The following is a 56,598-nucleotide window of genomic DNA, read 5'->3' on the forward strand; positions in this document are numbered from 1 at the left end:
CGCGGCGATGGCGCGGCGGCCGCCGGCGCCGGCATCGCGAAGATCGTCGAGCGCGGCGTCATAGCCCTCCGCGATGTAACCGCCATGCGCGGCGTCGACCGGCGGTTCGGGCACAAGGGCGCGGGAGAGCAGATCGATCAGCGTGCCGTGGCCGCGCAGCTGTGGGATCAGCTGGGCGAGCAGGGCGGGCACGTCATCGAGCGCGGCGAGCCGTTCGCCAAGGCGCCAAGCCCCGTCGAGACCATCGCGCAGCTGGCCGAGATCGCGGGGCGAGCCGCGGCCTGCGGCAAGGCGGCCGAGCGCACGTCCGATGTCGGGCAAGGCGCGGAGCGCGCCGCGCACCATGTCGCGAACGCCGGCATCGTCATGGAAACGCTGCACCAGGTCGAGCCGTGCCTCGATTCCGGCGCGGTCCATCAAGGGCGTGGCGATGTCCTGGCCGAGTAGGCGCGCCCCGGCGCCGGTGACGGTGCGGTCGACGCTGTCGAGCAGGCTGCCCTTGCGGACGCCAGCCTGTGAGACGCAGAGTTCGAGGCTCTCGCGCGTCGCTGCGTCGATGGCCATGAATGCCTCGGTCCGGCTGACACGGGGCGGACGCAGGAAGGGCAGCGAACCCTTGGCAGTGTGGTCGAGATAGGCGACCAGCCCGCCGGCGGCTGCCAGCGCCGCGCGCGAGAAGGTGCCGAACCCGTCGAGCGTGGCGACGCCGAAGAGGGACTTGAGCCGTTCCTCCGCCGCAGCACTGTCGAAGCCGGCGCGTGGGCGCAGCACGGTGGCGAGTGCGTCGAAGGCTGAGGCGTCGCAGGCGACGGTTTCGGCCGGGGACAGCCGGGCGATTTCGGCAGAAACGCGATCGGCATCGGTTTCGATGATCTCGAAGCGGCCGGTCGAAATGTCCGCGCAGGCAATGGCGACGCTGCCACCCGCTTCGCCGATTGCTACGCACCAGTTTGCCGAGCGGCTGTCGAGCAGCGTTTCCTCGGTCAGGGTGCCGGCGGTCACCACCCGCACGATGTCGCGGGCGACCAGCGCCTTGGAGCCGCCGCGCTTCTTGGCCTGTTCGGGGGTTTCGGTCTGCTCGGCAATGGCGACGCGGTGGCCGGCCTTGATCAGCCGGGCGAGATAGCCCTCCATCGCATGCACCGGCACGCCGCACATCGGGATACGCTCGCCCTCATGCTCGCCGCGTGCGGTGAGCGCGATATCCAGGCAGGCGCTGGCGATCTTCGCATCGTCGAAGAACAGCTCGAAGAAATCGCCCATGCGGTAGAAGAGCAGGCAATCCTCGGCTTCGGCCTTGAGCGCAAGATATTGTGCCATCATCGGCGTGGGGGCGGCGGAGGACATGCAGCATGCGGTAGCCGATGCGCCGGGGCGATCAACTCCCGGCTGCCGCTTTCCTGGGGACGACTCGCGGGGAAACACTCCGTTACCGCTCAAGGCACATCCGCCGATTGCAGCTACGGAATCGTCACCCTAAAGGAAGGGGACCAGGAGATATGAATGTCTGAGGAATCCAAGGTCCAGTTTTCCGAGCGCGAGGCGCTTCGCTACCATTCGGAAGGCCGGCCCGGTAAAATCGAGATCGTCGCGTCCAAGCCGATGGCGACTCAGCGCGATCTCGCGCTCGCCTACTCGCCCGGCGTCGCGGTGCCCGTGCGCGCCATCGCCGAGGATCCTTCGCTCGCTTATGACTATACCGCCAAGGGCAATCTGGTCGCGGTGATCTCCAACGGCACGGCGATCCTTGGGCTCGGCAATCTGGGCGCACTGGCGTCCAAGCCGGTGATGGAAGGCAAGGCGGTGCTGTTCAAGCGCTTCGCCGACGTCGACTCGATCGACATCGAGCTGAAGACCGAAGACGTGAACCGCTTCATCGACGCAGTGGAGCTGATGGAGCCGAGCTTCGGCGGCATCAACCTGGAGGACATCAAGTCCCCGGAATGCTTCGTGATCGAGCAGACGCTGCGCGAACGCATGAACATCCCGGTGTTCCATGACGACCAGCACGGCACCGCGATCATCGCCGCCGCCGGCCTGATCAACGCGCTTCACCTGACCGGGCGCGACATCAAGCATACCAAGATCGTGATGCTGGGTGCCGGCGCCGCCGCAATCGCGTGCGCCGAACTGATCAAGGCGATGGGCCTGCCGCACGACAACCTGCTGATGTGCGACCTGAACGGCGTGATCTATCAGGGCCGCGAAGAAAGCATGAACCAGTGGAAGTCGGCACACGCCGTCGCCACGGACAAGCGCACCTTTGCCGAGGCGATCGACGGCGCCGACGTGTTCGTCGGGCTGGCATCGGCCAACTCGCTGCCGCCCGAGCTGCTCAAGACGATGGCGCCGCGCCCGATCGTGTTCGCGATGGCGAACCCCGATCCCGAGATCAGCCCGCCGGTTGCCAAGGAAGCGCGGCCGGACGCGATCATCGCCACCGGCCGTTCGGACTATCCGAACCAGGTCAACAATGTGCTGGGCTTCCCGTTCATCTTCCGCGGCGCGCTGGACGTGCGCGCGACGACGATCAACGACGCGATGAAGGTCGCCGCCGCGCGCGCGCTGGCCGAACTGGCCCGCCAGCAGGTGCCCGAGGAAGTCGCCGCGGCTTACGGCACGCAGCACAGCTTTGGCCCCGAATACATCATCCCCGCGCCGTTCGATCCGCGGCTGATGGAGATCGTACCCGCCGCCGTTGCCCAGGCAGCGATGGATTCGGGCGTCGCGACCAAGCCGATCGTCGACATGGCGGCGTATCGCCAGTCGCTGCGCGCACGGCTTAATCCGACGACTTCGGTGCTCAGCCTTGCCTATGAGGGTGCACGCGCGCATCCCAAGCGCGTGATTTTCGCTGAGGGCGAGGAAGAAGTGGTGCTGCGCGCCGCCATCGCCTTCAAGGAAGGTGGTTATGGCATCCCGGTGCTGGTCGGCCGTGAGTCGGTGTCCGACAAGCTTCAGGCGCTGGGCGCCAACCCGGAAGACTTCGAGATCCACAACAGCGTCAATTCGCCGCTGGTGCCGCGGATGGTCGAGTTCCTGTACCAGCGGCTACAGCGCCGCGGCTACCTGCGCCGTGACATCGAACGGCTGGTCAACCGCGACCGCAACATCTTCGGCGCGCTGCTGCTCCAGCTGGGCGAGGGCGATGCGATGCTGACCGGCGTCACGCGCACCTATGCCGAGACGATGCGCCAGGTGCGCCGGGTGATCGACTATGCGCCGGGCCGCATTGCCTTTGGCATGCACGTGCTGGTGGGGCAGTCGCACACGGTGTTCATCGCCGACACGACGGTAAACGAGCGCCCGAGTGCGGAAGAACTGGCGCAGATCGCCGAGGGCGCGGCCCAGGTCGCGCGGCGCATGGGCCACGAACCCCGCGTCGCATTCCTCAGCTATTCGACCTTCGGCAATCCCGAAGGCCGCTGGCTCGAACATGTGCGCGGCGCGATCAAGCTGCTCGACGAGCGCAAGCCCGAGTTCGAATATGAAGGCGAGATGTCGCCGGACGTCGCGCTCAACCCCAAGCAGCTGGCGAACTATCCGTTCGCGCGGTTGTCTGGCCCGGCCAACGTGCTGATCATGCCGGGGCTGCAATCGGCGAATATCTCGGCCAAGCTGCTGCGCGAGCTGGGCGGCGATTCGACGATCGGGCCGATGCTGATCGGCATGGAAAAGCCGGTGCAGATCGCGCCGATGACCGCGACCGCAAGCGAGCTGGTGACGCTGGCGGTGCTGGCAGCCGGCGGGATCGCGCGCTGAGTTGGATGCTCCCTCGGCTGGTCCGGGGGAGAGTTCCTAGCCGTCGATGCTGCCGCCGAGGCTGGCATTGACCAGGCCGCCGTCGACGGTGAGCGTTTCGCCGACGACGTAGTCGCCCGCGCGGCTGGCGAGGTAGATGGCGGCACCGGCCATGTCTTCGTCGGTGCCGATGCGGCCGGCGGGGATGCGTTTGGCGACGCCGTCGCCGTGATCGCGCGCGGCCTTGTTCATGTCGCTGGGGAAGGCGCCGGGCGCGAGTGAGGATACCACGATTTTGTCGCGGATCAGCCGTGCGGCCATGCGGCGGGTCAGGTGGATCAGCGCGGCCTTCGACGCCTGATAGCTATAGGTTTCCCACGGGTTCACCCGCTGGCCGTCGATCGAGGTGATGTTGATAACCTTGGCGGGGCGGGCTTGCATGCCCGACGCCTTGAGCAGGGTGTGGAGCGCCTGGGTGAGGAAGAAGGGCGACTTGACGTTGAGCTCCATCACCTTGTCCCAGCCCTTTTCGGGGAAGGTGTCGAATGCCTCGCCCCAGGCCGCACCGGCATTGTTGACGAGGATGTCGAGCCGCGGCTCGCGCGCGGCGAGTTCGGCGGCGAGTGCCTTGCAGCCTTCGACCGTGGAGACGTCCATCGGCAGCGCAATGCAGTTCGGGCCCAACGCGGTCGCGGTCTCTTCGCAGGCCTCGGCCTTGCGCGAGGAGACATAGACCTTCGCGCCTTGAGCGACGAAGCCGGCGGCGATCATCCGGCCAATGCCGCGCGACCCTCCGGTGACGAGCGCGACGCGATTGTCGAGGCGGAACAGGGTGGTGGTGTCCATTGGTATCGTCCTCTCCTGGCGGTCAGCCGCCGCGCTTGAGCGTCTCGCGGGCGATGATCAGCTGCTGGATCTGGCTGGTGCCTTCGTAGATGCGGAACAGGCGCACGTCGCGGTACAGCCGTTCGATGCCATAGTCGGCGATGTAGCCCGCCCCGCCGAAGATCTGCACCGCGCGATCGGCAACGCGGCCGACCATCTCGCTGGCGAAGTATTTCGCGGCGGCGGCTTCCATGGTGGTGTTCTCGCCGCGGTCCTTAGCCGCGGCGGTTTCGAGCACCAGCGCGCGGGCGGCGAGTGCTTCGGTCTTTGAGTCGGCCAGCATCGCCTGGATCAGCTGGTGCTCGGCGATTGGCTTGCCGAACTGGCGGCGCTCGGTGGCATAGGCGACGCAATCGGCGATCAGCCGCTCGGCGGTGCCGACGCATACCGCCGCGATGTGGAGCCGGCCGCGGTCGAGCACCTGCATGGCGATGCGGAAGCCGTCACCTTCCGCGCCCAGGCGGTTGGCGGCAGGCACCGGGGTGTCGTCGAACGTGACGTCGGCGACCTTGGCACCCTTTTGCCCCATCTTCTTTTCAGGTTCGCCAATGCTGATGCCGGGCAGATCGCGGGGGACCAGAAACGCCGATACGCCGCGGCCGCCGGGATCGTCCGAAGTGCGCGCCATGACAGTGAAGAGCTCTGCCTTGTCGGCATTGGTGATGTAGCGTTTGGTGCCCGAGAGGCGATAGACCTCGCCATCGCGGACCGCCCGCGTCTTCACCGCGCCCGAGTCTGAGCCGACATCGGGCTCGGTCAGTGCGAAGCTGGTGACGATTTCGCCGGTGGCGATGCGCGGCAGCCACTGGGCCTTTTGCTCTGGCGTTCCGGCCATCACGAGACCCTGGCTGCCTATACCGACATTGGTGCCGAACGCCGAGCGGAAGGCGGGAGTGGTGCGGCCGAACTCGATGGCGACGCGGCACTCCTCCGCCATGCTCAGGCTCAGGCCGCCATGCTCTTCACCGATCGACAGGCCGAACAGGCCGAGTGCCTTCATCGACTCGATCAGGTCGGGGGGTATTGCGTCGGCAGCCTCGATCTCGGCTTCGCGTGGGCGAAGCTGCTCCGCGACGAAGCGTCGGACCGTGTCCAACAGGCTGTCGAATACCTCCGGGTCGAGCGCCATGCATCCGTTCTTCTTGTTCTAATTACCTCCAGGCTATCGCTTCGTGCGGGCGCGAACAAGCCATACCGGATGTTCAAAACAGATAGTTTGCAGGCGCGCTTACCGTGTAGAGTTCAGCAGCCCAGGGATCAGGGGCGGCAATTCGCGCCCGAGGAAACCGAGCGGCCCGACCGTTTCGGCCAAGCGCCGCCCCGCCTCGCCATGCAGCCAGACACCCCAGGCGGCGGCGACGCGCGGCGTGGCGCCTCGGGCCATCAGAGCACCGATAATCCCGGCGAGCACATCGCCCGAGCCGCCGGTGGCAAGGCCTGGGCCGCCGCCGGCGTAGCGCAGCACCGGCTGATCGGGGCAGGCGATCCAGGTCAGCGCGCCCTTCAGCAGCACGGTGGCGCCGAAGCGCTCGGCAGCTTCGCGCACCAGCCCTGCGGGGTCGTCTTTGGTGCGCGCTTCGTCGCACTGCATCAGCTGGATCATTTCGCCCGGATGTGGCGTCAGGACGATCCGCCCTTCATGCGCCTGCAGCGCGTCGGCCATGTCGGGGGCCGCGGTCAGCGCGGCGGCGTCGATCACCAGCGACAGGTCGGACCTGGGTTTGGCGATTGCGGCGGACAGGATCGGTGCAGCGGCCGATTTGCTTCCCATGCCCGGACCCAGCACCAGCGTGTCGCAGCGCGTCAGGTACTCGGCGAGCTTGGGTCCCGCCTCGGCGCCGAGCTCGCCCGCTTCGTTGGTGGGGAGCGAATAGACGGCGGCTTCGGGCATGGTCAGGCCGAGTGCCAGGGCAACGCGCTGTGCGGTAGCCAGCTGGACCTTGCCGGCGCCGGCGCGGAACGCGGCTTCACCGGTGAGGCGAAGCGCGCCGGGCACCGTTTCGGAGCCCCCGGCGATGAGGACGCGGCCGCGGCTGTTCTTGTCGGTATCGCCTTCAGGTTGCGGCAGCGGGTGCTCGGCGAGCCAGGCGGAATCGAGCGCGCTCATCCGCGTGCCGCCACTGGTGCGTCCGGCTCGGACGTGACTTGCGCCTGCGAGTCGCGCTCCATCGATGCGGTCACGTTGTAGCGGACCAGCGCCATTCCCCCGTCCTTGCCCGCAGCGGGATCGAAGGCATATTCGGTGACCGAACAGTTGGCGACATCGCCGGCCTTGTCGATCGCGAGGATCTCGGCTTCCGACAGGTTCTCGATGATGTAGCGCAGGCAGAGCACCACGACCTGGTGCGCGACGATCATCACGTTGCGGCCGGCATAATGGAGCGAGACCGTGTCCAGCAGCGCACGCAGGCGGAAGATGACATCACACCAGCTCTCGCCGCCGGGCGGGCGGTGGTAGAATTTGCCGAGCAGGCGGCGGAACTCGGCCTGGTCGGGCTCAAGTGCGTGAATGCCTGCGCTGGTCAGGCCGTCGAGAATGCCAAATTCCTTTTCGCGCAGCCGTTCGTCGGCGCAAATCGGCTCGGCGGGATCGGCGCCGCCTGCGTCGCGGAAGATGCGGGCGGTTTCGCGGGCGCGCAGATAAGGGCTGGCGAGGATCACGTCCGGGCGGCCATTGCCATGCCCTTGCGCGAACCAGCGGCCGAGTGCGTCGGCCTGCTGCTCGCCGAGCTGCGACAGGGGCACGTCGACGTCGCGCATGTCGATGGCGATGCGGTGCTCACCGGCGGCGTCGGCCTGGTCGCGGGCGACATTGCCGGCGCTCTGGCCATGGCGGACGATCCAGAGGCGCGTCGGCCAGCGGGGGTGGGTTTGATCGGGCATTGCTGGGTCAATGCCGGGGGGCGTGATTGGTTCACGCGAAGGCGCGAAGGCACGAAGGCACGAAGGGTGAAGAAGGAAGAGGTTCGCGCAGAGGCGCGGAGGCGCAGAGAAGACGGCCTGTGGCTTCGTTCGGGAGACTAGTCTCTACGTCCGAACTGGCGGCGCGGAGCGTTCCTGCCGCTTCGCGGCGTCTTCTTTTTCTCTGCGTCTCTGCGCCTCTGCGCGAACCTCTAAACTTCCTGCCTTCGAACTCTGGCGTGAACTTCAAGCGCCCGCGGCTGTAAGCCGATCAAGCTGGTCGCTGGCCAGCGTCACGTCCCAGGCGCCCAGTAGTTCGTCGAGTTGTTCGAGCGAGGTGGCGCTGGCGATCGGTGCGGTCACGCCGTCCTGTGCGGCCAGCCAGGCCAGAGCGATCTGGGCGTGGCTGGCGCCCGTTTGCGCGGCGACTTCGTCCATTGCGGCGAGTACCGGGCCACCCTTACCCTTGAGCAGCTCGCCCATACGGCCGCCGCGGACGCTTTTGCCCAGGTCCGCGTCGCTGCGGTACTTGCCGGTGAGGAAGCCCGAAGCCAGGCCGTAATAGGGCAGCACGCCGATATTCTGGGTGACGCACAGGTCCTGCAGCTCGCCTTCGAACTTGCGGCGGCTGACGAGATTATATTCGGGCTGGAGCACCCGGTAGTGCGGGAGACCGTCGCGCGCGGCGATATCGAGCGCCGCCTTGAAGCGGATCGCGTGGAAGTTGGACGCGCCGAGCACGCGGACCTTGCCGGCGTCGATCAGGCGACCAAAGGCGGCGAGCACTTCTTCCTGCGGTACGTTCTCATCGTCCTGGTGTGCGTAATAGAGGTCGATGGTTTCCACGCCCAGCCGCTGGAGCGAGGCTTCGGCTGCGGCGGCGATGCGGGCGGGGGCGAGGCCGGTGCCGCCTTCGCCCGGCAGCATGCCGACCTTGGTCGCGAGCAGCACCTGGTCGCGCTTGCCCGAGGTGCGCAGCCATTCGCCGATGATCGTCTCGGATTCGCCGCCCTGATGGCCCGAGACCCAGGCGGAGTAGACGTCGGCGGTGTCGATCATCACCCCGCCAGCTTCGGCGAAGCGGTCGAGGATGCGGAAGCTTTGCGCCTTGTCGATGGTCCAGCCAAAGACATTGCCGCCAAGCACCAGCGGCGGGATGGCAAGGCCGCTGGCGCCGAGTTCGCGAGTGGGGGTCATTGGGCGTCCTCCGAAATGTTGACCGGAGTGCCGGAATTAATGTCGATCGCCTCGGCTGCCTCGTTCAGCTGACGCGCCTCGTCGGGGGTGAGCCCGCTGGGGTCCTCGTCAGCCTGTCCGCAACCGGCGAGCGCCAGGGCGAGGGGCAGCAACGGCAAAAGACGCATTCCGGCTTCTCCTGGCTTGAGGACGCCTAACGGTTAGTCGATGATCTCGTTGCCTGCCACGCCGTCATCGCTGACATTGGCTTCGTAGCTGTTCTCGGCTGCGTCGAAGGCCGCGTCGGTTGCGGCATTGGCGGCGTTCACGTCGGCGACGGCTTCGCCCATGGTGTTGCTGTCGCCGGTCATGGTTTCATTGGCTTCGGCGGCTTCGTTCTGCGCCTTGTTGTTGCAGGCGGAAAGGGCGAGCAGGGCGAGGGCGGGGAAGAGGAGGGTGCGCATGCTGTATACCTTCTTGTCGACGCGGAAAACGGAGGTATCCGGCGTCAACAGCTGAGGCAACAGGGATGCTCGATTGACCTGATATAAAGATATCTTTATATCTCCATGTCCCATGACTTCGGCCCTTTCCATCTTCCGCGCGCTGGCGGATTCGACGCGGTTGCGCATCGTGGCGCTGCTGCGCGCGATGGAGCTGAGCGTCGGCGAACTGGCGCAGGTGCTGGGCCAGAGCCAGCCGCGCGTGTCGCGCCATGTGAAGATCCTGTGCGACGCGGGGCTTGCCGAGCGGCGCAAGGAAGGCAGCTGGGTGTTCGTCGCGCTGGGCGCGGACCACAAGGTGCAGCCGATCCTGGCGGCGTTCGACAGCTGGAACGAGAAGGATCACTGGACGATCGCGGATGAGGCCCGGCTGGCGGCGGTGCGCGCCGACCGGGCCGTCGCGGCGGCGGACTGGTTCGAGGCCAATGCCGGACAGTGGGACGCGATCCGATCGCTCCATGTCGCGGAAAGCCAGGTCGAGGCGGCGATGGCCAAGGCGCTGGGTGAGGGGCCGCTTGGCCAGCTGGTCGATATCGGTACGGGCACTGGGCGCATGCTGGAGCTGTTCGGGCCCAAGGCGCGGCAGGCGCTGGGCATCGACCGCTCGTCGGAAATGCTGCGGCTGGCGCGTGCCAAGCTGTCCGAGCAGGGGCTGGACAATGCCGAGCTGCGCCAGGCTGACCTGTATGCCCTGCCGCTGAGCGATGGCGGCGCCGACACCGCGATCCTCCACCATGTGCTGCACTTCGCACAGCAGCCCGGCGCCGCGATCGGCGAGGCCGGGCGCGTGCTGAGTGACGGCGGTCGGCTGCTGATCGTCGATTTCGCGCCCCACGAGCGCGAGGAACTGCGCACCCGCGACGCGCATGCGCGGCTGGGCTTTTCCGACGAGCAGGTGCTGGCGTGGTTCGAGGCGGCGGGGCTCGCGCCGGTGCTGGTCGAGACGCTGGAGGGTGGCGAGCTCACCGTGAAACTATGGCTGGGTCGCAAGACCGGCGAGAAAAAGAGGGAAGTGAAGGCGGCATGAGCAACGTGGATCCTTTGGCGCCGCCGCTGTTCGCCGATGTGGCGGGCGACATCGATGTGAGCTTCGAATTCTTCCCGCCCAAGAGCGAGAAGATGGAAGAAACGCTGTGGGAGTCGGTGCAGACGCTCTCGCCGCTCGGGCCGCGCTTCGTGAGCGTCACCTATGGCGCGGGCGGGACCACGCGCGAGCGCACCCACAACACGGTGGCGCGGATCGCGCGCGAGACGGCGATCCCTGCCGCCGCGCACCTCACCTGTGTCGAGGCGACCCGCGAGGAGATCGACCAGGTCGCGCAGGAATATTGGGCCGCGGGCGTGCGGCATATCGTCGCGCTGCGCGGGGATTCGCCGCGTGCGGGCGAGAAGTACCGCACCCACCCGGGCGGGTATGAGAATGCCGCCGATCTGGTGGCCGGCCTTCGCAAGCTACACCCATTCGAGATTTCGGTCGCGGCCTATCCCGAATGCCATCCGGATTCCGAGCATGCCCAGGCGGATCTGGACAATCTGAAGCGCAAGATCGACGCTGGCGCCAACCGGGCGATCACCCAGTTCTTCTTCGAGCCCGACACGTTTTTCCGCTTTCGCGACGATGCGATCAAGGCAGGGATCGATGCCGAGATCGTGCCGGGGATCATGCCGGTGATGAACTATGCCAGCGTGGTGCGGATGTCGGCGATGTGCGGCACCGCGGTTCCGGCATGGATGGAGACGCTGTTCGAGGGGTTGGACGAGCATCCCGCCGCGCGCCAGCTGGTGGCGGCGACGCTGACGGCCGAATTGTGCCGCAAGCTCTATGCCGGGGGTGTGCGGCAGTTTCACTTCTACACGCTCAACCGGGCGGAGCTTAGCTACGCGATTTGTCACTTGCTGGGGGTTCGGCCCCGGGCGGCGGCGGGATTGGTCGCGGCTTAGAAATCCTCCCTGGAACGGGGAGGGGGACCAAGGCGCGAAGCGGCTTGGTGGAGGGGGCTCTCCGCGAGCGAGCCCCTTGCGGCAACCCCCCTCCACCATGCTTCGCATGGTCCCCCTCCCCTTTCCGGGGAGGATTGAGAGAAGTGATATGACTGCACGCGAGAAACTGCTGGCTGAGGCCGCCAAGCGCATCCTGATCACCGACGGCGCCTTTGGGACCGAGATCCAGAACTGGAAGCTCGACGAGGCGGCCTATGCGGGCGATCTGGGCCTCACGCACGACCAGAAGGGCAATAACGACATCCTCGCGCTGACCATGCCTGAGGTGCCCGCGTCGATCCACCGCGCCTATTTCGAGGCCGGAGCGGACATTGCCGAGACCAACACCTTCTCGGCAAACCGGATCAGCCAGGCCGATTACGGCGCCGAGCATCTGGTGCGCGCGATCAATGTCGAGAGCGCGAAGCTGGCGCGGGGAATCGCCGACGAGTTCGAGGCCAGGGACGGGCGGCCGCGCTTCGTGGCGGGCGCATTGGGGCCGACCAACAAGACGCTGTCGCTGTCGCCCGACGTCAACGACCCTGGCTTTCGCGAGATCGACTTCGACCATCTGAAGGACGTGTACCGCGAGCAGATCGACGCGCTGGTCGAGGGCGGGGTGGACTTCATCCTGATCGAGACGGTGTTCGATACGCTCAATGCCAAGGCCGGGGTCATGGCGGCGATCGAGGCGGGCAATGACCTGGGCCGCGACTTGCCGATCATGCTGTCGATGACGCTGACCGACCTGTCCGGGCGCAACCTGTCGGGCCACACGGTCGAGGCGTTCTGGCACGCGGTGCGGCATGCCAAGCCGGTGACGATCGGGCTTAATTGTTCGTTCGGGGCCGAGCAGCTGCGGCCGCATGTGAAGACGCTCTCGGCGCTCTGCGACACGCTGATCATGGTGTATCCTAATGCCGGGCTGCCCAACGAGCTTGGCGCCTATGACGAGGCGCCGGCGACGACCGCCGGACTGGTCAAGGAATGGGCCGATGCGGGGCAGGTCAACGTTCTCGGCGGGTGCTGCGGGTCGACGCCGGCGCATATCGCGGCGATTGCGCAGGCGGTGAAGGACTTGGCCCCGCGGGCGATCCCCAAGCCGCCGGTGCAGACGCGGCTGGCCGGGCTGGAGCCGTTTACGATGGTGGCTTGAACCTCAAATCCTCCCCCGGAGGGGGAGGAGGACCAGCGAAGCTGGTGGAGGGGTAGTCTCCGCACGCTGGCCGGTTCGTTTGTTGCAACTACCCCTCCACCGCCTTTGGCGGTCCCCCTCCCCCTCCGGGGGAGGATCTAGAGAAGAGAAGCATGACCAACCTTTCCACCGGCTTCGTCAATATCGGCGAGCGCACCAACGTTACGGGCTCTGCGCGCTTCAAGAAGCTGATCATGAACGGCGACTATGCCGCGGCGGTGGAAGTCGCGTTGCAGCAGGTTGAGGCCGGCGCGCAGGTGCTCGACGTCAACATGGACGAGGGGCTGCTGGACGCGCACGAGGCGATGACCACCTTCCTCAAGCTGATCCAGGCCGAGCCCGATATCGCGCGCATTCCGGTGATGGTCGACAGCTCCAAGTGGGACGTCATCGAGGCGGGGCTGAAGTGCGTTTCGGGCAAGCCGATCGTCAATTCGATCAGCATGAAGGAAGGCGTCGACCAGTTCCTGGAGCATGCGCGCAAGTGCATGGCCTATGGCGCGGCGGTGGTGGTGATGGCGTTCGACGAGGTCGGGCAGGCCGACACCAAGGAGCGCAAGGTCGAGATCTGCGCGCGCGCATACGACCTGCTGGTCGGGATCGGCTTTCCGCCCGAGGACATCATCTTCGACCCCAATGTGTTCGCGGTGGCGACCGGGATCGAGGAGCATAATAACTACGGCGTCGACTTCATCGAGGCATGCCGCGAGATCAAGGCGCGCTGCCCGCACGTCCATATCTCGGGCGGTCTGTCGAACCTGAGCTTCTCGTTCCGCGGCAATGAGCCGGTCCGGAAAGCGATGCACTCGGTGTTCCTGTACCACGCGATCCCCGCGGGCATGGACATGGCGATCGTCAATGCCGGGCAGCTCGACGTCTATGACCAGATCGAGCCCGAGCTGCGCCAGGCCTGCGAGGATGTGATCCTCAATCGCGATCCCGAGGCCGGCGAGCGGCTGGTCGCGCTGGCCGAGAAGTTCCGCGGCACCGACGCGGTGGCGGAAAAGGCGGCGGCGGAATGGCGCAGCCTGCCGGTCACCAAGCGGCTGGAATATGCGCTGGTAAAGGGCATCGACGCGCATGTCGTCGACGATACCGAGGAATGCCGTCAGGCGTTCGCGCGGCCGATCGAAGTCATCGAAGGTCCGCTGATGGACGGTATGAACGTCGTCGGCGACCTGTTCGGATCGGGCAAGATGTTCCTGCCCCAGGTGGTGAAGTCCGCGCGCGTGATGAAGAAGGCAGTGGCGCACCTGCTGCCCTTTATCGAGGCCGCCAAGGAGCCCGGCGCCAAGGGCAAGGGCAAGGTGATCATGGCGACGGTGAAGGGCGATGTTCACGACATCGGCAAGAACATCGTCGGCGTGGTGTTGCAGTGCAACGGTTTCGACGTGGTCGATCTGGGCGTGATGGTGCCGTGGTCGAAGATCATCGAGGCGGCGAACGAGAACGACGCCGACATGATCGGGCTGTCGGGGCTGATCACGCCGTCGCTGGACGAGATGGTGACCGTGGCCGAGGAGATGCAGCGCGCGGCAATGACGATGCCGCTGCTGATCGGGGGCGCGACCACCAGCCGGGTGCATACCGCGCTCAAGATCGAGCCGATGTACAAGGGGCCGGTGGTCCATGTGCTCGACGCCAGCCGCGCGGTGGGCGTGGCGACGGCGCTCGTCTCCGACACGCAGCGCGACGATTATGTCGCCAAGGTTGCCGCGGAATATGAGCAGGTCCGCGTGGCGCGGGCGAGCAAGGGGCAGAGCGAGCTTCTGCCGCTCAGCGTTGCGCGTGCGAACGCGTTCAAGCCCGATATGGCGCTCAAGCCCGGCGCGCCGAAGCAGCCGGGCGTGCATGTGTTCGACGATTGGGACCTGAACGACCTGCGCCCCTATATCGACTGGACGCCGTTCTTCCGCGCCTGGGAACTGGCGGGCAACTATCCCGCGATCCTGAGCGATGCGGTGGTGGGCGAGAGCGCCACCAGCCTGTTCGCCGACGCGCAGAAGATGCTGGACCGGATCATCGCGGAGAAGTGGCTGACCGCACGCGGCGTGGCGGGGCTGTGGCCGTGCCACCGCAACGGCGACGACATCTGGGTGCAGACGCGCCATTCCGACGACCATCGCAGCCCCGATGGCGCGAGCGTGCCCGAGCATTTCCACGTGCCCGATCTCGACCGCACCAATGAAGCGAGCGTTCGCCTGCCCATGCTGCGCCAGCAGATCGCCAAGCGCGAGGGGCGGGCGAACATGTGCCTGGCCGACTTTATCGACAGCCATGGTGACTGGATGGGCGGCTTTGCCGTGTCGATCCATGGCATCGAGCCGCATCTGGAGCGCTTCAAGGCGGCGATCGACGATTATTCGGACATCCTCTTGAAGGCCCTGGCCGACCGTCTGGCCGAGGCCTTTGCCGAGCGGCTGCACCAGCATGTCCGGACCGACCTGTGGGGCTATGCCGCGGGCGAGCAGTTGGACAATGACGCGCTGATCCGCGAGCAATATCGTGGCATCCGCCCGGCGCCGGGCTATCCGGCCTGCCCCGAGCACAGCCTGAAGCCGATCCTGTTCGACATGCTGGACGCGCAGGCGAACACGGGCGCGGTGCTGACCGAGAGCTTTGCGATGCTGCCGACGGCGGCGGTGTCGGGCTTTTACTTTGGGCACCCGCAGGCGGAGTATTTCGGGGTGGCGCGGGTGGGGCGCGACCAGCTGGAGGACTATGCGGCGCGGCGGGGAGTGGGCGTGGAGCAGGCCGAGCGCTGGCTGCGGCCCAACCTGGACTGAGCGGGTGGCGCGGCGGCGGCGGGGCCGCTAACCGGAGGGGATGGAATCCTCACCCCTTCGCCTGCGGCTCGACGGCGCCGCGCTGGTGCACAATTGGAAGACCCTGGCGGCAATGAGCGGCACCGCTGCGTGCGGCGCGGCGGTGAAGGCCGATGGCTATGGGCTGGGCGCGCGCGAGGTGGTGCGGCGGCTGGCGGCGGCAGGGTGCCGGAACTTTTTCGTGGCGCATTGGAGTGAGGCGCGGGCGCTGGCGGACCTGGGCGTGCAGCTGTCGGTGCTGCATGGGGTGCGCGCAGAGGACATGGCCGACCGGCCTGACGGTGCGCGGCCGGTGTTGAACTCACCCGAACAGGTGCGGCGCTGGCGCGAGGCTGGCGGTGGCGTGTGCGACGTGATGGTCGACACCGGCATGAACCGGCTAGGCGTGTCGGTGGAAGACATTGCCGCGGGGCTGCTCGACGGTCTCGCGGTCGAGACGCTGATGAGCCACCTTGCCTGCGCCGACGAGGACAGCGTCTTGAACGAGCGCCAGCGCCAGCGGTTCGCCGCACTGCGCGGGCGGACGGGGGCGCCGCGGATGAGCCTGGCCAATTCGGCAGGAATCGCGCTTGGGTCGGACTACCACTTCGACCTGACCCGACCGGGGCTGGCGCTATATGGCGGCATTGCGCGCCGCGAGTTCGCCAACAGCATCCGGCAGGTTGTTCAGCCCGAGGCGCAGGTGTTGCAAAGGCGTACCGTCCGCGCGGGGGAGAGCGTGGGCTACAACGCCACCTTCACTGCGCCAACGGACATGGACGTGGCGATCCTCAACATCGGCTATGCCGACGGCTATCTGCGGTGCTTCTCAGGCAAGGGGCGGGCGTGGTTCGACGGCGTCGAGCTGCCGGTGCTTGGGCGGGTGTCGATGGACTTGGTCGCGGTGGGTGTGGATGCGGCGCCTACGCTGCGCGAAAGTGACTGGGCTGCACTAAACTATGCGCTGCCGGAGACCGCAGCGCTGAGCGGGCTGTCGCAATATGAGCTGCTCACCGGGCTGGGAGCTCGCTACCAGCCCGTTTGGTCGCACTGAACAAAAAAAGGGCCGCTCCCGAAGGAGCGGCCCGATGTTGAGCGGTGAAGTGCTTAGAACTTCGTGCTCAGGGTCACCTTATAACGGCGACCGATCTGATCGTAGTAATCAGCGAACCGATAGCCGAGATCGCCTGCCGTGGTCTGGTCGAGCAGGTTGCTCGCGGTCAGCTGGATTCGGAAGTTCTCGTTCGCATCGATTCCGAGCGCGAAGTCGATGTTGTTCGTCGTCGGATAGCGGCTGTACGGATACTGCTCGGTGGTGGCCGGCAGACCGCTCACGAAGATCCGGGTCGGCGACTGCCGGTTCCAGGTGATCTGACCGAACGCCCCTGCATGCTCGTAGCGGAGCGATGCCTGAGTTTCGAGCGACGGACGTCCGAAGGTACCTGCGCTGGACAGGGTATCGTCGAACTGACCCGAAGACGAGCTGTCATACTTGATCAGATAGTAGGCGCTGCCGTTCAGGATGAGTCGGTCGGAACCGATGTTCATCCGATACGATCCGGTGAAGTTGATCGCCTCGATCTTGATGCCGCCCAGGTTCAGGAAGCCTGCCTGGTAGCCATTGTTGATCTGGAAGGCCGCATCACGCGAGAACTGCGAGCAGGTGTTGACGCCCACTGCTGCCGACGGATCGGGGTAGGTGGTGCTGTCGTAGCAGGTCCGCAGCACGTCATTGATGCCAACCGGTACGATCGTATCGTCAAGGCGCAGGTTGAAGTAATCGGCCGTCAGAGTCAGCCCTTCGATCCAGCGCGGACGAAGTCCTACGCCGACGGTCCAGCTCGTGCCACGCTCTGGAACCAGCCCCGGCGAGCCGGAATAGGTGCCCTGCAGGCCGGTGCCGGCTGCCACGAAGTTCCGCAGGAACTCGTTGGCCGATGCTGCGTCGGTTGCATTGCCGTTGGCGATCACTGCCGCGACGCAGTTTGCACGACGAGTCGTTGCGAGTGCGCCGGAGTCGATGTTCGCCGGGCTGCAATAGTCGGTCGGAGTCGAGAAGACCGGCTGGCCACCGAGGAAGAGCTCCACGATCGAAGGCTGGCGGACCGACTTGGTGTAGTTGCCGCGGAAGCGGATGTCGCGCACCGGCTCCCAGCTGCCGCCCAGCGTGTAGATCGTGTTCCAGTCCCCGCTTGCCTCCGGGCTGACCAGATTACCGGCAAGCGTGCGATATTCGCCTGCTTGACCGCTCTGCTTGGAGACGCGGATGCCCGGGTTGAACTCGAGCTTGCCGAGAAAACCGAGGAAGTCATCGCCGGTGATCGGCACGACCAACTCGCCACCGAATTCATAGGTTTCGGTGAACGCATCGGTGTTTGCCGACGGTGCCGAACGCGAGCGCCCGAGCTGATTGAGCGAGTCGCTCATGAAGCTGAGGTGATCGCGGCGGTACTCGCCGTTCGCGTTTACCTGAAGCGTGCCAGCGGGTAGATCGAACAGTCCGCCGCCGACCGACGCCTGGATGAAGGTCTGCTCCGACATGTTCCGGAATTCGGAAATGTTCGTCACATAGGCCTTCGAGGCTTCAGACATCTGGTTGTAGCCGAACGGGTTCAGCGGACGGCAGCCGTTGATCATTTCCTGGGTGATCGTCGGCGTGACGAGCGTCTCCGTCGGGACACCGTCGGCACCAACCACGCGGGTGATGTTCTCGGAAATGCCGATCGGCGAACGGCCCAGATACTGGTTCGGGAAGAGCTGGGCGCGGCAGATGATGTTGCCATTGGCAGGCCCGCCGCGAGCGGCGCCCTCATCAACCGCGTCGAGCGCCAGCTGATACTCGACGTCGGCGATGCCAGCCGAGCGCGTGTTCTGCTTGGAGTTGCCATAGGTGGCGGAGAATTCCGCGTTCCACGACTTGCCGAACAGATTGAAATCGGCGCTCAGGCCGCCGAGAATCCGGTAGGTTTCCGAGCGCTGCGTGTATTGGTTCGCACCCAGAATGTCCTGGTTCTGGCGCGTAACCACGAAGTTGCCCTGGTTCGTTGCACCCGGCGCGATGCCGACGGAGCTCAGAACTGCGCGATCGGCGCTATCAAGGAACGGGTTGTCGTAGTTCAGCAGCAGCGGTGCATTTTCCTGCGTGTTGGTCAGGAAGTTCTGCGCGCCCGCGATGTTCCCCAGCGACCGGTTCAGGACCTTGGCATAGGTGTTCTCGGTGAAGAACTTGATGTTGTCGGTGATCTTGAAGCTGGCATTGCCGTTGAAGACATACCGGTCCTGCTGCGTGCGCAGCACCGTGTTTTCCAGGCTGCGGCGGAAGCCGCCATTGCCACCGCGCGCGGCACCGATCGTCAGCGGCGAATTGCCGCTGACCGGACCCGAGAAGGTGTACGGACGCAGCGAGCCGTCGTCGTTGAATTCAAGCGGGACCGCCACATAGGGCAGTACTTGGTTGACGGGAACGCGCACCGTGGTGCCGTTCACCTTCACATCCACCAGCGAGGTGTCGGTGTTGGCGATCCGCGGCACGTCGGGTGCGAAGGTGCCGATGAAGTAGTTCAGGTTCGTGTTGGGATTGGCGGCCAGGAATTCACGCGCGGTGAACCGGTTGGCCTGGAGCAGGTTGACTGCCAGCGTCGACTGTTGTGCCGCGGTTGCGCCCGCAGGAGCAGTGACACCGTAAGCCGCGAACACCTGCGCTGCAGTGACGCCCGTCGGAAGGGCAGTCGGCGCAAAGGTGGTGAAGGGCACGTTGGCGGCCGGCGTGGTACGCCCGTTCAGGCCATTGCCCGAAAGATTGCCGATGGCAGTGCCGTTGTTATACGCAAGCCCGACGCCGGGAGTGCCTTGGATGACCTGACCCGACGTAACCCAGTAGCCGTTGTTGTTCGTCCCGATGGTGGTGCGGCCGCCGGTGGCATTGGTCGCGTTGATCGCGAAGCCCACGGGCGCGAGACCGTTCCGGAACGTGATGTAATTGCTGGTCCGCAGCGTGGTGCCAGAACCCGAGGTGATCGGCGTGTAAGGCGTATAGAAGTTCGTGCTGTTGACGTTGAGCACCGTGCCCGGATTGCTCAGCGTCTGCGTGACGAGGCCGAGCCCGAACAGCGTGGAGGCCTGACCATCATCGGAGGCGCGCAGGAACGCACCGTTGTTCGCACCGTTGATGTCGATGATCGACGTGCCGGTGAAGTTCGGGTTGCGGACGCCGCCATTGAACGGGTTGTTATAGGTGCCGGGGCGAATATTGCGGAAATCGCGCGACACGGCTTGCAGACCGTCGTTGCGGCTATACTCGCCCGACAGCGTGATGTTCAGCCGGTCGTCCATGAAGTTCTTACCGGCGAGCAGGCTCAGCTGGTACTGGCCAGCATCGCCGCGCTCCGAAATGCCCGACACGGCACGTGCGCGCAGGCCCTCGAAATCGTCCAGCAGGATGTAGTTGACCACGCCCGCAACTGCGTCCGCGCCGTACGCTGCGGCGCCGCCAACGGTGACCACGTCGATCCTATCGATCAGCGAGGACGGGATGACGTTAACGTCTACCTGGCTTCCGGTCTCGTTGCCGGCGACGAACAGCGATCCGGCGTTGCCCGAAACGAAGCGGCGACCGTTGACCAGCGTCAGCGTGCGTGCCGTGCCGAGATCCAGGAGATCGACGAATGCAGCGCCCAGGCTGGCGGTCTGGCCGCCATTGTTGCCGTTCAGCGGGCTGGCGCCATTGCCTACCAGCGGAATGTCGTTCAGCGCCTCGAGCGCGTTGGTGAAGCCGCGCGTCTCAATCGACTGCGCTCCGACCTGCACGCCCGGGAGGATGCCCTCCGTTTCAGGGCGACGGATGCGCGAACCGGTAACAAGAACCTCGTTCGTACCCTCGTCCTGCGTGACGTCGTCATTGCCTTCGGCCGACGTCTGCTGATCCTGGTTGGCTTCGAGCGGCTCTGCCTGCGCGAAAGCGGCGTGCGGGAACAGGAACGCGGCGCTCGCAAGCGCGGTCGCTCCCATCAAGTGAGATAGTTTCATTATAATTGCCCCGGGGCGATATGCCCCCGAGCAATGAAAATGCTTAGCGCCTCCGGCGGCAAGCATGATTATGATATTGCCGGACTTTGTGGCCCGGTGTTGCACGAATGTTACAGTAGGGGTGCTATTGTTGCGCTTGCAGCAACCTTCCAGCAACATTCGTAAACCAGCTCATCTGCCGAGATGCCTCACCGTTCCACACACATCGCGATTCCCATGCCGCCGCCGATGCACAGAGTCGCGAGTCCCCGCTTCGCGTCGCGGCGTCCCATTTCGTGGAGCAGCGTAGTGAGCACCCGGGCGCCGCTGGCGCCGATCGGGTGACCGATGGCAATGGCGCCGCCGTTGACGTTGACCTTTTGCGCGTCCCAGCCGAGCTCCTTGCCGACGGCAAGTGCTTGAGCGGCAAAGGCTTCGTTGGCTTCGATGAGATCGAGGTCGGCGACTTGCCAGCCGGCCTTTTCCAGCGCGCGGCGGGTGGCGGGGACGGGGCCGATGCCCATGATGGAGGGGTCGACGCCCGCACTTGCCCAGCTGGCGATGCGTGCCAGGATCGGGGCGCCGCGGCGTTCGGCTTCGTCGCGGCGCATCACCACCAGCGCGGCTGCGCCGTCATTGATACCCGAGGCGTTGGCGGCGGTGACGGTGCCATCCTTTTTGAAGGCGGGACGCAGGCCGGCGATGCCCTCAACGGCCGCGCCGGCGCGGATATATTCGTCCTGGTCGACGATCGTGTCGCTCTTGCGGCCCTTGACCGTGACGGGGGCGATCTCGTCGGCGAAGCGGCCTTCGGCACGGGCGCGCTCGGCCAGGTTCTGCGAGCGGACGGCGAAGGCGTCCTGATCGTCGCGAGTGACCTGGAACTGCTCGGCCAGGTTCTCGGCGGTGATGCCCATGTGATAGCCGTTGAAGACGTCGGTCAGGCCGTCCTTGATCATGGTGTCGACCAGCGCGAGATCGCCCATCTTGGTACCTGGGCGGAGCGACTGGGCGTGGGTGCTCATCGACATGGATTCCTGGCCACCGGCGACGACGATGGTCGCGTCGCCCGTGGCGATCGCCTGATAGGCGAGCGCGACGGCGCGGAGGCCCGATCCGCAGACCTGCTGCACGCCCCAGGCGGGCACTTCCTTGGGGATGCCGGCGGCCATGGAGGCCTGGCGCGCGGGGTTCTGACCCTGCGCGGCGGTGAGCACCTGGCCGAGGATGACTTCGGAGACTTCCTCGCCCTTGACGTTCGCCTGGGCGAGCGCCGCTTGAATCGCGGCGCGGCCGAGCTCGTGCGCGGGGACGGTGGCGAAGGCGCCGAGGAAGCTGCCGACAGGCGTGCGCTTGGCGGCGGTGATGACGATGTCGGCGGGCGAGGTCATGGCGGGGTTCCTGCGGAAGGTCTGGTAGAGGGTTATCTAGAGGCCGGAAGCGCGGTTAGCCAGTCCGCCAGCGGCTGCCACAGCGCGGTGCGGCCGCGGCTGCCGACGACCATGCCGACATGGCCGAGCGCAGACTCGAACACTGTGCCGGCGCTCGGCGCGCTGGCGGCGGGGACGATGCGGTCGGTGGTGGAGACGAAGGCGAGGGTCGGGCAGCTGAGCGCGCGCGGATCGACGCTTCGGCCCTCTACTTGCCAGGCGCCGGTGCCGGGGAGGTCGGCGGTGAAGAAGTCGTCGAACAGCTGGCGGCCGGTGGCCCAGGTGAGCGGGGCGCCGCCATTGGCCCAGTCCTCCAGCACGACGAATGCGCGGGCAGCGGCGCTGGAGGGGGGCAGGCGGCCGAAGCGTTCGAACTTGGCCACGGTGCGCGCGGGGTCGAGCTGCCAGAAGCCGGCCTGGAGGACCTCCATTGGCATCAGCCCGAGCTGGCGGGAGGGGCGGCGGGCCTGCGCCCAGAGCGCGGCGGCGGACTGCGTCGCCTCGCCATAGGCGCGGAAGTGCCAGGGGGCGGCGATGGTGGCGAGCCCGGCGGTTTCGGTCACGCTGGCAGCGGCGATGGCGAGCGTGCCGCCCAGGCAATAGCCGACCAGCACCGGCGGGCGCGGAAGGCTGCGCAGCATCGGGAGCAGCAATCGCTCGACATGCGCGGTGACGTCCATGTCGCGCTCGGCGGGCGTGGGAGTGCCCCAGTCGACCAGCATCGGTCGCACGCCCTGGCGGCTGAGCCAGCGCAGCAGCGAGTTGCCGCGGGCGAGGTCGAGCACTTGCGGCGGATTGATCAGCGAGGGGACGAACACCACCGGCCGCCCGGTACCGCCATAGTCGCGCAGCCGGGCGCGGCCGCTGGCGGCGATGGCGGGTTTGGGCGGGCGCGGCGCGGGGCGTGGCGCGGTCTGATAGCGGCGAAGACCTGCCAGTGCCGCGGCGCGGCGCTCAGGCGATGCCGCGGTTTCGTCCCGCAATAGGGCGAGGAACAAGGGCAGCGGGCGCGGCCCGTGTTGCGGCGCAGAATGAAAGTCTGATAGGGTTGCTGCAATCACGCGAGAGGGTCCCCATGAAGAAGGCAGCACCTGGAAGCGGTCCGGTCATCATAAAGAAATACGCGAACCGGCGGCTCTACAATACCGAGACTTCGTCCTACATCACGCTCGAACATCTCGCCGCGATGACGCGCGAGGGTCGCGACTTCAAGGTGGTCGACGCGAAGACCGACGACGACATCACCCACAATGTGCTGACCCAGATCATCATGGAAGAGGAATCGCGCGGGCAGACGATGCTGCCGGTCAGCTTCCTGCGCCAGCTGATCTCGCTCTATGGCGATTCGATGCAGGCGATGGTGCCGGGCTATCTGGAGGCGTCGATGGACAGCTTCCGCCACAACCAGGAGCAATTCCGCACCGCAGTGGAAGGCGCGTTCGCCGGATCACCCTTCGCCGAGCTGGCCAAGCGCAACATGGCGATGTTCGAAGCCGCGGCGAGCGCGTTCAAGCCCGCGGGAACTGTGGCAGCGCCTGTGGCGAGCGAGACGGCTGCGGGGGGGGGCGACGATGTCGCTGCGCTGAAGGCGGAGCTGGCGCGGCTGCAGGAAAAGATCGAGAAGCTGGCGAGCTAGGGGTCAGATCGGCTGGCGTGCCTTGAAGCCGCCGAGCGAGGCGAGGATCTCCTCGGCGCTCAGCATCTTCTGCTCGATGACGCAGCGCAGCCCCAGGCCGTCAAAGCCCTGATAATCGGACGCGGTCGCGTAGGCGATGGTGGCCTCGGCGCGTGCCTCCGCCCCGCGCACGGCGCGGGCGGGCAGCGGGATCACTTCGCCAAAGCGCGACCCTGAAGAGTCCGCCACGATGCGCGCAGCCTCGTCGATGATCGAGATGCGGGTGCGCGCCCAGTCCTTTTCGCCGAGCAGCGTGCGGTCGGAGATGATCGCCGGGATGTGCCCCTCCCAATCGAACTCCAGGTAGAAGACGCCTGCTGGTACGCCCGAACTGCCGGAGCGCCGGATACCGGTTACGAAGACCAGCACGGCGCGGTGATCGGACCAGGGATTCTGCCAGACCGCATCGGTGTACCATTGTTCGCGCTGCGTGCTTCCCATGGCCTTCAGGAACTGGGATGCATTGGCCAGGTTGGTGGTGCGTACCCGCGCATTTTGATCCGAACAGAGAATGACGCGGCCTTGCGGGTCCGCGACGAACGCGTTGAGATAATAGGGCGATGTCGCGGTGAACAGCGCCAGGCGTGCCTGGGCCGCTGCCAGCTTTTCGGGTGTGGGGTCCAGAGTCGCGGCGACGATTTCGGCATCCGAGGCCAGGATGCGCAGGTCGATGCTGCGTCCATAAAGGTGCCGGGTGACGTTCTGGATCAACGCCTGGGCGAGCTCGACCAGCCGGGTCTCTTCGATTTCGTTGACCATTTCATCGGCAATGCCGGCGCCGAGTGCGAGGCGCTCGCGCACTTCCGAACGGAAATCATGGCTGGCACTGCGCGCCTGCTGCGCCAGCGCCTTCACTTCCTGCGCTACCACCGAAAAGCCCCGACCCGCCTCGCCCGATCGCGCCGCCTCGATGGCCGCGTTCAGCGCGAGCAGATTGGTGCGCGCAGCGATCTCTTCGCTGGTGTTGGCGTAGGTGTCGACTTCATCGCGAAGGACCGACAAAAGGGAGCGGATTCGGCGTGGCACGAATGATATTGGTAAAGCGCAATGGTTAAGGCTTCGTTGGTTTCTAAACCCGGTTACTGCGGCGCTGCATGCCTGCTTCGTACCGCGGCCACGCATGCACGCTGAGCTATGGGTCGGGGCCGCCGCAGCGATCGGCGTGGCCGTGGCCAGCGGAGTGGGTGAGCATCGCCGCCGGAACCGGCGTGACCTGGATCGCGTGGGGCTGGTGCCCTGGCCGTTGATCCAATTGCTGGCGATGCTGGCGGCGGTGATCTGCGCGAGCGTCGCGCTCAACCTGCGCTAGTTCTCAGTAGAAGCGGCGCAGCGTCAGGGTTCGCCTGCTGCCGTCGCACAGGCCCAGCCGAACAGTGGTGCCGGGTGCGCCGGCGCCCCAGTTGATCGCGGGGCCCAGCCGAGTCATGTCCGCGACTGCGACACCATCGACTTCGCAGATCGTCTCGCCATCGCGCCAGCCGGCCTGCGCCGCGGGCGAATTGCGCATCACATGGATCACGCGCAGCTGCGTGGCATCCTGATGCATCAGCAATCCGCTGGTGGAGCGGACGACCGGCGCATCGATCAGCTTGCCCGGTTGCAGCACCATGCGGCCGGCGCCCGGATCGAGCAGCACGCGAAACCGCAGCAGGAGCCCGCTGCCGATCCGTCCCGCGCTGCTGCTGACCGTGAGGAAGCCGCCGGGCCGTTCCAGGCGAATCTCCGTTTCGGGGACGGTGAGCGTGCCAAGCTGGACCGCAGAGGCCACTGCAGTCTCCGCTACGGTCGCGCCGCCCATGCCCCAGCCCAGCGTGCTGGTGACCTGGGCGCGCTTGAAGCCGATGGCGGCCCAACTCGCGTCGCCGATGGTCAGGCCGGACCCGTCGCCAGTGTCGACCACGACCGGGCGGATCCGCTGCCCGGCAACGGTCAATTCGGACCGGAACAGCCCGGTGCTGGCGCGCGACAGCGGCACGGTGGTGCCGGTGAACGGCATGCGCCCACTGGGCAACAGGCGGAAGCGGCGGGCGTCATAGTCGATGTCGAGCGCGCAGCAGGACAATATGTCGGCGCCCACGAACATGTCCGCGCCGAAGGGGAACAGCCCGTCGGCTCCCGAAATGCCGATGCGGCCGCCGGTGCGGGTCAGCCCGCCAAAGGTAATGGTGCCGCCGCGCGCCCAGCCAATCTCGACCGAGCCGCCGATGGCGGTCGCCTGTTCATGGCTGCGCGCCTTCAACCCGATACGGTCGGCGAATTGCGTGGTGACGAAGCTGTCCGTCACGCCGCTGTCGAGGATCGCCCGTGCCGGTTTGCCGTTCACTTGAATCGTGAAGCGGATCTGGTTGCCGTCGCTCATTTCGAACGGGACCCACCGCGCCTCCGCGTCCGGTGCCAGGGTAGTGCCCGCCTGGGGCTGGACGGCGATCAGGGCGGGCAGCAACAGCGTGGCGAACATCACGCCTATCTAAGGGCGCTCAGGCGCCGGCTTCAATGCTTTGCCGGTGCGGCGTCCGAGAAACTTACAGGCACGCCTCGAGCATCGCATGGTCGAAGCCATATTGCTTGGCCTTTTCCAGCGTATAAGGGCGCAAGCCCATCGAGCGGTATTCGCCGATGATCTTGCCCTCGGCGCTCTCGTCCAGATATTCGAACTTGAAGAGTTCCTGGGTGACGATCACCGGGCCTTCCATGCCGATCACTTCGGTGATGTTGGTGATGCGGCGCGAACCGTCGCGCAGGCGCTTCACCTGGATGATCAGGTCGACCGAGTCGGCGATCTGGCGCGAGATCGCTTCCTTGGGCACCTTGATGTCCGACATCATCACCATGTTCTCCATACGCGCCAGCGCCTCGCGCGGGGAGTTGGAGTGGAGCGTACACATCGATCCATCGTGGCCGGTGTTCATAGCCGAGAGCATGTCGAAGCACTCGGCGCCTCGGATTTCGCCCAGGATGATGCGGTCGGGACGCATACGCAGCGCGTTCTTCACCAAGTCGCGGATCGAGATCTCGCCCTGGCCCTCCAGATTGGGCGGGCGGGTTTCGAGCGGCAGCCAGTGCGGCTGTTGCAGCCGAAGCTCGGCCGCGTCCTCGATCGTCAGCACGCGCTCGCCCGGGTCGATCATCTTCGACAGCGCATTGAGCATCGTCGTCTTGCCCGAGCCGGTACCGCCCGAAATGACGATGTTGAAGCGGCTGGCGCCGGCGATCTTCAGCATCGTCGCCATCTTCTCGGACATGGAGCCGCCCTTGGCCATCATGTCGAGCGTGATCGGCTTGGCCGAGAACTTACGGATCGAGATGGCCGTGCCCTTGAGGCTCAACGGCGGCACGATGACGTTGACGCGGCTGCCGTCCTTGAGGCGGGCGTCGGCCAGCGGCGTGGTCTGATCGACGCGGCGGCCTACCGAGTTGCAGATGCGCTGGGCGATCTGGAACAGATGCTCCTCGTCGCGGAACTGGATATTGGCGAGCTCTAGCTTGCCCTTGCGTTCGACGAAGGTCTGCTCGGGACCGTTGACCATGATGTCGGAAATCGCCGGGTCGGCGAGCAGCTCTTCGAGGGGCCCAAGCCCGAGCAGCTCGTCGACCAGCACCTTTTCCAGCGCGAACTGCTCGCGGCGGTTGAGGGTCAGCTTCAGCTCGGCGAGCACTTCGCCGATGATCGGGCGGAATTCCTCGGCCAGCTCGTCCTTGCTGAGCGTGGCCGCGGCTTCGGGATCGACGCGCTCCAGCAGGCGCGGCAGCACCTGCTCCTTGATGCGATGGATCGAGGCTTCGAAGCCTTCGACGCGCGAATTGCCGGCTTCCCCCGACGCGGCCTGGCGGTCGGCGAGCCGCTGCATCGCGTCGCTGCTGGCGGCGCTTGGCCCCAGGGGGTCGCGCTGTTCGAGCGGGTCAGGGAAGGCGCTGGCGCCGGGCAGGGGAACGGTGTTGAGCGGCGGAAACTGCTCGCCGCCCACCGGCATGGGATCATTGGGCCGGGGCGCCGGGCCCCCGCCCTGCATCGGCCGGGCGACTCCAAAGGCAGGCCGGCCGCCCCCGGGTCCACCCATTCCACTGCGTCGACCGAATGCGCTCATTGCTAACTCTTATGTTCCGGACTGGCCGAAGAGGTAGCGCGCAAGGATTTAGATTTGCCTAACCAAGGCGTTGCGCCCGGGCGGGGGCGGCAGCGCGTCGTTAATCAGCGCGCTCGGCCAGCACCGTCAGGCCGCGGTCGTTTACTTCGGCGAAGCCGCCTTCGATGCGGATGATTTCGGGCGTGGTGGCGCCGGTGCGGTAGATTTCGAGATTGCCGTCGCGGACCGTCGACATGAACGGGGCATGCCCCTCCAGCACGCCGAAGTCGCCTTCGGTGCCGGGGACGACGACCATGTGAACGTCTTCGGAGCGGACGAGGCGTTCGGGGGTGACGAGTTCGAAGTGCAGCATTTGATTAAACTCCACCCCTCCCTTCCAGGGAGGGGCAAGGGGTGGGTCTAGCGGTGGCGGGGGCTCGATGCCCCCGACGTCGCTCTTTGGGGGCTAGCGCGGGAGGCTCGCTTCGCTCGCCACCCACCCCCAACCCCTCCCTTGAAAGGGAGGGGCGAATTAAGTTTACGCTTCGCCGGCCATCTTCTGGGCCTTGGCGACAGCCTGGTCGATGCCGCCGACCATGTAGAAGGCGGCTTCGGGCAGGTGGTCGTATTCGCCGTTCACCACTGCCTTGAACGACTTGATGGTGTCTTCGATCTGCACGAACGCGCCGGGGATGCCGGTGAACACTTCGGCGACGTGGAACGGCTGGCTGAGGAAGCGCTGGATCTTGCGGGCGCGCGAGACGGTCAGCTTATCTTCTTCGCTCAGCTCGTCCATGCCGAGGATGGCAATGATGTCCTGCAGCGACTTGTACTTCTGCAGGATCGCCTGAACGGCGCGGGCGGTCTCGTAATGCTCCTGCCCGACGATCCGCGGCTCGAGCACGCGGCTGGTCGAGTCCAGCGGATCCACGGCCGGGTAGATGCCGAGCTCGGAGATCGCGCGGTTGAGAACCGTGGTCGCGTCCAAGTGGGCGAACGAGGTTGCCGGCGCCGGATCGGTAAGATCGTCGGCGGGAACGTACACGGCCTGGACCGAGGTGATCGAGCCCTTGTTGGTCGAGGTGATGCGCTCCTGCAGCGCGCCCATGTCGGTCGACAGCGTCGGCTGATAGCCCACGGCGGAGGGAATACGGCCGAGCAGTGCCGACACTTCTGCGCCCGCCTGAGTGAAGCGGAAGATGTTATCGACGAAGAAGAGCACGTCCTGGCCTTCCTGGTCGCGGAAATATTCCGCGATGGTCAGGCCCGAGAGCGCGACGCGGGCGCGGGCGCCGGGCGGCTCGTTCATCTGGCCATAAACCAGCGCGACCTTCGAGCCCTCGGAGATGGCGTTGCCATCGGCGTCCTTGGCGATGACGCCGGCGTCGAGGAACTCGTGGTAGAGATCGTTGCCCTCGCGGGTGCGCTCACCCACGCCTGCGAACACCGAGGTGCCGCCATGGCCCTTTGCGATGTTGTTGATCAGCTCCTGGATGAGCACGGTCTTGCCGACGCCCGCGCCGCCGAACAGGCCGATCTTGCCGCCCTTTGCGTAGGGGGCGAGCAGGTCGATGACCTTGATGCCGGTGACCAGGATCGCGCTCTCGGTCGACTGGTCGACGAACTCAGGCGCCTTGGCATGGATCGGCGCGCGCAGATCGGTCTGCACCGGGCCACGCTCGTCAATCGGCTCGCCGACGACGTTGAGGATGCGGCCGAGCGTCGCCGGGCCGACGGGCACGCGGATCTGCGAGCCGGTGTCGGTCACGGTCTGACCGCGGGTCAGGCCATCGGTCGAGTCCATCGCGATCGTGCGGACGGTGTTCTCACCCAGATGCTGGGCGACTTCGAGCACCAGGCGGGTGCCGTTATTGTCGGTCTCCAGCGCCGACAGGATCGCCGGCAGGGTGTTCTCGAAGTGCACGTCGACGACGGCGCCGATCACCTGGGCGATCTTGCCGACATTGTTCGTGGTACCCGGGCGGGTAAGTTCAGCGGCGGTTGCCATCGTCTGCTTCCTTGCTTCTGATCGGTTCTTAGAGCGCTTCCGCGCCCGAAATGATTTCCACCAGCTCGGTGGTGATCGCGGCCTGACGGGCGCGGTTATACTGGATCGACAGCCGCTTGATCAGGTCGCCGGCATTGCGTGTCGCATTGTCCATCGCCGTCATCTTCGAACCCTGCTCGGACGCGGCGTTCTCACGGATCGCACGGTACAGTTGGATGGCGATGTTGCGCGGCAGCAGGTCGGCGAGGATCTCTTCCTCACCGGGCTCATACTCGACAACCGCGGACCCGGCCGGCTCAGCGGCCGCGGTGGGGATAGCCACCGGGATGATCTGCTGCTCCGTCGGATCCTGAGTCAGCACCGACTTGAAGTGCGAATAGAAGAGCGTCGCAACGTCGAACTCGCCCGCCTGGTAGCGCGCGATGATGTCGTCGGCATAGGCGCGGGCTTCGGCGAAGCCCAGCTTGCCCAGATCGCCCGGCTCGACCGAGTGGACGATGTTCTCGCGGAACTGACGCGCCAGCACGGCGCGCCCCTTGCGGCCGATCGTGTAGATCTTGACCGTCTTGCCCTGCGCGATGAGCTCCTGCGCGCGGCGGCGTGCGAGGCGGGCGATGTTGGTGTTGAACGCGCCGGCCAGGCCCTTGTCGGACGTGGCGACGACGAGCAGGTGCACCTGGTCCTTGCCGGTGCCCGCGAGCAGCGGGGAGCTGCCCGGGCCGCTTGCCACCTTGGCGGCCAAGCTCGACACGACCGACTCCAGCCGCTCGGCATAGGGACGGCCGGCCTCGGCCGCTTCCTGCGCGCGGCGCAGCTTGGCGGCGGCGACCATCTTCATCGCCTTGGTGATCTTCTGGGTCGACTTCACCGACCCGATCCGGATTTTCAGCGCCTTGAGGGTGGCCATTTCATTCCCTTATTCGTCACCCCGGCCTTGAGCCGGGGTCCCGCTACCTTGATCCCGCACAAGAAGCGGGACCCCGGGCCAAGCCCGGGGTGACGAGGTAGTTATGCGAAGGTCTTGCCGAACGCAGTCAGCGCTTCCTTCAGCTTGTCGCGGACATCATCCTTGAGGTCCTTGCTGTCGCGGATCGCGCCGAGGAGGTCGGCATGGCTGTTCCGCATTTCGGTCAGCATCGCCTGCTCGTAGCGGGTCACGTCCTGCACCGGCACGGCGTCGATGAAGCCCTGCGTACCTGCGAAGATCGACACGGTCTGCTCTTCGAACGGCAGCGGCGAGAACTGGGGCTGCTTGAGCAGCTCGGTCAGGCGCGCGCCGCGGTTGAGCAGCTTCTGCGTCGATGCGTCGAGGTCCGAACCGAACTGGGCGAACGCCGCCATCTCGCGATACTGCGCCAGCTCGAGCTTGATCGAGCCCGACACCTTCTTCATCGCCTTGGTCTGTGCGGCCGAGCCCACGCGGCTCACCGACAGGCCGACGTTGATCGCCGGCCGGATGCCCGCGAAGAACAGGTCGGTTTCAAGGAAGATCTGGCCGTCGGTGATCGAAATCACGTTGGTCGGAATATAGGCCGACACGTCGCCTGCCTGGGTTTCGATGATCGGCAGGGCGGTCAGCGAGCCGCCGCCATTGGCGTCCGACATCTTCGCCGCACGCTCCAGCAGACGGCTATGCAGATAGAACACGTCGCCGGGATAGGCTTCGCGGCCCGGCGGGCGGCGCAGCAGCAGCGACATCTGACGATAGGCGACGGCCTGCTTCGACAGATCGTCGAACACGATCAGCGCGTGCATGCCATTGTCGCGGAAATACTCGCCCATCGCGGTGCCCGTGTAGGGCGCCAGGAACTGCAGCGGAGCGGGCTCCGAAGCGGTGGCGGCGACGACGATGGAATATTCCATCGCGCCATTTTCCTCGAGCGTCTTGACCAGTTGCGCGACGGTGGAGCGCTTCTGGCCGATCGCGACATAGACGCAATAGAGCTTCTTGCTCTCGTCCGTGCCGGCGTTCACGCCCTTCTGGTTGATGAAAGCGTCGATCGCGACGGCGGACTTGCCGGTCTGGCGATCGCCGATGATCAGCTCGCGCTGGCCACGGCCAACGGGAACCAGCGCGTCGATGGCCTTGAGGCCCGACTGCATCGGCTCGCTGACCGACTGGCGCGGGATGATGCCCGGAGCCTTTACTTCGACGCGGCTGCGCTTCTCGGCGACGATCGGGCCCTTGCCGTCGATCGGGTTGCCAAGGCCGTCCACGACGCGGCCGAGCAGGCCCTTGCCGACGGGAACGTCCACGATGGTGCCGGTGCGCTTGACGACGTCGCCTTCCTTGATCTCGGCGTCCGAGCCAAAGATCACGACGCCGACATTGTCGGCCTCGAGGTTGAGCGCCATGCCCTGCACGCCATTGGCGAATTCGACCATCTCACCGGCCTGGACATTGTCGAGGCCATAGATGCGGGCGATGCCGTCACCGACGCTCAGCACCTGGCCGGTTTCGGAGATCTGGGCTTCGGTGCCGAAGCTGGAGATCTGGTCCTTGATGACCTTCGAGATTTCTGCGGCGCGGATATCCATGGTTAGCCTTTCATCGCGTGCGCGAGGGAGTTCAGTCGGGTCTTGATCGACGAATCGATCATCTGGCTGCCGATCTTCACGACTAGGCCGCCAAGGAGCGAGGGATCGACCGACAGGTCGACGGTAACGTCACGGCCAAGCCGCGTGCGCAGCTGCTGCTTGAGCGCATCGACCTGACCGACGTCGAGCGGATGGGCCGAGACCACTTCGGCAGTGGTTTCGCCGCGATGCTGCGCCGCAAGCTGGCGGAACGCGCGGATCATCGCGGGCAGTTCCTTCAGGCGCCGGTTCTGCGCGAGCACGCCCAGGAAATTGGTGGTGGTCGCGTCGAGCTGCAGCGCACCGGCCGTTGCGGCAACGGCGCGCGCGGCTTCGGGCCGAGTTACCACCGGGCTGTTCACCAGCAGGCGGAACTCGGGCGAGTCGGTGAGCGCCTGACGCACGGCCGCAAGGCTCGCCTCCACCTGAGGCAGGGTGTTCGCATCGCGTGCGATCTCAAACAGGGCGGTCGCATAACGTCCGCTTAGGCTGGCCTGGATACCGCCGGAATTCTCCACGCGATTCGGTTCCTCTTGGAGGTTCGGGTTGTCGTCCCATGCACAAAAAGCGGGGGCGCCGGAAGCGTCCCCGATGGGTCGCCGCGCGGTTAGCATCGGTGTCACGGGGATGCAACCTGAGTCACGGTTGATTAAGGGTTGCCCGGTCCAGCCGGTGCCGAAAATCTTGCCCGAAAGGGCGAGGGGGACCTGGCCATGAGCGTGCGCTCGCGGCCAGATCCCCCTTCGTCACGCTTGCGCGTGCTGCCTTCGCTTAGTGCAAGGACAGATGGCTTGGCTTAGCGTCCGCGGCCACCCTGGGTGCGGTTGCCGCCACCCGGCGCGCCGGCCGGCTTGGCGCTGAACTTGCGCTTGGGCCGGGCATAGTTGCGCGGACGCTCGCCGCCAGCGCCGGCCTCTCCCTGCGGTGCGTCGAAACGGCGCGGCCGGGCGTCGCCCGAACCTTCCTGGCGCCGCTGCGGCTGGCCGGAACGACCGCCGCCACGCTGCATGTCGCGGCCGCGCTGGCCGTTCTGCTGGTCGCGGCTGGGCGCGATGTTGATGCGCGAGCTGCTGATCTTGGCGGCTTCGGCCAGGAAATTCTCCGGCAGCGTCACCACCGTCAGCTTCTGACGTGTCAGCCGCTCGATGTCGCGCAGGTACGGACGCTCATCCTCGGCGCAATAGCTGATCGCCAGACCCGTTGCGCCGGCGCGCGCGGTGCGGCCGATGCGGTGGACATACTGCTCGGGCACGTTGGGCAGTTCGAAGTTGAACACATGGCTGACGCCCGACACGTCGATGCCGCGCGCGGCGATGTCGGTGGCGACCAGGATCTTGACCTTGCCCGAACGGAACTCGCCCAGCGCACGCTCACGCTGCGGCTGGCTCTTGTTGCCGTGGATCGCGTTGGACGCGATGCCGTTGCCGGCGAGCAGGCGGACGACGCGGTCGGCGCCATGCTTGGTACGGGTGAACACCAGCGCGCGGTCGATGCTTTCGTCGCGCAGTGCCATGGTGAGCAGCGCCTGCTTCTCGCCCTGGGTGACATGCGTCACCTGCTGCTCGACGCGCTCGGCGGTGGTCGCGACCGGGGTCACCTTCACTTCCACCGGATCCTTGATGAACTGGCCGGCCAGTTCGCGGATCGTCTTGGGCATGGTTGCCGAGAAGAACAGCGTCTGACGCTTCGAAGGCAGCTCGCGGACGATGCGCTTCAATGCGTGGATGAAGCCCAGGTCCATCATCTGGTCGGCTTCGTCGAGCACCAGGATCTCGATGCCGAGCAGGATGGCATAATGCTGGTCGATCAGGTCGACCAGACGGCCCGGGGTGGCGACGACGATGTCGACGCCGCGTGCCAGGTCGGTCTTGTTCTTGTGCACCGACGTGCCGCCGAACAGCGTGCAGACCGACAGCTTGGTGCCCTTGGAATACAGGCGCGCCTGGTCGGCGATCTGGCTGGCCAGCTCGCGGGTCGGGGCGAGCACCAGCATGCGGCAGCCGCGCGGCTGGGGACGCTTGTTGCTGGCGATCAGCCGGTCGATTGAGGGCAGCATGAACGCCGCGGTCTTGCCGGTGCCGGTCTGGGCGATGCCGAGCAGGTCGCGCCCTTCGAGCAGCGACGGGATCGACTGTGCCTGGATCGGCGTCGCTTCGGTATAGCCCTTGGTGGCGAGCGCAGCGAGAATGGTCTCGGAAAGACCAAGTTGATTGAATTGCATTGGGAAACCTTGCGAAAACGGCCAGCGGCCCGGACAAAGTCCAGGCGCGAAGGCGGGGTCAAAAATGACGACCCGCGTGACTAGGGAAGCCGCTAAATCAACCGAGGCAGAGCCGGGACGTAGCCATGGGCCATCATCCGATCACGCTGCTAAATGCCTCGATGGTCGGCGATATGGTGGAAATGCCGTTATAAGTCAAGGCGGACCCGGATGCGCGTCCAGCCGTTTCGCTGGCGATGGCCGTCACCGATATCGCAGCGCGCACCTATAACCATAACTGGCGGCTGGACCCGATCGTCCGCAGCCTGCTCGACACCGACTTCTACAAGCTGTTGATGTTGCAGATGATTCGTCATCTGTACAGCGACGTGCAGGTCACGTTCCAGCTGATCAACCGCAGCAAGTCGGTGCGGCTGGCTGATGACATCGACGAAGCCGAGCTGCGCGCGCAACTCGACCATGCCCGCACCGTGCGCTTTTCCAAGAAGGAGCTGATCTGGCTGGCGGGCAACAGCTTCTACGGACAGCAACGGATGTTCGCGCCCGACTTCATCGACTGGCTGAGCCGCTTCCAGCTGCCGGAATATGAGCTGCGCGCGATCGATGGGCAGTATGAGCTGCGCTTCGAGGGGCCTTGGACCCACACGACCATCTGGGAAATCCCGGCGCTCACCATCGTCAACGAACTGCGCGCCCGTTCCGCTATGCGCGACCGCGGCCGCTTTGCGCTCGATGTGCTCTATGCCCGCGCCAAGGCCAAGCTTTGGGAAAAGGTGGAACGGCTGCAGGAACTGCCCGACCTCGTCCTCTCCGACTTCGGCACGCGGCGGCGGCACGGCTTCCTTTGGCAGCGCTGGTGCGTGGAGGCGCTGAAGGAAGGGCTTGGCAGCCGCTTCATCGGCACGTCCAACGTGCTGCTGGCAATGGACAACGACCTGGAGGCGATCGGCACCAATGCGCACGAACTGCCAATGGTGCTCGGCGCGCTCGCGCCCGACGACGCCGCCCTGAAGCGTGCGCCCTATCAGGTGCTCGAACAGTGGCAGCGCCATTATGGCGGCAACTTGCTGATCGTGCTGCCTGATGCGTTCGGTACCGCCGCGTTCCTGCGCGACGCCCCGGACTGGGTGGCGGACTGGACCGGGTTCCGCCCCGACAGCGCGCCGCCGATCGAAGGGGGTGAGGCGATCATCGACTGGTGGCGCGCGAAGGGCCGCGATCCGCGGCAGAAGCTGCTGATCTTTTCCGACGGCATGGACATCGATTCGATCGAGCGCGTGTACCGCCACTTTCATGGCCGGGTGCGGATGAGCTTTGGCTGGGGCACCAACCTCACTAACGATTTCCGCGGCTGCGATCCGCAGGATGCCGCCGGCCTGAAGCCGATCTCGCTGGTGGCCAAGGTGGTGGAGGCCAATGGCCGCCCGGCGGTGAAGCTGTCCGACAACCCGGACAAGGCGACGGGCAAGCCCGAAGAAGTCGCGCGCTATCTGCGCGTGTTCGGGGACGATGGCCGCACGCGGAGCGCGGTTTCCGTCTGACACTTTACGCCACTTTAACTCCACTTAGCCGAAGCCTCGACTCCTTACTGGGAGTTGAGCGTGCTGGTCGCCAGGCTGGAAGTATTGGGTGAGATCGACCAGCGCGGCGCGGTGCGTTTCTATGTCGCGGGCGAGACTCGGCTGCGCGGCGGCGACGGCCGCCCGGTCGATGTACAGATCGAGAATCTGTCGCGCACCGGTTTCCTGTTCCTGTCGCAACTCGGCTATCCGGTCGGGACCCTGGTGACGATCGGACTGTCCGGCGCGGGGCTGCGCGAGGCGCGGGTGGTGTGGCGCGAGGAGGAGCGGCATGGCTGCGAATTCCTGGTGCCGCTGCCCGAATCGCAGATGGAGCTGGCGTATCGCGGTCAGGCGTCGATGCTCGCCGAATTGCAGGAAGCGCTGGCGCGGCGCTGGCCGGCGGCGGCGCCCGAACCGGAGCCCGAGGGCGAAGAGTCGCTGCCGGACAATGTGACTCGCTTCCCGCCGCGCTAACGACTTTCGAGCGCAAGCGGCGGGATGCCGCGGCGCGCGCGCGGGCCTATACCGGCGCCATGACACAGCAGCCGCCACTCACCGACGATGCAGCCTGGGCGGCGTTCGAAGCGCGCGACCGCGCGTATGAAGACTGCTTCGTGGTCGCGGTCACCACCACCGGCATTTACTGCAAGCCGACCTGTCCCGCGCGCCGGCCGCAGCGGGCCCATGTCCGTTTCCTGCCCGACACTGCGGCGGCACGTGCGGCCGGCTTCCGCGCCTGCCTGCGGTGCAAGCCCGACGACATTGCCCGCGAGCGGGTGGCGGTGGCGCAGGCAGTCGCGCTGCTCGACGCGGCGCAGGTGCCGCCGACGCTCGACGCATTGGCGGCAGCGGTCGGCTATGCGCCGCATCATTTCCAGCGTCTGTTCAAGCGTGCGACCGGCGTCAGCCCGGCGGCCTATGTCCGCGGGCTGCGCGCGCGCCGGGCTGCTGCGGCGCTGCACGAGGAAACCAGCGTCACCGACGCAATCTATGCGGCGGGCTATTCCGCGCCCAGCCGCTTCTACGAAACTGCAGGAGACCGGCTCGGCATGGCGCCCAGCGTGTGGAAGCGTGGCGGGGCAGGGGCGACGATCTGGTGGACGCTGGCACCCACTACGCTCGGCCCGCTGCTGATCGCCGCGACCGAGAAGGGGCTCTGCCGCGTCGCCTTTGACGAGGATGGCGCGGCGCTCGCCCGGCGCTTCCCCGCCGCGCAGATCGTGGAGGGTGGTGAAGCGCTGCAAGCGCTAGCCGCCCGCGTGGTCGCCGAGATGGAAACGCCCGGGCGCGACACCAGCCTGCCGCTCGACGTGCAAGGCACGGCGTTCCAGGAAGCGGTGTGGCAGGCACTGCGCGCGATTCCGGCAGGCGAGACCCGCAGCTATTCGCAGCTGGCGGTCGCCGCGGGTCGGCCCGGCGCGGTTCGCGCAGCGGGCACCGCGTGCGGCGCCAACCAGGTCGCGGTGGTCATTCCCTGCCACCGCGCCCAGCGCAGCGACGGCAGCATGGGCGGCTATGCCTATGGCATCGACCGCAAGCGCGTGCTGCGCCGGCGTGAGGGTGTCGAGGATTAGGGTGCCCCGACGCGAAACACTGCGAAGAACGAGACCGGAGCTCCCGCGCCGCGGCCAGTCTTCTCACCTGGACGATGTTTCTGGAAGATTGCAGGCGGGGCAGATCGTCGCTGTTTGCGACGAGAGCGAGCAGACTGCTCAGAAAGGGCCCTATTCCGCCGCCGAAGCCCCCGGCGCGGCGCGGCAGCTATATACCAGCTTCTCGTTATACACCTGCGGCAGCGCCGCGCGGATCGCCTGTTGCTGGGTGGCCAGGTTCGCGCGCGCGGCCTGGTTCGTCGAACAGCTCTTGAGCGGGACGGCGGCGCGCAGCTGCCGGGCCCGCGTCATCTGCTCGACGGAGAGCAGGTAGCGCGTGTTGGTGTAGGTCCGCGTCGCCGGGTCATAGTCGAGCACCGAGACCGACTGTTCCTGCTCCGGCACCAGGATGCGCTGCCAACGCGAGCCGGCCTCGGCATATTGCGTGCGGCCGTTGATGCAGCCGTCGCGGCCGATGTCCAGGGTCACGCGCTCGGTTGCGCTCACGGTCACGCGGCTGCGCTCGGGCACCAGCGTGCAGACCATCTTGCCGCGACCGGCATCGGCGGCGGGGACGGCGCCGTTGCTCGCTGTCGCCTTGGGCAGCGCCATGACGCGATCAGGATCGAAGCTCGGCCGGCTAACGAACAGCACCACTGCGCCGATCATCAGCACGCCGCCGCCTGCCGCGACCCAGATCGCCTCGCGCCGGCGCTCGCGCGACAACAGCAGCCCGCTCCCGCCAAGCGCCAGCGCGCCCAGCACCAGCAGCACCGCGGCGCCGGCCATGAAGTTCTCGCGCGTCGCCTCGTTGCGGGCGCGCGCCTGTTCCAGCGTGTCCTGGCGTTCGGCTGCGGCTTTCGCGGCGGCGGCACGCGCTTCCTGCTCGGTCAGCTGCCGCGCCTGTTCGTCGGCGCTGCGGTCGCGCGCCATCTGTTCCTCGACTGTGGTGCAGGGGGTGCTGACAATAGCGGCGGGCTGGCGGGCCTCCTGAAGGAAGGCGGCAAGCTCGTTCTGCGCGATGGCAAAGGCGAAGGTCGCGTCGCCTTCATCGGCGCGAGTGATGGCCGAATTCACCCCGATCACGCGCCCGCACCTGTCGAGCAGCGGTCCGCCCGAATTGCCCCGCGCGATGTTGGCGGTGTGGAGCAGCACATTGGTGCCCTCCAGCGCCCGCGCGCCGGCAAAGCCGCCCTGCGAGCGCACCGGCGATTGCGGCTTGATGAAGTCGACGGCGGACCGCGCAGTGGCGAGATCGACATTTCCGGGATAGCCAAGCGCGATCAGCGCCTCGCCGTCACTCGGCGCGCCGGCGAACAGCGTGAGCGGCGGCAAGCGCAGGCCCGAAAATTCGATCAGCGCCAGGTCGCGCGCCGGGTCGATCGCGATCAGCCTTCCCTGGACCGACTTGTCGCCCTCCGAAGGCACCACCCCGATCACGACATTGTCGGGATAGCGCGAGGCGAGCTCGACGACATGGGCGTTGGTGACGATGCGGTTGGGCGCGACCGCAAAGCCGCTGCCATGGCCAAAGCCCACCACTTCATCGTCCACCACCGCAATGGTGACGATCCGCACCACCCCGCGGCCCGCCGCGGAAATGTCGTCGGCGCGTGCCGGCGCGCTCCACACCAGCATCAACGCCAACACCGCCAGCAGCCGCCGAACCATCAAACCCGAGCCTTTCGTTGCGGCACAGCTTTCGGGGAAAAAGCCCTTGGGTTCAAGCTAGGCGCGGTGCCGGGGCTAAGCTTCCTCGGGTTCGTTCTTGTCGTCCCTGGATTTATCGAGTTCGCGGATCACCGCGTCGGTGTCACCGCTGTCGATCAGCTTGATCAGCGTGGTCGATGCCATCGCCAGCCCCTTGCCATGCGGCTGATAGGCCAGCGGCGCCAGCATGGCGCGAGCCCGCGCCTTGTTCCCGTCGCGCAGCAGCATGGTGGCCAGGTTGAAGCGCAGGCGGTTGTCCTGCGGCGCCAGCTCGAACGCCTTGTGCAGGCCGTCCTTGGCATTGGCAGAAGGCGTCGCGCCCGCATCCACGAAGCTGCGGTAATACAGGATCAGCGGTTCTGGGTCCTCTGGGTCGATGCGGTTACCAGCGGCGATGATCTTGCGGATGGCGGACCAGGTCGCGGGCGTCTTGTCCCCTGCCTTACGTGCGACGCCCATGCGCGCCATCGCCTTATAAACATGGCCGTCCACGCTCTTTGGATTGGCTTTCAGCGCGCGGTCGGCCGCAGCCTCCGCAGTGACGAAGTCGCCCGCGTCATAGGCGGCCTCGGCCAGCACCATCTGGGCGCCATGATCGTCGGGGTGAGGCGCCGCGGCGCGCTTGGCGCGTTGATACACGCCCAGTGAGGTCTTGGAATCCACGCCCACCTTGGATCGGATGCGGACATCCATTGTTGCCGCCTCTCCGGGCGTGCACTTGCGAAGTTCGACCGGGGCTGTCTTGATCGCCGTACCGGACAGCTTCATGACCTTGAAGGTGCCGCGCTTATAGTCTTCCAGCTCGCGGTCGAGCTTGCGCAAGTCGCCAAAGACTTGTGCAGCCTCCAGCGGCGCCTTTCCCGCGTTGATGGCATCGAGATACGCTCGGGGCTGGCCGGTCCGCGCGTCGGACAACATCAGATAGTGGGCGAGCAGCCATCCGCGGCCGTAAAGGCCGTCGCGCTGTATGTCGTCCAGCTTCAGCGTGTCGGCGACCAGCAGCTTCTGGATCGGCAACGCATTGCCGCTCATCAAGCCATAGCCGCGATATTGCGGCGGCCGCCCCAAGTCGATGGCGCCGTCGTCATAGATTTCACCGTGGCCAGCGTCTCGGCATACCCCTCGATGTACCAGGTCGGATAAACGGCGTCGGGCGAAAAGGTCCACATCAAGTGGTGCGCGTATTCATGGAGCAGGATCGCCTGGGCACTCAGGTCGTCATCGGCTGTCCCCGCCCAGCGCGGCACGACCGCGAGCGAGCCGCCCGCGCGTGAGATGTAGAAACCTGCCGCGTTCCTAATCGAAAGTTTCTCCACGGCGTCAGCGTTGTCGACAAAGTACACATTCAGCCGGTTGGCCTTGCCGATGGGCTGGTCGTCTTGCTTCAACAGGAACCGGATCGCCGCGTCGAAGCGCTCCAGCCTGGCCGCGAACTGCTTGACCCGCGCAGGTGGCTGTTCCGAATAGACCACGAAGTGCGGCGTGCTTGCCTCATACCAGTCCGCCCTGGCGGTGGCAGGCACAACCAATGCCGCCAGTGACAGCGAAACGCGTATCATCCTCTCACCCCCGATATCGTCGCCCGACGATAACCCGCTCCGCCGCACTTGCCTTGAACAAAATCGACAGGGGCTAGAGGAAGTTATACGGGTCCACGTCCACCGCCACGCGCACCTTCGCGCCCCATTCCAATCCGCCGAGCCATTCGCGGATCACGTCCTGCACGTCGAACGCCCGCCTGGCATGGACCAGCAGCCGGAACCGGTGCCGCCCGCGCAGCATCGCCAGAGGGGCGGGGGCGGGACCATAGACGTGCATCTCGTCCATGCGGGGCGCCGTGCGGCCGATCATGCGGGCGACATCGTGTGCCGCGGCCTTGTCCTCGCTCGACACGATGATCGCGGCATAGCGCCCGAACGGCGGCGCCTCCGCCTCGCGCCGCGCCTCGGTCTCGGCTTCGTAAAAGGCAGCGCTGTCGCCTGAGACCAGCGCCTGCATTACCTGTGCATCGGGGGCATGCGTCTGGATGAAGACCGTACCCGGCTTCTCGCCGCGCCCGGCGCGGCCCGACACCTGCATGATCTGCTGGAAGGTGCGCTCCGCTGCGCGCAGATCGCCACCGTCCAGGCCCAGATCGGCATCGACCACCCCCACCACCGTCAGGTTGGGGAAGTGATAGCCCTTGGTCACTAGCTGCGTGCCAACGACGATGTCGATGTCGCCATGCTCCATGCGCTGGACGAACTCCGCCGCCTTGGCCGGGGACCAGAGCGTATCCGACGTGACGATCGCGGTCTTCGCCTGCGGCCACAGCGTCGCCACTTCATCGGCGATCCGCTCCACGCCTGGACCGCACGCAACCAGGCTGTCGGGCTCCTCGCATTCGGGGCAGATTTCGGGCGTCGGCACGGTGTGCCCGCAATGATGGCAGGACAGCCGCCGGATCAGCCGGTGTTCGACCATCCAGGCGGTGCAGTTCGGGCATTGGAAGCGGTGCCCGCAATGCCGGCACAAAGTCAGCGGCGCATAGCCCCGCCGGTTGAGGAACAGCAGCGACTGCTCGCCCCGTTCCAGCGCCGCATCGATCGCCAGCACCAGCTTGGGCGCCAGCCAGCGCCCGCGCTCGGGAGGCTCCTTGATCAGGTCGATCGCCTCGATCTCGGGCAGCTCGGCTACGCCATAGCGCCCCGGCAGCTTCAGCTCTTCATAGCGCCCGACTTCAACCTGGTGGCGCGTCTCGATTGCCGGCGTGGCGGAGGCGAGGATCACCGGACAGCTCTCGAACTTGCCGCGCATCACCGCCACGTCGCGGGCGTGATAATGAACCCCGTCTTCCTGCTTGAAGCTGGTCTCGTGCGCCTCGTCGACGACGATCAGCCCCAGGTTCCGGTACGGCAGGAACAGTGCCGAGCGCGCGCCCACCGTCACCATCGCCTCGCCGCGCGCGATCGCCCGCCAGGCACGGCGGCGTTGCGAGGTACGTAAGCCGGAATGCCAGGCGATCGGCTCGCACCCGAACCGCTTGGCAAAGCGGGTGAGGAACGGCTCGGTCAGCGCGATCTCGGGGAGCAACACCAGGGTCTGCTTGCCCGCCGCCAGCGCCGCGGCCACGGCCTCAAAATACACTTCGGTCTTGCCCGACCCGGTCACCCCGTCGAGCAGGAACGGCTGGAACGCCTCCGCACCCACCGCCTGACGCAGGATCGACGACACGTCGATCTGCTCCTTGCTCAGCGTGGGCGGCGCAAAGTTCGGGTCGGGCAGGGGATAGGGCGAGTCGGTATCCACCGTCACCGCCTCGATGGCGCCCAGCTTGCACAGGCCCCGGATCACGGCCTCGGACACGTCGGCGATGGTGGCAAGCTCGCGCACCAGTCCCTGGCGGTCGCCGATCCGCTCCAGCGCCTGCTCGCGCTGCGCCGTCATGCGCTCAGGGACCAGCCCGGTCGCGCGATATTCGACGATGGTCGGCGCGTTCTCAAACGCAGCGGTCGACGACAGCGCCATGCGCAGCACCGACGAGAGCGGCGCCAGATAATAATTCGCCGTCCACTCCACGAGCCGCCGCACCGCGGCGGTCAGCGGCGGCGCGTCCGCCACCGACAACAGGTTGCGCAGCCGGTTGTCGCCCACTTCTTCGGTCGGCAGCCGCTCGGGCTCCCACACCACCCCGGCATATTGGCGCGGCCCGATCGGCGCAGCCACGATCGACCCCGGCTCGACCTCCATGCCGTGGGGCACGCGATAGTCGAGGGGGCCAAGCGCTGGATGCAGCACAAGGACACGGGCGCGGTTGCCGGGCATGGGAGCCCTCATATGGGTATTTTGCGCCGGGACGGAATCCCCTTCAGAGTGACAATGTCAGCTGCAGCGAAAGCGCATGGTCCATCTGCGCCTGGCTGCCGCCGCGGGCGAAGCGATACTGGTTGAGATAGCCGATGTCCGCCGACACATCCTTGATCAGCGGCACGGTGACGCCAAGGATGTTGCGCATCCGGTCATAGCCCGCGCGCTGTCCCCAGCCGGTGCTGTTGGCCATGAAGAAGCTTTCATGGCTGGCGAACAGTTTCACACCCTTGCCGACCGGATGATTGTACCGGATCAGCGGTCGAATCCGAAAGCCGATCTCCTCGCCATCAGGGTGAAAGCGCTCGTCCACGCGCAGCCGGCCCGTCACGCGCCCAAAGGTCAGCACTACATGCTGGCGCAGCCGGTTCTCGTCATCGGCGGTGTTGCCGCCATGCCCCGCGACATGGCGATAGCCAAAGCCGATCTCGACATGGTCCGACAGCTTGTGGCTGACGATCCCGCCCAGCTCGGTGTGGTACAGGCCGTCCTGACGGTCGCTCCAGCGCGCGATCCCTTCCAGCGTGACGCGGGTGTCGTCGCTTAGCCCGATGTTGATGTTGGTCTGCGTCCACAGTTGCGCGTCCTCGGTCTGCGCTTGTGCGGCGACCGGCAGCAGCGACAGCGCAGCGGCAAGGGTGAATAGACGCAAGGGACAAAGCTCCGGGGTTCGACGCGGCATATAGGCGCGTCCGCATGATCGCCAAAGTGCGGGATTGTACGCGTTGCCAAATGCGGGCGGACCGATAGGCTAGGGGCGCCGAACCGGGAAAGGGGGAGAACCGATGTTCCTGACTGCACTCGCGCTCAGCATGGCCGCCGCGCCCTGCCGCACCTATGACACCGCGCTGCCCCAACCTCTGCGCGGCTGGACGCGCACCGGGCGCGGCCTGGACACCGGCCATGCCGTCACGCTGAACGCAGGCCGCGACCGCAACGTTGCCACTACCATGCGCATCCGCAAGGCAGGCACCTTTGGCATCGCGCTCGACCAGGCCGGCTGGATCGATGTCGCGCTAGGACGCGGACAGCCGCTTGCCTCCGTGGCGCACGGCCACGGCCCGGAATGCTCCACCATCCGCAAGATCGTCCGCTACCGCCTGCAACCCGGCACCTATCGCGTCGCGGCCTCACGGCTTAAGGGAACGCGCGCGCGGCTGATGCTGGTGCGCTACTGATTCTCGCTTAGGGGCCACACCCATGAAGTTCTTCGCCGATACCGCCGATACCAAGGAAATCCGCGACCTGGCCGATGCCGGGCTGCTCGACGGCGTCACCACCAATCCGTCGCTGATCCACAAGGCCGGCCGCAACTTCCTGGAAGTGGTCGAGGAAATCTGCGGCATCGTGCCGGGCATGCCGGTCTCCGCCGAAGTCGTCGCGCTCGACTATGAGACGATGATGAAGGAAGCCGAGATCGTCCGGAAGATCGCCGACAACATCGCGGTCAAGGTTCCGCTGACGATCGACGGGCTGAAAGTCTGCAAGGCGCTGACCGACGACGGCACCATGGTCAACGTGACGCTCTGCTTCTCGGCCAACCAGGCGCTGCTTGCGGCAAAGGCCGGCGCGACCTTCATCTCGCCCTTCGTCGGCCGCCACGACGATATCGGCTTCGACGGCATGGACCTGATCGAGGCCATTCGCCTGATCTACGACAATTACGATTTCGACACCCAGATCCTGGTAGCCAGCGTGCGCCATCCGGTCCACATCCTCCAGGCCGCCAAGATCGGTGCCGACGTGATGACCGCACCGCCCGCCGTCATTCGCCAGCTGGTCAAGCACCCCCTGACCGACAAGGGCATCGAAGGCTTCCTGGCCGACTGGGCCAAGACCGGCCAGACCATCGCTTGACCTCTTAGATCCTCCCCGGAACGGGGAGGGGGACCATGCGTAGCATGGTGGAGGGGGAGCGCCACAGGCGACTCGCTTGCGGAAAGCCCCCTCCACCACGCGACTTAGGTCGCGCGGCCCCCCCTCCCCGTGTCGGGGAGGATTGTTTAGGGTGGCGTCGTGACCCCACTCCCACTCCTCTACGCCCAGCACCTCGCCCGCGACCGCCGCCGTTCCGCGCACACCGTCCGCGCCTACGAAGCCACCGCGCTCCGCCTCCTGGCCTTCCTCCAGTCGCACTGGGGCGGACCGGTTGCCCGCGAAGCGCTCGCCCAGATTACCCCCGCCGACCTCCGCGCTTTCCTCGCGCATCGCCGCAATGAAGGTCTGTCCAACGCCTCCGCCGCACGCGAACTTTCCGCCGTACGCGGTTTCCTGAAGTTCGCAGGCGGCGAGGGCGCCGAACTCCCCCGCCTGCGCGGGCCCCGCGTGAAGAAGGGCGTGCCCCGCCCGATCTCGCCTCAGGAAGCCGTGGCGCTCGCCGAAACGGTGTCGGAGGAAGCGGTCGAACGCTGGATCGCCGCGCGCGACTGGGCGGTGCTTCTGCTGCTCTACGGCGCTGGCCTGCGCATCGGCGAGGCGGTAGGCCTCACCGCCGCCATCCTCCCGCTCGGCGAGACCCTCACGGTCACCGGCAAGCGCAACAAGACGCGGCTGGTGCCGCTGCTGCCCCAGGTCCGCGCGGCGATCGAAGCCTATGCCGAGGCCTGCCCCTACGCGCTTGGCCGCGACGCCCCCCTGTTCCGCGGCGCCAAGGGCGGTCCGCTTTCGCCGGGCATCATCCGCAAATCGGTCCGCAGCGCCCGCGCCATGCTTGGCCTGTCCGACCGCACCACACCTCACGCGCTACGCCACAGCTTCGCCACGCATCTGCTCGGCCGCGGCGCCGATCTGCGGGCGCTACAGGAACTGCTTGGTCACGCCAGCCTCAGTTCGACGCAGATCTACACCGCCGTCGATGCCGCCCACCTGTTGGACGTCTACCGCAACGCCCATCCACGCGCCTAACGCTGCGCGCGGGGCTTCCACGTCACGACACGCCACACATAACCGCCCACGCACAGCACCGCGAAGGCGATCAGGGCCGGCACGATGAACCGCTCGATATCCTCGATATGCGTGTCCAGCCCCATGCCGACCGACACCAGCAGGCAGTTCCACAACAGGCTGCCGGCACAGGTGAACAGGCAGAAGCGCAAGAAGGGCATGTGCATCATGCCCGCGGGGATCGAGATCACCGTGCGCCCGAACGGCAGAAAGCGGAACACGAACACCGTGATCCCGCCCCAGCGGTCGAAATAGCGGTGCAGCTTCTCGACATCCTCCCATTCGATCGTCAGCCAGCGGCCCCAGCGCGTCACCAACGGCCGCAGCCGTTCATAGCCCAGCCGTCGCCCGATCTCCCACCAGAACAGATTGCCGACCACCGTGCCCAGCGTGCCGACCACGATCACGCCGATCAGGTCGAGCTTGCCCTTGGACACGGCGATTCCCGCCATGCCCATGATCGCCTCCGACGGGATCGGCGGCACGATGTTCTCGAGCATCATCAACACGAAGATGCCCCAATAGCCCCAGTCCAGCAGTCCGTTCATCGCGCCTGTCTCAGCCGGCCATGGACGCGACGCGACGCTCGATCGCGTCCCAGATCATGCCGCCGACATCGCTGCCGTTGAACTTGTCGATCGCGACGATGCCCGTGGGAGAGGTGACGTTGATCTCGGTCAGCCACTCGCCGCCGATCACGTCGATGCCGACGAACAGCAGCCCGCGCTTCTTGAGCTCCGGGCCCATCGCCGCGCAGATCTCTTCCTCGCGCGCCGTCAACTCGGTCTTGGCCGCCGATCCGCCCACCGCCAGGTTCGACCGGATCTCGCCTTCGCCCGGGATGCGGTTGATCGCGCCGGCCACTTCACCATCGACCAGCACGATGCGCTTGTCGCCCTGCGCCACCGAAGGCAGGAACGCCTGCACCATGTGCGGCTCGCGATAGGCGGTGTTGAACACTTCGATTAGTGCCGACAGATTGGCGCCGTCGCGCCCGACCTTGAAGATCGCCTTGCCGCCATTGCCGTGCAGCGGCTTGATGACGATTTCGCCATGTTGCGCCAGGAACGCGCGCGCTTCGTCGAGGCTGCGGGTGATCAGCGTCGGCGGCATGAAGCGCGCATAATCCAGCACGAAGACCTTTTCCGGCGCGTTCCGCACGCTTGCGGGATCGTTCACGACCAGCGTCTTGTGCGCGATCCGCTCCAGCAGATGGGTCGCGGTAATATAGCCCAAGTCAAAGGGCGGGTCCTGGCGCATCAGCACCACATCGGCCTCTTCGCCCAGATCGAGGCTTACCGGCGAGCCAAAGGTGAAGTGGTCGCCTTGCACCGGCTGCACGGTGACGGGATGCGCCTGCGCCCAAACGCGGCCATCGGAATAGTTCAACTCCTCGGGGCCATAGTGGAACAGCCGGTGCCCGCGCGCCTGCGCCGACAGCATCAGCGCAAAGCTGGAATCCCCGGCGATGTTGATGTCCTTCAGCGGGTCCATCTGCACGGCAACGACAAGCGACATGGGGCCTCCTTCAGGACACGCACTAAGGTGACGTAACGAACTACGTCACCCGATCCAGGCGTTCTCGATATGGCGAGGCACCGTGCGCGGGGCAATCAGGATCACGTCGACGCGAATGTCTTCACCGGCCAAAGCGTAGCGCGGCATCAGATATTCCGCCGCCGCCGCCACCCGCGCCAGCCGCCGTTCGTCGATGGCGAAGTCGAGGTCGGCAGCGTTTGCGCGGGTCTTTACTTCCACGAATGCGATCAGGTTTCCCTTGCGCACGATCAGGTCGACTTCACCCACCGGCGTGCGGACTCGGCGGTCGAGAATCCGCCAGCCCTTGAGCCACAGCCACCAGGCAGCGCGGCGTTCACCCTCGCGGCCGCGATTTTCCGCCGCTTTACGGTCCCTTGCCGCAGCTTTGGGTCGCTTCATCTGCAAGGACTCGCCACTTCGCGATAACCTGCATTAGACATACTCGACCGAACCGAAATGAGTCGGGTCGCTTGTCGCCACCGGGGGGTGTCGAACACATGGAATCGAACGAACGTTACTACCGTCGTCGTGCCATTCAGGAGATGACGGCCGCCCGCCTCGCAGTGACCGAGGGCGCCAAGCAGCGCCGTCGCGAACTGGCCGAGGGTTATGTCCGCCGCCTGGCCGAACTGACCGGTTCGGATGAGCGGTTCCTTCTGGATTCGGTCACCGCTCATCAGGTCCAGCTCGCCTAAGCCTTCATCGCAAGCGCGCGTTGGTACAGCGCCTTGCGGTCCAGGCCCAGTTTCTTGGCCACTTCACCCGCCGCCTTGGCAGGGGGCAGCCTTGTCAGCGCCTCTGCCAGAGCAGCATCGGCATCTTCCTCGCTGGGCGGGGGTGCTTCGCCCGGGGGGGCGACCACCACCACGATTTCGCCCTTGGGCGGCGCGTCCGCATAGCGCGCGGCGAGCTGCGACAGCGTGCCGGTCACGCATTCCTCGAACTTCTTGGTGATCTCGCGCGCTACCGCGGCCTCGCGGTCGCCCAGGCCCTCCCTCAGGGCCTCCAGCGTCGCCGCCAACCGAGGTCCAGACTCGTACAGCACCAGCGTCGCCCGGATTGCCGCCACCTCGGCGATCGCCTCCGCCTTGGCCTGCATCTTTGGCGGCAAAAAGCCGATGAACAGGAAGCGGTCAGTGGGCAGCCCCGCCAGCGTCAGTGCGGCCACTGCCGCGCACGGTCCCGGGATCGTCGTCACCGCATGCCCCGCCGCCCGCGCATCGCGCACCAGCTTGTAGCCCGGATCGGAGATCAGCGGCGTGCCGGCGTCGGACACGAGCGCGACGGCTTCAGACGCCATCCTGGCCACCAGCCCCGGCCGCACCCCATCGGCGTTATGGTCGTGATAGGGCATCATCCGCCCCTTCGCGCCCAGATGCCGGAACAGCCCGGCTGTCACACGTGAGTCCTCGACCGCAACGATATCGGCGCTCAACAGTATTTCAGACGCGCGCGGCGAAAGGTCGCCGAGATTGCCGATCGGAGTGGCCACGATATAGAGGCCGGGCGCGAGAACAGAAGTCATCGGGGAAGTTCATGGCAGACGCCAACGGGGTACCGCAACGGGCGGTTTGGAACTTGGTGCGGTCCGCCGCACTCGCAGCAACCATGTTGGTGGCGGCCTGCGTCGCACCGCGCAACGCGCCGGAGCCCGCGCGCGTGCCCCCGCCGGTCGAGCGGCCGCGGCCGGTTGCGCCGCGCCCGATCCAGCCAGGGCTGCCGCAGGATGTGGAGCGGCACCGCGTCGCGCTGCTCGTGCCGCTGTCAGGACCCAATGCCGGCGTCGGCCGCTCGATCCAGAACGCCACGCAGCTGGCGATCCTCGACGCCCGCAACGACGATCTGCGCATCACGACCTATGACACCGCCGCGCCCGGTGGCGCCGCCGCCGCTGCAACCCAGGCGCTTGCCGAGGGCAACCGGCTGATCCTCGGCCCGCTGCTCGCCGAAGACGCGCGCGCCGTCGCGCCGGTCGCTCGCCAGGCACGCGTGCCCGTGCTCAGCTTCTCCAACGATGCCACCGCCGCGGGCAATGGCACCTATATCCTGGGCTATTCGCCGTCGCAGTCGATCGAGCGCGTGGTGGATTATGCGCGCAGCAGCGGCATCACCGAATTTGCCGGGCTGATGCCCGCCGGCACCTATGGCGACCGCGCATCCACCGCCTTCCTGCGCGCGGTCGAGGATGCTGGCGGCAAGGTGCTGGCGATGGAAACCTATGAAGCGCGGCCGGGCTCGATGACGAGCGCTGTTGCGAAGATCGGCCGCTCGCCCTTCCAGGCGATCCTGATCGCGGGCGCCGCCGACAGCGCCGTGACCGCCGTCCCGCTCGTTCGCCGCTCGGCCAGCGGCAAGACGGCGCGCGTGCTCGGCACCGAGTTGTGGAACACCGATTCGGGTGTCGGCGCTCGCACCGCGCTCAACGGCGCCTGGTTCGCCAGCGTGCCCGACAACTATTATCGCCAGTTCGCCGGCAAGTACCGCGCCCGCTTCGGCGCGGCACCGTACCGCTTGTCGACGCTCGGCTATGACGCCGTGCTGCTGACCATCCGCGTCGCGCGTGATTGGCGCCCGGGCTCGGAGTTCCCCGAACGCCGGCTGGTAGACCGCGACGGCTTTGCCGGTCTTGACGGCGCCTTCCGCTTCGGCCGCGACGGCGTCGCCGAACGCGCGCTGGAGGTGCAGGAAGTGCGCGGCGGCACCACCGTCACGGTTTCCGCCGCCCCGACCAACTTCGCAGGAAACTGATCGTGCCTCGATCCTCCCTCGCCCCGGGCGAGGGAGGGCAGGGGGCTCAGGCGACCACCAGCTCGCGCAGGATCGCTTCCAGCACTGGCATTCCTGTATCGGTCACCTGCAACCGCTCGCCGGTCCGGGTTATCAGTCCCTGGCGCTGCATCGCGTCCAGCGCATGCGCATCCAGCGGCGGCGTACCCCCGGCCAGCGCAGCGATACGCGCCAAGTCGACGCCCTCTTCCAACCGCAGCCCCATCAGCAGCGCCTCGACGCCGCGTTCCTGGGGCACCAGCGGGTCCTCCCGCTCAATGCCATGGCCGTTCCGTTCGACGGAGGTCAGCCAGTTCTCCGGCTTCTTGCGCCGCAGGCTCGCCACGCCGCCCCGCCGGCCATGCGCGCCCGGACCCACGCCCGCGTAATCGCCATAGCGCCAATAGGTCAGGTTGTGCCGGCTCTCCGCGCCGGGCCGGGCGTGGTTGGAGATCTCATAAGCCGGCAGTCCAGCCGCCGCCGTCATCGCGCGCGTCGCCTCGAACAGGTCGGCCGCCGCGTCGGGATCAAATGCGGCCAGTTCGCCCTTTTCGAACAAGGTCGCGAAGCGCGTGCCCGCTTCGATGGTCAGCTGATATAACGAAAGATGTTCGGTGCCAAAGCCCAGCGCCCGGCCCAGCTCGGCTTCCCAGCCGGCAAGCGTCTGGTCGGGCCGGGCATAGATCAGGTCGAAGCTCACTCGCGCGAACACGGCCTGCGCGGTGTCGAGCGCCGCCAGTCCCTCGGCCACGCCGTGCGCGCGGCCCAGAAAGCGCAGCGCGTCATCGTCGAGCGCCTGCAACCCCAGCGAAACGCGATTCACGCCGGCCCGCGACAGGTCGGCGAACCGTGCTGCCTCCACCGAAGACGGGTTGGCCTCCAGCGTAATCTCGATGCCCGGCTCGAACGTCCAGTGCTGCGCGGCGGCATCGATCACCGCCGCCACCGTTTCGGGCGGCATCAGCGACGGCGTGCCGCCGCCAAAGAAGATCGACCCCAGCCGTCGCCCCGGCAGCAGCGCGGCCTCATGCGCGAGATCGGCAAGCATCGCCGCGCGCCAGATCTCCTGGTCCACCGATTCGCGGACATGGCTGTTGAAGTCGCAATAGGGGCATTTGGACACGCAGAACGGCCAATGGACGTACAATGCCAGTGGTGGGGAGTCGGCGGTCATGGATCCAGCGCTGTCCAAGGCTGGATCGGCTGGAGCGGGTAACGGGAATCGAACCCGTGTATTCAGCTTGGAAGGCTGCTGCACTACCATTGTGCTATACCCGCCCGGTGCCGAGGCTTGCCTGAGCGTGCCCTGCCGCAGTGCGCAGCGGAGCGATGCGCGAGCGAGTGCCACAAGCACCCGGTCCCGGTCAACTATCCGCGTGCCGGTGCGGGTCGGCTGAGCACATAGGCGGCCAATGCGAGCAGCAGCACCGCTACGCAGCCGGCGAGCCATGCGGGCGGATGGGCCTGCCACAGGAATAGGGCATAGCCGCCGGCCATGCTGGCGACCGCGACGATCTTGGCTTTGGCCGGAATAGCGCCCTCGACACGCCACGCCCGCAGCGGCGGACCGAACAAGCGGTGCTGCAACAGCCAATTCTCCAGCCGGGGCGAGGATCTGCTGAAGCTCCCCGCCGCCAGGATGATGAAGATGGTGGTCGGCATCACCGGCAGGAACGCGCCGATCACCCCCAGGCTCAAGAAGAACAGCCCCAGCACCAGATAGCCCGCGCGCGCCGCGCGCGACCGCGCCAGCTGGGGTGGCGGGGGAGGAGGCGCCTGGCGCATTCCCTCCACTTGCCCGCGCCCACACTCCCGCACAAGCGAAAGCAAGGGGCGCAGGCAGGCGCGCTAGAAGGCGAAGGCCTCGCTGCTGCGGCGTTCGCCCAGCAGGAATGCGTCGGCGACAATCTGCAACGGCCGCACGTCGACATCGCTTTCGCCCGCGCTGACGAGTTCGGCGAAGCGCGCATAGAGCCGGGCATATTCACGATCCGGCGCCTTTTGCGGTTCGGCGCCCGGCAGCTCCAGGATGCTGCCGCCCATCGACAGCCGCAGCATGCCGGCATCGGTGTCGACTTCGATGTCCCAGGTCTGCGGCCCGGTCTGGAGGAAGTCGAACGCCGCGCTCACCTCCGCCGTGCCGCTCCGCATCGCCAGCTCGGCGCGCAGCGGCGACGCGCGGCCCTCGGGCACTTCCATCCAAGCCGAATCGAGCAGTAGCGGCTCGGGCAGGATGCGCGTGGCGATCGACAGCGCGTTAATGCCCGGATCGAACACGCCGAAGCCACCGGGACCCAGAATCCATTCCTGCCCCGGATGCCAGCGGCGAATATCCTCGCGCCAATGGATGCGCATCGCCGTGATCTGCTTGTCGGCCAGCCATTCCCGCGCCGGCGCCACACCCGCAGCCTCGCGCGAATGCCAGCTGGTGAACAGCGTTACTTGCCTAGCCCGTGCCTGCGCCTCCAGCGCCGCAATTTCCGACAGAGTCGCGGCTGGCGGCTTTTCCAGCATCACGTGCAGCCCGGCCGCGATCGCGGTGGCTGCCTGTTCGTAGCGCCCGTCCGGCGGCGTGCACAGCGACACCGCCTGGAGATCGGGCACCGCCGCAATCATCGCATCGATGTCGGGAAAGGAAGCAACGCGCTCCACGCTCGCATTCCGGCTCGCCACCGCCGCCAGGTCGAAACGCTCGTCGCCGGCAAGGGCGGGCAGATGCTGGTCCCGAGCGATCTTGCCGATGCCGACCAGTCCCAGTCGAATTGGTGCCGTCACACCCTGCTCCTCATTTATCAGATATATTCTTCCTATTGCCCGGCATCGCGGTTATCAATCCCGCCCACGATCCGCCCGATCAAGCATGGCGGACAAAGGATGCGGCCCGGGCGCCGCAGGAGAGAGGCATGCAGCACGCGCAGAATCCCTTGCTCGGCATCCACCCGTTGCACGCGCCCAGCCGCGGCACCGCTCCTGCGCACGCCCTTCCACGAAAAAACCGGGAGAGAGACTTGAAGACGCTTGCCCCCTATCTCGCCGCCGCTGCCATGCTGGCGCTCGCCAGCCCCGCCGCGCATGCCGCCACCGCGAAGCGCGGCACCTTCGGCAAGCTTGCCGATGGACGCGCCGTTCAGTCGGTCACCCTGGCTAATGCCCGCGGCGTCTCCGCCACCGTGATCGCCTATGGCGCGACGCTCCAGTCGGTGGTCATGCCCGACCGCACCGGCAAGCGCGCAGATGTCGCGCTCGGCTATGACAATATCGGCCAGTATGTCGACAAGGGCCAGTATTTTGGCGGCACCGTCGGCCGCTTCGCCAACCGCCTCGACGCCGGCCGCTTCCGGATCGACGGTCAGACCTTCCAGACGCCGGTCAACGATGGCAAGAATTCGCTGCATGGCGGCACGACCGGCTTCGACAAGGTGCTGTGGGAAGTGGTGTCGGTCGCCAATGGCCCGACCGCCTCGGTGACGCTGCGCTATGTCAGCCCGGATGGTGACCAGGGGTATCCCGGCACCATGACGGTGGACGCGATCTATTCGCTGGACGAACGCAACAACCTGACGATCGAATATCGCGCGACCACTGACAAGCCGACGATCGCCAACATCACCAACCACGCGTACTGGAACCTGTCGGGCGAAGGCTCGGCCAACGGGGCGATGGGCCACATGGTGACCATCCCCGCCACCAGCTATCTGCCGACCGATGCCGGCGCGATCCCCAGCGGCCAGTTCAAGCCCGTTGCCGGCACCGTGTTCGACTTCCGCACCGCGCGTGCCGTGGGCGACCGCGTCCGCGACGCCAGCGACCAGCAGATCGTGTTCGGCCGCGGCTATGACCATAATTGGGTGGTCGGCCGCGAAGTGACGCAAAACCAGCACCTGATGGCCAAGGTCTATGATCCCGCCTCGGGCCGCGGCTTCGAGCTCTGGTCGAACCAGCCCGGGCTGCAATTCTACTCCGGCAACTTCTTCGACGCGACCAGCCACGGCAAGTCGAACAAGATCTATCGCATGGGCGACGCCGTGGTGTTCGAGCCGCAGATATTCCCGGATGCCCCGAACCAGAAGGGCTTTCCCAACGCGCGGCTGAACCCGGGCCAGACCTATCGCAACATCATGACCTACCGCCTGACCACCGGCGGCACCACGGCGCCGAAGAAGCGCTGAACCCCTCAGGAGAGCACAAGACGATGATGATCCGCCGCACTTTCCTTCTCGCCGCCAGCGCGCTGACGCTGACGGCGACGCTGTCGCCCGCGCAGGCGCGCGACCAGTGGACCAAGGCGCAGGCCAATGGCTGGCACGCGACCCAGCCCTGGCAGATCGGCGCCAACTACACGCCGGCCACCGCCATCAACCAGCTCGAAATGTTCCAGGCAGAGACCTGGGACCCGAAGCGTATCGACCTGGAACTCGGCTGGGCGCAGGCGATGGGCATGAACGTGATGCGGGTGAACCTGCACCATCTGTTGTGGGAAACCGACGCGCCGGGCCTCAAGCGCCGCATGAACGAGTTCATGACCATCGCGGCCCGGCACAACATCAAGACGCTGTGGATCTTCTTCGACAGCTGCTGGGATCCCGATCCCGTCGCCGGTCCGCAGCACCCGCCGATCCCGGGCGTGCATAATTCCGGCTCCGTCCAGTCGCCGGGCGCCGCGCGCCTGAAGGACGCCTCGCAATATGGCAAGTTGGAAGCCTATGTGAAGGACGTCGTCACGACCTTTGCCAAGGATGATCGCGTCGTCGGCTGGGACGTCTGGAACGAACCGAACAATCCGGGCGGCGGCAACTACAAGCCGACGCCGGACAAGAACAAATATGTCGCGACGCTGCTGCCGCGCATCTTCGCTGCCGCACGCGCCGCCAACCCGGTTCAGCCGCTCACCTCTGGCGTCTGGATCGGCGACCATTGGGACGACCAGAGCAAGCTCGACGCGGTAGAGAAGATCCAGATCCGCGAATCCGACATCCTGAGCTTCCACGACTATAGCTGGCCGGAAAAGTTCGAGGAGCGCGCCAAGCAGATGCTCAGCTATGGCCGCCCGGTCTGGTGCACCGAATATATGGCACGCGGCAACGGCTCGACCTTCGACAACACCCTGCCGATCGCCAAGAAGCTCAATATCGCGATGTACAATTGGGGCTTCGTCGACGGAAAGATGCAGACGCGTTTCCCGTGGGACAGCTGGAAGAAGCCCTACACCTATGAAGAGCCGACGATCTGGTTCCACGACGTGCTGCACTTCGACGGCACGCCGTACCGCCAGGCCGAGGTCGACCTGATCAAGCGGATGGCAGCGGCGCCCAAGGGCGTGGTTCCGGCGGCGGCATACTGATGCGCTGGCCGCTTCGTGCGGCCGGCCTGCTGTTTCCCGCGCTGCTGGCGGTTCTCCCGTCGGCAGCGCAGGGGCAGGCGCGCTCGCTCTTTGCCGGCGCCGATCCCGACATCGAAATCGCGGACGGCCGCTACTGGATCTACCCGACGGGCGGGGAGGGGCTGTCGGCCTGGTCCTCACCCGACATGGCGCAGTGGAAGCGCGAAGCGCCGCTCCTGCGCCTCAAGGACATCCCCTGGGTCAGGAACGACCGCGTGCCGGTCCACTTCCTCTGGGCACCCGACATGGTGCAGGCGAATGGCAGCTGGTTCTTCTATTATTCGGTCGGGCCCCAGAACCCGACCCCCAGCCGTATCGGCGTGGCGGTCTGCAAGGGGCCAGCGGGTCCCTGCACCGACAGTGGCCGTCCGCTGGTCAACGATGGCGGCAAGGGGTTCGAGGCGATCGACCCGGCCGTGTTCGTCGACCCCAAGAGCAAGACGCCCTATCTCTATGCCGGCGGCAGCGCGGGCGCCAAGCTGCGCGCCTGGGTGCTCAAGCCGGACATGGTGACGATCGAGCGTGAAGTGCCGGTGGAAACCCCGCCGAACTTCACCGAAGGCGCCTTCATGCACGTTCGCAACGGCATCTATTACCTGTCGTACAGCGCCGGGCAGTGGAACCACTCCAATTACCAGGTTCACTATGCCGTCGCGCTCTCGCCCACCGGCCCCTGGCGCTATGGCGGCGCGCTGCTCCAGGCCGACAAGAAGTTCAAGGGACCCGGCCATCACAGCTTTTTCCAGGATCCCAAGGACGGGCAATGGTACATCGCCTATCACCGCTGGGAAAACGCGCCCGGCGACGGCCCCTATGATGGCGAGCGCCGCGTCGCCATCCAGAAGGTAACGTACCGCGAAGACGGCGCCATCTTGCCCATCAAGATGAACTGACCTCTAGCCTCCACAGCTGGATCAAGCCTAACTGGTAAAGAGGAACCCGCTCCACCCCCCACGCGTACGCCAAACCGTGTCCACTCCCACGATCCTCTGGTTCCGCCAGGACCTTCGCCTGGATGACCAGCCCGCCCTGCACGCCGCGGTCGAAAGCGGCGCGGTTATCCCCGTCTACATCCTCGACGACGAAACCCCCGGCG

52 protein-coding genes and 1 tRNA gene (2 of these 53 running past the window's edge) are annotated in these 56,598 nt (G+C 66.5%); 20 read left to right on the forward strand and 33 right to left on the reverse strand.

Annotation, left to right across the window (positions count from 1 at the left end; translation table 11 throughout):
• A protein-coding gene (mutS, locus tag LQ953_RS11240; protein ID WP_231031058.1) for a DNA mismatch repair protein MutS crosses the window boundary here: on the reverse strand, positions 1–1,323 show its 5' portion. It extends 1,266 nt beyond the left edge of the window; only the first 1,323 of its 2,589 coding nucleotides appear in the window; the start codon lies at positions 1,321–1,323; the stop codon falls past the left edge of the window.
• A gap of 180 nt (positions 1,324–1,503) precedes the next feature.
• On the opposite strand from mutS, the gene LQ953_RS11245 reads away from it, so the two are divergent.
• Complete coding sequence (locus LQ953_RS11245) at positions 1,504–3,762, forward strand: NADP-dependent malic enzyme (RefSeq protein WP_231030991.1); 2,259 nt, start codon at positions 1,504–1,506, stop codon at positions 3,760–3,762.
• A gap of 36 nt (positions 3,763–3,798) precedes the next feature.
• Here the strand turns inward: LQ953_RS11245 and LQ953_RS11250 are convergent, their stop codons facing one another.
• The 7 genes from LQ953_RS11250 to LQ953_RS11280 all read right to left on the reverse strand — a co-directional run bounded on the left by LQ953_RS11250 (position 3,799) and on the right by LQ953_RS11280 (position 9,167).
• Positions 3,799–4,587 carry an SDR family oxidoreductase gene (locus tag LQ953_RS11250; RefSeq protein ID WP_231030992.1) on the reverse strand — a complete coding sequence of 263 codons (789 nt, stop codon included), beginning with the start codon at positions 4,585–4,587 and terminating at the stop codon, positions 3,799–3,801.
• A gap of 22 nt (positions 4,588–4,609) precedes the next feature.
• The gene (locus LQ953_RS11255) at positions 4,610–5,755 is read right to left on the reverse strand and encodes an acyl-CoA dehydrogenase family protein (protein ID WP_231030993.1); all 1,146 of its coding nucleotides are present in this window, start codon (positions 5,753–5,755) and stop codon (positions 4,610–4,612) included.
• Positions 5,756–5,854: 99 nt separating this feature from the next.
• Positions 5,855–6,733, reverse strand: a complete 879-nt coding sequence (locus tag LQ953_RS11260; protein WP_231030994.1) for an NAD(P)H-hydrate dehydratase — start codon at positions 6,731–6,733, stop codon at positions 5,855–5,857.
• On the reverse strand, positions 6,730–7,509 hold the full coding sequence (locus LQ953_RS11265; RefSeq protein WP_231030995.1) for a histidine phosphatase family protein: 780 nt from the start codon (positions 7,507–7,509) through the stop codon (positions 6,730–6,732). The genes LQ953_RS11260 and LQ953_RS11265 overlap by 4 nt, the downstream gene beginning before the upstream one ends.
• Positions 7,510–7,773: 264 nt before the next feature.
• Positions 7,774–8,724 carry an aldo/keto reductase gene (locus LQ953_RS11270; protein WP_231030996.1) on the reverse strand — a complete coding sequence of 317 codons (951 nt, stop codon included), beginning with the start codon at positions 8,722–8,724 and terminating at the stop codon, positions 7,774–7,776.
• Positions 8,721–8,891, reverse strand: a complete 171-nt coding sequence (locus LQ953_RS11275) for a hypothetical protein (protein WP_231030997.1) — start codon at positions 8,889–8,891, stop codon at positions 8,721–8,723. The genes LQ953_RS11270 and LQ953_RS11275 overlap by 4 nt, the downstream gene beginning before the upstream one ends.
• Before the next feature lie 33 nt (positions 8,892–8,924).
• The gene (locus tag LQ953_RS11280; protein WP_231030998.1) at positions 8,925–9,167 is read right to left on the reverse strand and encodes a hypothetical protein; all 243 of its coding nucleotides are present in this window, start codon (positions 9,165–9,167) and stop codon (positions 8,925–8,927) included.
• A gap of 112 nt (positions 9,168–9,279) precedes the next feature.
• Between LQ953_RS11280 and LQ953_RS11285 the strand changes: the two genes are divergently transcribed.
• The 5 genes from LQ953_RS11285 to LQ953_RS11305 all read left to right on the forward strand — a co-directional run bounded on the left by LQ953_RS11285 (position 9,280) and on the right by LQ953_RS11305 (position 16,239).
• On the forward strand, positions 9,280–10,233 hold the full coding sequence (locus LQ953_RS11285) for an ArsR/SmtB family transcription factor (protein ID WP_231030999.1): 954 nt from the start codon (positions 9,280–9,282) through the stop codon (positions 10,231–10,233).
• A complete protein-coding gene (gene metF, locus LQ953_RS11290; protein ID WP_231031000.1) occupies positions 10,230–11,147 on the forward strand; it encodes a methylenetetrahydrofolate reductase in 918 nt (305 codons plus the stop codon). The genes LQ953_RS11285 and metF overlap by 4 nt, the downstream gene beginning before the upstream one ends.
• A gap of 148 nt (positions 11,148–11,295) precedes the next feature.
• Positions 11,296–12,342 carry a homocysteine S-methyltransferase family protein gene (locus LQ953_RS11295; protein WP_231031001.1) on the forward strand — a complete coding sequence of 349 codons (1,047 nt, stop codon included), beginning with the start codon at positions 11,296–11,298 and terminating at the stop codon, positions 12,340–12,342.
• 152 nt (positions 12,343–12,494) lie between these two features.
• On the forward strand, positions 12,495–15,167 hold the full coding sequence (gene metH, locus LQ953_RS11300) for a methionine synthase (RefSeq protein WP_231031002.1): 2,673 nt from the start codon (positions 12,495–12,497) through the stop codon (positions 15,165–15,167).
• A gap of 40 nt (positions 15,168–15,207) precedes the next feature.
• A complete protein-coding gene (locus LQ953_RS11305; protein ID WP_231031003.1) occupies positions 15,208–16,239 on the forward strand; it encodes an alanine racemase in 1,032 nt (343 codons plus the stop codon).
• 53 nt (positions 16,240–16,292) lie between these two features.
• Here LQ953_RS11305 and LQ953_RS11310 read toward each other — a convergent pair whose 3' ends face one another.
• The 3 genes from LQ953_RS11310 to LQ953_RS11320 form a co-directional block, all read right to left on the reverse strand.
• Positions 16,293–20,210, reverse strand: a complete 3,918-nt coding sequence (locus LQ953_RS11310; RefSeq protein ID WP_231031004.1) for a TonB-dependent receptor domain-containing protein — start codon at positions 20,208–20,210, stop codon at positions 16,293–16,295.
• 188 nt (positions 20,211–20,398) lie between these two features.
• The gene (locus LQ953_RS11315) at positions 20,399–21,580 is read right to left on the reverse strand and encodes an acetyl-CoA C-acetyltransferase (RefSeq protein ID WP_231031005.1); all 1,182 of its coding nucleotides are present in this window, start codon (positions 21,578–21,580) and stop codon (positions 20,399–20,401) included.
• A gap of 32 nt (positions 21,581–21,612) precedes the next feature.
• On the reverse strand, positions 21,613–22,623 hold the full coding sequence (locus LQ953_RS11320; RefSeq protein ID WP_231031059.1) for an alpha/beta fold hydrolase: 1,011 nt from the start codon (positions 22,621–22,623) through the stop codon (positions 21,613–21,615).
• Positions 22,624–22,694: 71 nt separating this feature from the next.
• Here LQ953_RS11320 and phaR point away from each other — a divergent pair, with 71 nt between their 5' ends.
• A complete protein-coding gene (gene phaR / locus LQ953_RS11325) occupies positions 22,695–23,255 on the forward strand; it encodes a polyhydroxyalkanoate synthesis repressor PhaR (protein ID WP_231031006.1) in 561 nt (186 codons plus the stop codon).
• A 3-nt stretch (positions 23,256–23,258) separates the two neighbouring features.
• On the opposite strand, the gene LQ953_RS16370 is transcribed toward phaR, so the two are convergent.
• The gene (locus LQ953_RS16370; RefSeq protein WP_330999420.1) at positions 23,259–24,296 is read right to left on the reverse strand and encodes a methyl-accepting chemotaxis protein; all 1,038 of its coding nucleotides are present in this window, start codon (positions 24,294–24,296) and stop codon (positions 23,259–23,261) included.
• A gap of 118 nt (positions 24,297–24,414) precedes the next feature.
• On the opposite strand from LQ953_RS16370, the gene LQ953_RS11335 reads away from it, so the two are divergent.
• Positions 24,415–24,603 (forward strand): hypothetical protein, encoded by a 189-nt coding sequence (locus tag LQ953_RS11335; RefSeq protein WP_231031007.1) that lies wholly within the window; start codon positions 24,415–24,417, stop codon positions 24,601–24,603.
• A 3-nt stretch (positions 24,604–24,606) separates the two neighbouring features.
• Here LQ953_RS11335 and LQ953_RS11340 read toward each other — a convergent pair whose 3' ends face one another.
• The 8 genes from LQ953_RS11340 to LQ953_RS11375 form a co-directional block, all read right to left on the reverse strand.
• Positions 24,607–25,752 (reverse strand): aspartyl protease family protein, encoded by a 1,146-nt coding sequence (locus LQ953_RS11340; RefSeq protein WP_231031008.1) that lies wholly within the window; start codon positions 25,750–25,752, stop codon positions 24,607–24,609.
• Positions 25,753–25,816: 64 nt separating this feature from the next.
• Positions 25,817–27,379, reverse strand: a complete 1,563-nt coding sequence (locus LQ953_RS11345; protein WP_231031009.1) for a CpaF family protein — start codon at positions 27,377–27,379, stop codon at positions 25,817–25,819.
• Positions 27,380–27,479: 100 nt separating this feature from the next.
• On the reverse strand, positions 27,480–27,731 hold the full coding sequence (locus LQ953_RS11350; RefSeq protein WP_231031010.1) for an ATP synthase F1 subunit epsilon: 252 nt from the start codon (positions 27,729–27,731) through the stop codon (positions 27,480–27,482).
• A 165-nt stretch (positions 27,732–27,896) separates the two neighbouring features.
• Positions 27,897–29,366 (reverse strand): F0F1 ATP synthase subunit beta, encoded by a 1,470-nt coding sequence (gene atpD, locus LQ953_RS11355; protein WP_231031011.1) that lies wholly within the window; start codon positions 29,364–29,366, stop codon positions 27,897–27,899.
• Between the two features lie 28 nt (positions 29,367–29,394).
• Positions 29,395–30,273 carry a F0F1 ATP synthase subunit gamma gene (locus LQ953_RS11360; protein WP_231031012.1) on the reverse strand — a complete coding sequence of 293 codons (879 nt, stop codon included), beginning with the start codon at positions 30,271–30,273 and terminating at the stop codon, positions 29,395–29,397.
• 101 nt (positions 30,274–30,374) lie between these two features.
• Positions 30,375–31,904: a F0F1 ATP synthase subunit alpha gene (gene atpA, locus LQ953_RS11365; RefSeq protein ID WP_231031013.1), complete on the reverse strand. Its 1,530-nt coding sequence runs from the start codon at positions 31,902–31,904 to the stop codon at positions 30,375–30,377.
• Positions 31,905–31,906: 2 nt separating this feature from the next.
• Positions 31,907–32,461: a F0F1 ATP synthase subunit delta gene (locus LQ953_RS11370; RefSeq protein WP_231031014.1), complete on the reverse strand. Its 555-nt coding sequence runs from the start codon at positions 32,459–32,461 to the stop codon at positions 31,907–31,909.
• Between the two features lie 278 nt (positions 32,462–32,739).
• The gene (locus LQ953_RS11375) at positions 32,740–34,164 is read right to left on the reverse strand and encodes a DEAD/DEAH box helicase (protein WP_231031015.1); all 1,425 of its coding nucleotides are present in this window, start codon (positions 34,162–34,164) and stop codon (positions 32,740–32,742) included.
• Positions 34,165–34,400: 236 nt separating this feature from the next.
• Here LQ953_RS11375 and pncB point away from each other — a divergent pair, with 236 nt between their 5' ends.
• Genes pncB through ada form a run of 3 tightly spaced genes read left to right on the forward strand, consistent with a single transcriptional unit; the run spans position 34,401 to position 37,300 of the window.
• Positions 34,401–35,705, forward strand: coding sequence for a nicotinate phosphoribosyltransferase (gene pncB, locus LQ953_RS11380; protein WP_231031016.1), 1,305 nt, complete (start codon positions 34,401–34,403; stop codon positions 35,703–35,705).
• Positions 35,706–35,765: 60 nt separating this feature from the next.
• Positions 35,766–36,200 (forward strand): PilZ domain-containing protein, encoded by a 435-nt coding sequence (locus tag LQ953_RS11385; protein WP_231031017.1) that lies wholly within the window; start codon positions 35,766–35,768, stop codon positions 36,198–36,200.
• A gap of 59 nt (positions 36,201–36,259) precedes the next feature.
• Complete coding sequence (gene ada / locus LQ953_RS11390; RefSeq protein ID WP_231031018.1) at positions 36,260–37,300, forward strand: bifunctional DNA-binding transcriptional regulator/O6-methylguanine-DNA methyltransferase Ada; 1,041 nt, start codon at positions 36,260–36,262, stop codon at positions 37,298–37,300.
• Positions 37,301–37,450: 150 nt separating this feature from the next.
• Here the strand turns inward: ada and LQ953_RS11395 are convergent, their stop codons facing one another.
• The 5 genes from LQ953_RS11395 to LQ953_RS11415 all read right to left on the reverse strand — a co-directional run bounded on the left by LQ953_RS11395 (position 37,451) and on the right by LQ953_RS11415 (position 43,526).
• The gene (locus LQ953_RS11395; protein WP_231031019.1) at positions 37,451–38,989 is read right to left on the reverse strand and encodes a S1C family serine protease; all 1,539 of its coding nucleotides are present in this window, start codon (positions 38,987–38,989) and stop codon (positions 37,451–37,453) included.
• 75 nt (positions 38,990–39,064) lie between these two features.
• A complete protein-coding gene (locus LQ953_RS11400; RefSeq protein WP_231031020.1) occupies positions 39,065–40,060 on the reverse strand; it encodes a hypothetical protein in 996 nt (331 codons plus the stop codon).
• The gene (locus LQ953_RS11405) at positions 40,060–40,587 is read right to left on the reverse strand and encodes a hypothetical protein (protein WP_231031021.1); all 528 of its coding nucleotides are present in this window, start codon (positions 40,585–40,587) and stop codon (positions 40,060–40,062) included. The genes LQ953_RS11400 and LQ953_RS11405 overlap by 1 nt, the downstream gene beginning before the upstream one ends.
• A gap of 73 nt (positions 40,588–40,660) precedes the next feature.
• On the reverse strand, positions 40,661–42,832 hold the full coding sequence (locus LQ953_RS11410; RefSeq protein ID WP_231031022.1) for a primosomal protein N': 2,172 nt from the start codon (positions 42,830–42,832) through the stop codon (positions 40,661–40,663).
• Positions 42,833–42,875: 43 nt separating this feature from the next.
• Positions 42,876–43,526, reverse strand: coding sequence for a DUF2490 domain-containing protein (locus LQ953_RS11415; RefSeq protein ID WP_231031023.1), 651 nt, complete (start codon positions 43,524–43,526; stop codon positions 42,876–42,878).
• 133 nt (positions 43,527–43,659) lie between these two features.
• Here LQ953_RS11415 and LQ953_RS11420 point away from each other — a divergent pair, with 133 nt between their 5' ends.
• From LQ953_RS11420 to LQ953_RS11430, 3 genes are all read left to right on the forward strand, one after another.
• The gene (locus LQ953_RS11420; RefSeq protein ID WP_231031024.1) at positions 43,660–44,052 is read left to right on the forward strand and encodes a hypothetical protein; all 393 of its coding nucleotides are present in this window, start codon (positions 43,660–43,662) and stop codon (positions 44,050–44,052) included.
• A 22-nt stretch (positions 44,053–44,074) separates the two neighbouring features.
• The gene (fsa, locus tag LQ953_RS11425; RefSeq protein ID WP_231031025.1) at positions 44,075–44,731 is read left to right on the forward strand and encodes a fructose-6-phosphate aldolase; all 657 of its coding nucleotides are present in this window, start codon (positions 44,075–44,077) and stop codon (positions 44,729–44,731) included.
• Between the two features lie 159 nt (positions 44,732–44,890).
• Complete coding sequence (locus LQ953_RS11430; protein WP_231031026.1) at positions 44,891–45,778, forward strand: tyrosine recombinase XerC; 888 nt, start codon at positions 44,891–44,893, stop codon at positions 45,776–45,778.
• Here LQ953_RS11430 and LQ953_RS11435 read toward each other — a convergent pair.
• Genes LQ953_RS11435 through LQ953_RS11445 form a run of 3 tightly spaced genes read right to left on the reverse strand, consistent with a single transcriptional unit; the run spans position 45,775 to position 47,755 of the window.
• Positions 45,775–46,365 (reverse strand): DedA family protein, encoded by a 591-nt coding sequence (locus LQ953_RS11435; protein ID WP_231031027.1) that lies wholly within the window; start codon positions 46,363–46,365, stop codon positions 45,775–45,777. The two genes, LQ953_RS11430 and LQ953_RS11435, sit on opposite strands and share 4 nt — an antisense overlap.
• Positions 46,366–46,375: 10 nt before the next feature.
• Positions 46,376–47,335, reverse strand: a complete 960-nt coding sequence (gshB, locus tag LQ953_RS11440; RefSeq protein ID WP_231031028.1) for a glutathione synthase — start codon at positions 47,333–47,335, stop codon at positions 46,376–46,378.
• Positions 47,336–47,380: 45 nt separating this feature from the next.
• Positions 47,381–47,755: a YraN family protein gene (locus LQ953_RS11445; RefSeq protein WP_231031029.1), complete on the reverse strand. Its 375-nt coding sequence runs from the start codon at positions 47,753–47,755 to the stop codon at positions 47,381–47,383.
• 98 nt (positions 47,756–47,853) lie between these two features.
• On the opposite strand from LQ953_RS11445, the gene LQ953_RS11450 reads away from it, so the two are divergent.
• Positions 47,854–48,051, forward strand: a complete 198-nt coding sequence (locus LQ953_RS11450) for a hypothetical protein (protein WP_231031030.1) — start codon at positions 47,854–47,856, stop codon at positions 48,049–48,051.
• Here the strand turns inward: LQ953_RS11450 and rsmI are convergent.
• Positions 48,048–48,881 carry a 16S rRNA (cytidine(1402)-2'-O)-methyltransferase gene (gene rsmI / locus LQ953_RS11455; protein ID WP_231031031.1) on the reverse strand — a complete coding sequence of 278 codons (834 nt, stop codon included), beginning with the start codon at positions 48,879–48,881 and terminating at the stop codon, positions 48,048–48,050. The two genes, LQ953_RS11450 and rsmI, sit on opposite strands and share 4 nt — an antisense overlap.
• Positions 48,882–48,892: 11 nt before the next feature.
• Here rsmI and LQ953_RS11460 point away from each other — a divergent pair, with 11 nt between their 5' ends.
• Positions 48,893–50,104: a penicillin-binding protein activator gene (locus LQ953_RS11460; RefSeq protein ID WP_231031032.1), complete on the forward strand. Its 1,212-nt coding sequence runs from the start codon at positions 48,893–48,895 to the stop codon at positions 50,102–50,104.
• Positions 50,105–50,150: 46 nt separating this feature from the next.
• Here LQ953_RS11460 and hemW read toward each other — a convergent pair whose 3' ends face one another.
• The 4 genes from hemW to LQ953_RS11480 form a co-directional block, all read right to left on the reverse strand.
• Positions 50,151–51,296, reverse strand: coding sequence for a radical SAM family heme chaperone HemW (hemW, locus tag LQ953_RS11465; protein WP_231031033.1), 1,146 nt, complete (start codon positions 51,294–51,296; stop codon positions 50,151–50,153).
• 30 nt (positions 51,297–51,326) lie between these two features.
• Positions 51,327–51,400, reverse strand: a tRNA-Gly gene (locus LQ953_RS11470).
• Positions 51,401–51,490: 90 nt separating this feature from the next.
• Positions 51,491–51,907 (reverse strand): YbaN family protein, encoded by a 417-nt coding sequence (locus tag LQ953_RS11475; protein WP_231031034.1) that lies wholly within the window; start codon positions 51,905–51,907, stop codon positions 51,491–51,493.
• Positions 51,908–51,970: 63 nt separating this feature from the next.
• Positions 51,971–52,897 carry a Gfo/Idh/MocA family protein gene (locus LQ953_RS11480; RefSeq protein ID WP_231031035.1) on the reverse strand — a complete coding sequence of 309 codons (927 nt, stop codon included), beginning with the start codon at positions 52,895–52,897 and terminating at the stop codon, positions 51,971–51,973.
• Positions 52,898–53,166: 269 nt separating this feature from the next.
• Between LQ953_RS11480 and LQ953_RS11485 the strand changes: the two genes are divergently transcribed.
• The 4 genes from LQ953_RS11485 to LQ953_RS11500 form a co-directional block, all read left to right on the forward strand.
• A complete protein-coding gene (locus LQ953_RS11485; RefSeq protein ID WP_231031060.1) occupies positions 53,167–54,291 on the forward strand; it encodes an aldose epimerase family protein in 1,125 nt (374 codons plus the stop codon).
• A 26-nt stretch (positions 54,292–54,317) separates the two neighbouring features.
• Complete coding sequence (locus LQ953_RS11490; protein ID WP_231031036.1) at positions 54,318–55,463, forward strand: cellulase family glycosylhydrolase; 1,146 nt, start codon at positions 54,318–54,320, stop codon at positions 55,461–55,463.
• The gene (locus tag LQ953_RS11495) at positions 55,463–56,395 is read left to right on the forward strand and encodes a family 43 glycosylhydrolase (protein WP_231031037.1); all 933 of its coding nucleotides are present in this window, start codon (positions 55,463–55,465) and stop codon (positions 56,393–56,395) included. Before LQ953_RS11490 ends, LQ953_RS11495 begins: the two co-directional genes overlap by 1 nt.
• A 76-nt stretch (positions 56,396–56,471) precedes the next feature.
• Positions 56,472–56,598, forward strand: partial view of a cryptochrome/photolyase family protein gene (locus tag LQ953_RS11500; RefSeq protein ID WP_231031038.1) — the start only. It continues 1,241 nt past the right edge of the window; 127 of the gene's 1,368 nt are visible here — the first part of the coding sequence; the start codon lies at positions 56,472–56,474; its stop codon lies off the right edge, out of view.

This window comes from Sphingomonas sp. IC-56 (assembly GCF_021043375.1).
Lineage (GTDB): Bacteria > Pseudomonadota > Alphaproteobacteria > Sphingomonadales > Sphingomonadaceae > Sphingomonas.

Coding starts and splice junctions, on each gene's coding strand:
- LQ953_RS11245 (WP_231030991.1), top strand. CDS start 1,504: ATGTCTGAGGAATCCAAGGTCCAGTTTTCCGAGCGCGAGGCGCTTCGC.
- LQ953_RS11250 (WP_231030992.1), bottom strand. CDS start 4,587: ATGGACACCACCACCCTGTTCCGCCTCGACAATCGCGTCGCGCTCGTC.
- LQ953_RS11255 (WP_231030993.1), bottom strand. CDS start 5,755: ATGGCGCTCGACCCGGAGGTATTCGACAGCCTGTTGGACACGGTCCGA.
- LQ953_RS11260 (WP_231030994.1), bottom strand. CDS start 6,733: ATGAGCGCGCTCGATTCCGCCTGGCTCGCCGAGCACCCGCTGCCGCAA.
- LQ953_RS11265 (WP_231030995.1), bottom strand. CDS start 7,509: ATGCCCGATCAAACCCACCCCCGCTGGCCGACGCGCCTCTGGATCGTC.
- LQ953_RS11270 (WP_231030996.1), bottom strand. CDS start 8,724: ATGACCCCCACTCGCGAACTCGGCGCCAGCGGCCTTGCCATCCCGCCG.
- LQ953_RS11275 (WP_231030997.1), bottom strand. CDS start 8,891: ATGCGTCTTTTGCCGTTGCTGCCCCTCGCCCTGGCGCTCGCCGGTTGC.
- LQ953_RS11280 (WP_231030998.1), bottom strand. CDS start 9,167: ATGCGCACCCTCCTCTTCCCCGCCCTCGCCCTGCTCGCCCTTTCCGCC.
- LQ953_RS11285 (WP_231030999.1), top strand. CDS start 9,280: ATGACTTCGGCCCTTTCCATCTTCCGCGCGCTGGCGGATTCGACGCGG.
- metF (WP_231031000.1), top strand. CDS start 10,230: ATGAGCAACGTGGATCCTTTGGCGCCGCCGCTGTTCGCCGATGTGGCG.
- LQ953_RS11295 (WP_231031001.1), top strand. CDS start 11,296: ATGACTGCACGCGAGAAACTGCTGGCTGAGGCCGCCAAGCGCATCCTG.
- metH (WP_231031002.1), top strand. CDS start 12,495: ATGACCAACCTTTCCACCGGCTTCGTCAATATCGGCGAGCGCACCAAC.
- LQ953_RS11305 (WP_231031003.1), top strand. CDS start 15,208: ATGGAATCCTCACCCCTTCGCCTGCGGCTCGACGGCGCCGCGCTGGTG.
- LQ953_RS11310 (WP_231031004.1), bottom strand. CDS start 20,210: ATGAAACTATCTCACTTGATGGGAGCGACCGCGCTTGCGAGCGCCGCG.
- LQ953_RS11315 (WP_231031005.1), bottom strand. CDS start 21,580: ATGACCTCGCCCGCCGACATCGTCATCACCGCCGCCAAGCGCACGCCT.
- phaR (WP_231031006.1), top strand. CDS start 22,695: ATGAAGAAGGCAGCACCTGGAAGCGGTCCGGTCATCATAAAGAAATAC.
- LQ953_RS11335 (WP_231031007.1), top strand. CDS start 24,415: ATGCACGCTGAGCTATGGGTCGGGGCCGCCGCAGCGATCGGCGTGGCC.
- LQ953_RS11340 (WP_231031008.1), bottom strand. CDS start 25,752: ATGTTCGCCACGCTGTTGCTGCCCGCCCTGATCGCCGTCCAGCCCCAG.
- LQ953_RS11345 (WP_231031009.1), bottom strand. CDS start 27,379: ATGAGCGCATTCGGTCGACGCAGTGGAATGGGTGGACCCGGGGGCGGC.
- LQ953_RS11350 (WP_231031010.1), bottom strand. CDS start 27,731: ATGCTGCACTTCGAACTCGTCACCCCCGAACGCCTCGTCCGCTCCGAA.
- atpD (WP_231031011.1), bottom strand. CDS start 29,366: ATGGCAACCGCCGCTGAACTTACCCGCCCGGGTACCACGAACAATGTC.
- LQ953_RS11360 (WP_231031012.1), bottom strand. CDS start 30,273: ATGGCCACCCTCAAGGCGCTGAAAATCCGGATCGGGTCGGTGAAGTCG.
- atpA (WP_231031013.1), bottom strand. CDS start 31,904: ATGGATATCCGCGCCGCAGAAATCTCGAAGGTCATCAAGGACCAGATC.
- LQ953_RS11375 (WP_231031015.1), bottom strand. CDS start 34,164: ATGCAATTCAATCAACTTGGTCTTTCCGAGACCATTCTCGCTGCGCTC.
- pncB (WP_231031016.1), top strand. CDS start 34,401: ATGGCCGTCACCGATATCGCAGCGCGCACCTATAACCATAACTGGCGG.
- ada (WP_231031018.1), top strand. CDS start 36,260: ATGACACAGCAGCCGCCACTCACCGACGATGCAGCCTGGGCGGCGTTC.
- LQ953_RS11395 (WP_231031019.1), bottom strand. CDS start 38,989: ATGGTTCGGCGGCTGCTGGCGGTGTTGGCGTTGATGCTGGTGTGGAGC.
- LQ953_RS11400 (WP_231031020.1), bottom strand. CDS start 40,060: ATGAGCGGCAATGCGTTGCCGATCCAGAAGCTGCTGGTCGCCGACACG.
- LQ953_RS11405 (WP_231031021.1), bottom strand. CDS start 40,587: ATGATACGCGTTTCGCTGTCACTGGCGGCATTGGTTGTGCCTGCCACC.
- LQ953_RS11410 (WP_231031022.1), bottom strand. CDS start 42,832: ATGCCCGGCAACCGCGCCCGTGTCCTTGTGCTGCATCCAGCGCTTGGC.
- LQ953_RS11420 (WP_231031024.1), top strand. CDS start 43,660: ATGTTCCTGACTGCACTCGCGCTCAGCATGGCCGCCGCGCCCTGCCGC.
- fsa (WP_231031025.1), top strand. CDS start 44,075: ATGAAGTTCTTCGCCGATACCGCCGATACCAAGGAAATCCGCGACCTG.
- LQ953_RS11435 (WP_231031027.1), bottom strand. CDS start 46,365: ATGAACGGACTGCTGGACTGGGGCTATTGGGGCATCTTCGTGTTGATG.
- gshB (WP_231031028.1), bottom strand. CDS start 47,335: ATGTCGCTTGTCGTTGCCGTGCAGATGGACCCGCTGAAGGACATCAAC.
- LQ953_RS11445 (WP_231031029.1), bottom strand. CDS start 47,755: ATGAAGCGACCCAAAGCTGCGGCAAGGGACCGTAAAGCGGCGGAAAAT.
- LQ953_RS11450 (WP_231031030.1), top strand. CDS start 47,854: ATGGAATCGAACGAACGTTACTACCGTCGTCGTGCCATTCAGGAGATG.
- rsmI (WP_231031031.1), bottom strand. CDS start 48,881: ATGACTTCTGTTCTCGCGCCCGGCCTCTATATCGTGGCCACTCCGATC.
- LQ953_RS11460 (WP_231031032.1), top strand. CDS start 48,893: ATGGCAGACGCCAACGGGGTACCGCAACGGGCGGTTTGGAACTTGGTG.
- hemW (WP_231031033.1), bottom strand. CDS start 51,296: ATGACCGCCGACTCCCCACCACTGGCATTGTACGTCCATTGGCCGTTC.
- LQ953_RS11475 (WP_231031034.1), bottom strand. CDS start 51,907: ATGCGCCAGGCGCCTCCTCCCCCGCCACCCCAGCTGGCGCGGTCGCGC.
- LQ953_RS11485 (WP_231031060.1), top strand. CDS start 53,167: ATGCTGGCGCTCGCCAGCCCCGCCGCGCATGCCGCCACCGCGAAGCGC.
- LQ953_RS11490 (WP_231031036.1), top strand. CDS start 54,318: ATGATCCGCCGCACTTTCCTTCTCGCCGCCAGCGCGCTGACGCTGACG.
- LQ953_RS11495 (WP_231031037.1), top strand. CDS start 55,463: ATGCGCTGGCCGCTTCGTGCGGCCGGCCTGCTGTTTCCCGCGCTGCTG.